The organism is Streptomyces sp. LN549, assembly GCF_043203805.1.
Classification (GTDB): Bacteria; Actinomycetota; Actinomycetes; order Streptomycetales; family Streptomycetaceae; genus Streptomyces.
In genome coordinates, this window is the sequence record NZ_JAZHRI010000002.1 from 8,299,471 (window position 1) to 8,357,141 (window position 57,671).

General features: G+C 70.2%; 29 protein-coding genes (2 of these 29 only partly in view). 23 read left to right on the plus strand and 6 right to left on the minus strand.

Annotation, left to right across the window (positions count from 1 at the left end; genetic code table 11):
* The 14 genes in view from SH922_RS36885 to SH922_RS36950 are tightly spaced (at most 41 nt apart) and all read left to right on the plus strand, a layout consistent with a single transcriptional unit that may run on beyond the window.
* Positions 1-440, plus strand: partial view of a hypothetical protein gene (locus SH922_RS36885; RefSeq protein ID WP_393062888.1) — the end only. 880 nt of this gene lie to the left of the window's left edge; 440 of the gene's 1,320 nt are visible here — the last part of the coding sequence; its start codon lies beyond the left edge, outside the window; the stop codon is at positions 438-440.
* Positions 441-451: 11 nt separating this feature from the next.
* Positions 452-850 (plus strand): hypothetical protein, encoded by a 399-nt coding sequence (locus SH922_RS36890; RefSeq protein WP_350992768.1) that lies wholly within the window; start codon positions 452-454, stop codon positions 848-850.
* 19 nt (positions 851-869) lie between these two features.
* Entirely contained in the window at positions 870-1,067 is a 198-nt protein-coding gene (locus SH922_RS36895; protein ID WP_393062889.1) for a hypothetical protein, read from the plus strand.
* 41 nt (positions 1,068-1,108) lie between these two features.
* A complete protein-coding gene (locus tag SH922_RS36900) occupies positions 1,109-1,309 on the plus strand; it encodes a hypothetical protein (protein WP_393062890.1) in 201 nt (66 codons plus the stop codon).
* On the plus strand, positions 1,294-5,730 hold the full coding sequence (locus tag SH922_RS36905) for an AHH domain-containing protein (RefSeq protein ID WP_393062891.1): 4,437 nt from the start codon (positions 1,294-1,296) through the stop codon (positions 5,728-5,730). The genes SH922_RS36900 and SH922_RS36905 overlap by 16 nt, the downstream gene beginning before the upstream one ends.
* A 22-nt stretch (positions 5,731-5,752) precedes the next feature.
* Positions 5,753-6,262, plus strand: a complete 510-nt coding sequence (locus tag SH922_RS36910) for a hypothetical protein (protein ID WP_327319622.1) — start codon at positions 5,753-5,755, stop codon at positions 6,260-6,262.
* Positions 6,259-6,684, plus strand: a complete 426-nt coding sequence (locus SH922_RS36915; RefSeq protein WP_393062892.1) for a hypothetical protein — start codon at positions 6,259-6,261, stop codon at positions 6,682-6,684. The genes SH922_RS36910 and SH922_RS36915 overlap by 4 nt, the downstream gene beginning before the upstream one ends.
* The gene (locus SH922_RS36920; RefSeq protein WP_393062893.1) at positions 6,675-8,420 is read left to right on the plus strand and encodes a hypothetical protein; all 1,746 of its coding nucleotides are present in this window, start codon (positions 6,675-6,677) and stop codon (positions 8,418-8,420) included. Before SH922_RS36915 ends, SH922_RS36920 begins: the two co-directional genes overlap by 10 nt.
* Positions 8,420-8,794 (plus strand): hypothetical protein, encoded by a 375-nt coding sequence (locus SH922_RS36925; protein WP_393062894.1) that lies wholly within the window; start codon positions 8,420-8,422, stop codon positions 8,792-8,794. Before SH922_RS36920 ends, SH922_RS36925 begins: the two co-directional genes overlap by 1 nt.
* Positions 8,791-9,459, plus strand: a complete 669-nt coding sequence (locus SH922_RS36930; RefSeq protein ID WP_393062895.1) for a hypothetical protein — start codon at positions 8,791-8,793, stop codon at positions 9,457-9,459. The genes SH922_RS36925 and SH922_RS36930 overlap by 4 nt, the downstream gene beginning before the upstream one ends.
* Positions 9,456-10,781 (plus strand): baseplate J/gp47 family protein, encoded by a 1,326-nt coding sequence (locus tag SH922_RS36935; RefSeq protein WP_393062896.1) that lies wholly within the window; start codon positions 9,456-9,458, stop codon positions 10,779-10,781. The genes SH922_RS36930 and SH922_RS36935 overlap by 4 nt, the downstream gene beginning before the upstream one ends.
* Positions 10,778-15,046, plus strand: coding sequence for a LamG-like jellyroll fold domain-containing protein (locus SH922_RS36940; RefSeq protein WP_393062897.1), 4,269 nt, complete (start codon positions 10,778-10,780; stop codon positions 15,044-15,046). Before SH922_RS36935 ends, SH922_RS36940 begins: the two co-directional genes overlap by 4 nt.
* A complete protein-coding gene (locus tag SH922_RS36945) occupies positions 15,039-15,629 on the plus strand; it encodes a hypothetical protein (protein ID WP_393062898.1) in 591 nt (196 codons plus the stop codon). The genes SH922_RS36940 and SH922_RS36945 overlap by 8 nt, the downstream gene beginning before the upstream one ends.
* A gap of 40 nt (positions 15,630-15,669) precedes the next feature.
* A complete protein-coding gene (locus SH922_RS36950; RefSeq protein ID WP_393062899.1) occupies positions 15,670-17,775 on the plus strand; it encodes a beta strand repeat-containing protein in 2,106 nt (701 codons plus the stop codon).
* Positions 17,776-18,074: 299 nt separating this feature from the next.
* Here SH922_RS36950 and SH922_RS36955 read toward each other — a convergent pair whose 3' ends face one another.
* Positions 18,075-18,407 carry a hypothetical protein gene (locus SH922_RS36955; RefSeq protein ID WP_393062900.1) on the minus strand — a complete coding sequence of 111 codons (333 nt, stop codon included), beginning with the start codon at positions 18,405-18,407 and terminating at the stop codon, positions 18,075-18,077.
* A 609-nt stretch (positions 18,408-19,016) separates the two neighbouring features.
* On the opposite strand from SH922_RS36955, the gene SH922_RS36960 reads away from it, so the two are divergent.
* Both SH922_RS36960 and SH922_RS36965 read left to right on the plus strand, forming a co-directional pair.
* The gene (locus SH922_RS36960; protein WP_393062901.1) at positions 19,017-19,346 is read left to right on the plus strand and encodes a hypothetical protein; all 330 of its coding nucleotides are present in this window, start codon (positions 19,017-19,019) and stop codon (positions 19,344-19,346) included.
* 428 nt (positions 19,347-19,774) lie between these two features.
* Positions 19,775-20,275, plus strand: coding sequence for a pyridoxamine 5'-phosphate oxidase family protein (locus SH922_RS36965; protein ID WP_393062902.1), 501 nt, complete (start codon positions 19,775-19,777; stop codon positions 20,273-20,275).
* A 139-nt stretch (positions 20,276-20,414) separates the two neighbouring features.
* Here SH922_RS36965 and SH922_RS36970 read toward each other — a convergent pair whose 3' ends face one another.
* Positions 20,415-21,878, minus strand: coding sequence for an MFS transporter (locus tag SH922_RS36970; RefSeq protein ID WP_393062903.1), 1,464 nt, complete (start codon positions 21,876-21,878; stop codon positions 20,415-20,417).
* Positions 21,879-22,033: 155 nt separating this feature from the next.
* On the opposite strand from SH922_RS36970, the gene SH922_RS36975 reads away from it, so the two are divergent.
* The 3 genes from SH922_RS36975 (at position 22,034) to SH922_RS36985 (ending at position 26,970) form a co-directional block, all read left to right on the plus strand.
* Positions 22,034-22,648: a TetR/AcrR family transcriptional regulator gene (locus tag SH922_RS36975; protein ID WP_393062904.1), complete on the plus strand. Its 615-nt coding sequence runs from the start codon at positions 22,034-22,036 to the stop codon at positions 22,646-22,648.
* A gap of 70 nt (positions 22,649-22,718) precedes the next feature.
* A complete protein-coding gene (locus tag SH922_RS36980) occupies positions 22,719-24,410 on the plus strand; it encodes a LuxR C-terminal-related transcriptional regulator (protein WP_393062905.1) in 1,692 nt (563 codons plus the stop codon).
* An 85-nt stretch (positions 24,411-24,495) separates the two neighbouring features.
* Positions 24,496-26,970, plus strand: a complete 2,475-nt coding sequence (locus SH922_RS36985) for an ATP-binding protein (RefSeq protein WP_393062906.1) — start codon at positions 24,496-24,498, stop codon at positions 26,968-26,970.
* A 34-nt stretch (positions 26,971-27,004) separates the two neighbouring features.
* Here the strand turns inward: SH922_RS36985 and SH922_RS36990 are convergent, their stop codons facing one another.
* Positions 27,005-28,372, minus strand: coding sequence for a cytochrome P450 (locus tag SH922_RS36990; RefSeq protein ID WP_393062907.1), 1,368 nt, complete (start codon positions 28,370-28,372; stop codon positions 27,005-27,007).
* Positions 28,373-28,510: 138 nt separating this feature from the next.
* Entirely contained in the window at positions 28,511-31,000 is a 2,490-nt protein-coding gene (locus tag SH922_RS36995) for a LuxR C-terminal-related transcriptional regulator (RefSeq protein ID WP_393062908.1), read from the minus strand.
* A 480-nt stretch (positions 31,001-31,480) separates the two neighbouring features.
* Here SH922_RS36995 and SH922_RS37000 point away from each other — a divergent pair, with 480 nt between their 5' ends.
* A complete protein-coding gene (locus SH922_RS37000; RefSeq protein WP_393062909.1) occupies positions 31,481-32,656 on the plus strand; it encodes an acyltransferase family protein in 1,176 nt (391 codons plus the stop codon).
* 80 nt (positions 32,657-32,736) lie between these two features.
* On the opposite strand, the gene SH922_RS37005 is transcribed toward SH922_RS37000, so the two are convergent.
* Together SH922_RS37005 and SH922_RS37010 are read right to left on the minus strand one after the other, a co-directional pair.
* Complete coding sequence (locus tag SH922_RS37005) at positions 32,737-33,195, minus strand: ester cyclase (RefSeq protein WP_393062910.1); 459 nt, start codon at positions 33,193-33,195, stop codon at positions 32,737-32,739.
* Between the two features lie 17 nt (positions 33,196-33,212).
* Complete coding sequence (locus SH922_RS37010; protein ID WP_393062911.1) at positions 33,213-33,971, minus strand: thioesterase II family protein; 759 nt, start codon at positions 33,969-33,971, stop codon at positions 33,213-33,215.
* A 252-nt stretch (positions 33,972-34,223) separates the two neighbouring features.
* Between SH922_RS37010 and SH922_RS37015 the strand changes: the two genes are divergently transcribed.
* The 3 genes from SH922_RS37015 to SH922_RS37025 form a co-directional block, all read left to right on the plus strand.
* Entirely contained in the window at positions 34,224-35,324 is a 1,101-nt protein-coding gene (locus SH922_RS37015) for an NAD(P)-dependent alcohol dehydrogenase (protein WP_393062912.1), read from the plus strand.
* 57 nt (positions 35,325-35,381) lie between these two features.
* The gene (locus SH922_RS37020; protein ID WP_393062913.1) at positions 35,382-48,560 is read left to right on the plus strand and encodes a type I polyketide synthase; all 13,179 of its coding nucleotides are present in this window, start codon (positions 35,382-35,384) and stop codon (positions 48,558-48,560) included.
* 85 nt (positions 48,561-48,645) lie between these two features.
* On the plus strand, positions 48,646-57,671 hold the 5' portion of the coding sequence (locus SH922_RS37025; RefSeq protein ID WP_393063799.1) for an SDR family NAD(P)-dependent oxidoreductase. It continues 1,033 nt past the right edge of the window; the window shows 9,026 of its 10,059 coding nt (coding positions 1-9,026); the start codon lies at positions 48,646-48,648; the stop codon falls past the right edge of the window.

Sequence of the window (57,671 nt, forward strand, 5' to 3'; positions counted from 1 at the left end):
ACAACTCGATCAACTGGGTGACGAGTCCGGTGATGCTCCCGGGTCACGGCCTGTACCTGGGCGAGGGACTCACCGCCAGCCCGAGCGGCAACAAGAAGTACATCGACATCGTGCGGACGCTCGACGACATCAGCTTCCGCATCAAGGCCGCGCTGATCGAGGCCGTCGGCGACCTCCGTATCGACCGCCCGGGCCTGCGCACGGTCGTGACGCTCGTCCAGAGCGTGCTCTCGCCGCTGGTGACCCGGGGCGTGATCGAGGACTACACCATCCACATTCCGCTGCTCGTGCTCCTGGAACGCGAGCGCGCCACCCTGAACGCCGACGAGCTCGAGCAGATCGGCGACGGGCGGAGCGGCCGAAGTGTCGACATGGAGGTCTCGGTCGTCTATGCGGGCGTGATCCACCAGATCGCAGTCAAGCTGGTTCTCAAGGGTTAAGGAGCGATGAGATGCCCGAGGTCAAGTGGGACACCCGGTTGACGGTGATGCTCGATACCACGGTGGTCACCCCCATCGACTCCTTCAACCCCACGTTCAACAGTCCGGTGCAGCCCCTGCACTCATTGGAGGCCGACAACGTCGCCCACGTCGTACAACCCAAGGCATTCACCTTCTCCATGGCGGTGAAGGCGATCGGCCCGGCGGTGGCCAAGCTCACCCAGATGGCCCTGGAGCACAAGAGCTTCAACATCGGGCTCCAGGAGGCTTCCGGTAGCGACTGGACGTTCCAGCAGATCGTGTTCAACGACTGCTACATCACGTCCGCGGCGAGCACGATCCTCATCGACGGCGTGCCCACCACCACCTTCAACTGCGTCTGCCTGGAAGTCACCCCCACCAGCGCCTGACCGGAGTGCGGAGGACCCCATGTCGCACCAGGAAGCCGAACCCGAGGGCACACTGCCCGAGGTCGCGGGGCCGGAGCCCGTCGTGGTCTCCGGCCCGGGGGCGGACCTCCACTTCCACTTCCCGATCGAGGTGGTTCTGGTGGGAGACATCGCCGAGGAGACCCGCCAGGACCTCGTGTCGGGAATTTACGAGGCCTTGCACGAGGCCCTCAGCTGAGCTGCGAGGCCTTCGGCCGAACTCGCGGCAGGAGCGTTCACATGCCCACGATCACCTGTCACTTCCCCATCACCGTGAGGATCACGGGGACTCCCTCGCCCGCTGCTCTGGAGCGCCTGGGCGAGGTGGTCGAGGAGGCCCTGATCGCACGCCTGCGCCTTGCGCGGGCCGAGATCGCGGCAGCGGGATACACCGAGATCGTCCCGGCCGAGGCGTCGGATCACTCGTGGGCAGCGCCGTGAACAAACCCGTCGAAGTCGCACCCGGGACCGCCGTGGAGACGGCGGTACGCGGCGTGGCGTACCGGCGACTGCATCTGCCGACGTCGGTCACGTTCACCGGTGAAGACGAACGGCCCTCCTACGAAGGGATGTTGGAAACACTGCTGCTCCGCGCGGTCGCCGACGCGATCGACAAGGACGACGAGGGCGCGGGGATCACCGGGCCACGGCAGGTGTGGCCACCGGACGGCGACGGGACGGCGGCCGGAACACCCGTGGAGCCCACTCCGGGCGGGTCCGGCCACCTCACCTTCGCTGTTGCCGTGGCCGACACGGACGACGGCGGGGGAGATGGTCCGGGAGGGCACGAGGGGGACGAGAAGGAAGGAAGGGGCGGTGCCGGACAGGGGGCCGGAGCGGCTGACCCAGGCGAGATGCGAGGGGACGGTGCAGAGGAAACCGCACACGTCGGCGCGCCGGCGGCCGACGCACAGGAGACCTCCGAGACGGGCACCACGACGGACACGGCCGGCGCCGAGACCGGTACGCCCACCACCGACACCGCGTCGCAGGCGCCGCCCCTTCCCGGGACGGCCGCCCCCGCCTCCGCCACCATCGGCACAGAGACGACGACGGCAGCCGCTCCCGCGCCGGGCGAACCCGAAGAGGCGAGTGGGGCTGCCGAGGTGGGCTCCGAACAGGATCCCGGCGTGACGGTGGTGACGGATCCGCAGAGCGACGTCATCCAGGGGCCGAGCCCCGTCGACGGACGCGCCGTGATGGTCATCGGCGCCGCCCAGCTCGTGATGCTGGGCGAGGCGACCCGCCACGCACGCTCGCGCAGCCTCATCCATGCGGTCCAACTGGGCGACCACCTCTTCGGCGCCCGTTCCTTCGCCGTCCTGGAGGGGCCGCTCGGGACGGCGGACAGCTTCTACTGGGCCGTCGCCACCGCACCCACCGTCACCGACGAGATCATCGGCAAGGAGGTGGCGAGCTGGGAGCTCGAGGGCCAGAGGATCAGCACCTTCACGGGCTTCCACGTCCTGCCCGTCGTCACCACGCTCGACGGTCACCGGTACGGGGTGAATCTGCTGTGGACCAAGGAACGCGGCTGGGTGTGGGGGAGCGCGGAGGAGGGCAGACGCTGGATCCAGATCAGCAAGTCGCCCCAGGAGTACTGGCTTTCGGCCGAGGAACTGAAGGTCCTCACCTTCCAGGAGCTCGACCGACTGGTGGACGCCGGCCTCGCCGGGAACGACGAAAGCCTGGAGAAGGCCGCCACTCAGCTGGGCGAGATGAACGCGAAGGCATTCGCCCTGGTGGACGAGAAGACGAGAGAGAAGTACCTGGAGATCCTGGTCAAGGCGTGGACGCTCGAAGAACAGCGGCACGCGATCATCGAGATCATGAAATCTCTGGACGGCCTCGCCCAGTTGCAGGCGGTCCGGGACCGCCTGCTCCGGGCCGGTCTGTACGAGCAGCTCTTCGCCGACATGGGAAGCGAGCTCTGGGAGCTGCTCACGGAGGTCGGCAAGAAGTTCGGCGACCACAAGTCCCTGACCGTACGGGAGTTCATCGGACTCGTGGCCGAGGCGCTCAACCTGTCGATGCACCACGACACCGGGCTGAGCCGGAACGTCGAGCAGGAGCAGACCGCCGTCGTCGACCTCAAGATGATGATCGAGTTCGAGGAGGCCATCAGAGCGGCGATGGGATTCGTCCTGGGGACGCTCGACTCCTTCAAGATCATGCTGACCCAGCCCGAGAAGATCCTTTCCGGGCTCTGGGAGCTCCACAAGCTCACGGTCACCTGCTACCTGGCCAGTTACGGTCACGCCGCGTCGACCAGGGAACTGCAGGTCCTGATCCAGAAGGTCGGGGCCACGCTCGTCGACGGTCTGCGCGGTGCCGCTCTCTTCGGGGTCGGCCCACGCGCGGCCACGAGGATCAAATGGGCCGTGATCATCGAGGCGCTCACCTGGATCTCGGAGATCCAGGCCGCAGTCGAGGCACTCGTCAAGATCGAGAAGATCGTCGCCATCCTGCGCTTCCTCAAGATGCTCAAGGTGTTCGAAGGCGAGAAGATCGCCGCACGGTTCACCCGGCTGGCCGAGGCACTGCACGCGGGCAGCGCCGTACTGAACGGGCTCAAGGACGAGCACGCGGTCGCGGAGCTGCTGATCATGCTGCCCGAGGAGGACGGCGCCCGTCTCGGCGCGGTCCTGCAAGAGGTCGAGGTGCCCAAGGGCGGCAGTCTGGCAGCGCTGATGGAGCACCCACGGCTCGGCCCCGTCATCACCGACATCCGGGGAAAGGCCGAGGTCCTGCGCGTGTTCGGCGCCAAGTCGGGCGGCCTCACGCCGGAGCTGGCGCATGCCTTCGGCCGGCTGACCGGGAAGGACGGCTTCGCGATCGCCGAGGTCCGCAGAATGGCCGATGCGCTCCAGGAGGGCGAGGGCGCTCGGTTCACCAAGATGCTGGAACAGATCGGCTTCGGCCGGATCGGGGCCCAGGCCGAGGTGAAGGCGGACCTGCTGGCGATGCTGGCCGGGGACAGCCGGCGCATGGACGCCGTTCACCAGTACGGGATCGCCGTCGTGGGCCAGATGCACGCCCGCTCCGCCGGTGGGGCCGAAGCCTTCGACGCCATGATCGCGAGACTTGAGAAGATCCGTGCGAAAGACGTCGCCGACGGCAAGGCGGTGGAGTTCAGCGAACTCCTCGACAAGCTGCGGCAGGGGAAGAAGGGTGCCTGGCGGAGGGTTGATCGGCCGTTCAAGGCGCCCCCTGTCAAGGCGACGGTCGCCGAACGGGCCCCGGTACTGCAGCGGATCAAGGAATTGCGCAAGCGGTTCCCGAAGAACAAGGTCAAGAACCCGAAGGCGATGGGGAACGCGCTGCAGCAGATCGCGCGGACGTCCGAGACCGACCCCGCGAAGGCGATGGAGCACCTGGAGAAGTTCGAGGACCTGCTGAAGGCCGAGCATACGACCGAGGGCCACGTCGCCGACATCTTCGCGGAGGCGGAGGCGAAGGCGAGCCGTGAGGCCAAGGCCCTGCACCACGAGCCCGGTGAAGCCCCGGCGGAGCAGCTGGGCGCCCGCGACAAGCTCAAGTCGAAGACCGGGGAGGCCGGGTCGCCGTCGCACGAGCTGACGGCGTCCATGGAGGGCATCGGCCAGCACAAGGCGTACGGCGAGGACGCGCACCACCTTGCGCCGGCGTCGGACCGTCGCGCCGAGCCGGTGAGGGACATCCTCGAATGGGCGGGTGTGAATCCCGATGACGACCCGCTGAACGGCATCTACCTGCCCAAGACCTCCACGGACCCGAAGATCATCGCGCAGGCGGCGACACGCCATCAGGTGCTGCACACGGACAACTACTACAAGGAGATAACGAGGCGACTGGTCGAGGCCAGGAAGCAGAGCGGGGAGGCCGGGGTGATCCACGAGATGTCCAGGATCAAGGAGGACCTCATCCACGGGTGGCACCCGCCCCCCGCCACGGGCGCGGGCCATGAGAACTTCGCCCAGTGGTTCGACGGGTACAAGCACAACCTGGAGTGGCTGACCGACGCGGAGCAGCTCGACCTGCTCGAGAAGGTGAAGGCTCCACCGCGCAAGAAGAGGGCACCAAGGGCGCCCCGGAAGGCAAGTCCCAAGACGACGGGACCCGGGCCGGTACCGAAACCCAAGCCCCCGGCGAAGGCGAAGGCCAAGCCCAAGGCCGAGGTCGGCCCCAAGGCAGAGGCGAAGCCCGCGTCCGAGGTGACGCCCAAGGTCGAGGTCAGGTCCACGGTCGAGGCCAAGCCCAAGGCCGAGGTGACGCCCAAGGTCGAGGTGAAGCCCGCGTCCGAGGCGAAGCCCAGGGTCGAGGTCAGGCCCAAGGCCGAAGGGAAGCCCGCGTCCGAGGCCAAGCCCAAGGTCGAGGCCAAGCCCAAGGTCGAGGCCAAGCCCAAGGTGAAGCCCAAGGCCGAGGCCAAGGTCAAATCCGAGGCCACACCCAAGCGCGAGGCGAAGCCCAAGACCCAGTCCACGCCCAAGCCGGAGGTCAAACCCGAGCCCAGGCCGGAGGCCAAGCCCGAGCCCAAGCCGGAGGTCAAACCGGAGGTCAAACCGGAGGTCAAGCCCGAGCCCGAGTCTGCGGCCACGTCCGAGACCGAGCCCCTGCCCGAGGCGGAAGTGCGCACGAGGGTGGCCACCGAGGCCCAGCCCTCAGAGTCGTCCGCAGACGCCCCGCGCATTCGCGTGGAGTCCGAACCCCGCATTCGCATCGAGCCCGAGCCGCGCATTCGCGTGGAGCCCGAACCACGCAGCCGCATCGACGTGGGCACCGAAGACGTGCTGGGCGAACCACTGCACGACGTCGTCGAGGATCAGCCGAAACCGGCGCGGAAGAAGAAGCGAGCGAACAAGCAAGGAGGCCGGGAGAGATGACCAGGGAAAGCAGGCGCGGACCATGCCCGCCGGTGTGAACGTTCCCGTCCTGATCGGCGCGGTGCCGCTGTTCACGGTCACCAGCCTGTCCCTCAGCGAGGGGTATCAGGTGGCCAGGATCGCCGGCAGCCGCCTCGCCCAGCTCGTCGCGCCGACGACCAGATCGATCAGCGTGGAAGCGGTACTCGTCGGCAGGACCCGTCTGTTGTCCAAGAAGGGTCTGGAGGCGATGGCGCTCACCTCGCGTGCGCTGGCTGGCTCCACAGCGCCCTTGATGAAGGTGGCCGGGCTGCCGGTCGTCTGCGGGATGACCGTCAGCCTCGACATGCAGATCACCAGCTTGCGCTTCACCCAGTCCAACCAGAAGCGCGACGCCCTGGACGTCACCATCAGCCTCGAACAGGTCCCCCGCTCCAGCCTGACCGCGATGCTCGGGGAGGCCATGGATCTTGCGCTCGCCGCGGGCTCCGTCGCGATCCCCAGCGTGAGCGAGATGATTTCTCCGGCCCGCCAGCTGGGAGGTGGACTATGACCGCCGAACTCCTCTACCACCGGCTTCCGGTCGAGCCCGACGCGGGGCTTCCTCAGGTCTTCCGGTGCCCGGTGGGCGACATCGCCTACGACTTCGCCCTGTACGCCAATTTCGACGGGGGTGAGGACGACCCGCCCGAGACGCTGTACGACCTTGCGGAGTGGAGCCGGGTGCCCCAGCCGATCAAACCCGAACTGCAGCCGGTGCCCCCCGGCCACCTGGTGCTCAGGGTGACCGGGCCCGGTCCCGACGGCCCGCGCGTCCTCTTCCTGCGCAAGCTCGTGCCCGAGCCGGATCTCGTCCACGCCGCGGGACCGCTGGCCGTCAAGCTCGTCGAGGCGACGGTGGCCCGCGGGAACCTCAACGGAAGCGGCCACTACGGCTCCCGGATAGTGATCGGGGTGGCACAGCGATGGGTGTGATCCTCTGGTACCTGCTCGACTTCCCGATCCTGCGGCAGAAGATCTCGAACGACGCCCGCAGCGGGTCGGTGCTGGCCGACGCCGAGATCACGATCAAGTACGAGATCGGTGAACCGGGAACGTTCGACATCACCTTCGCGGACCTGCCGATCGACCTTCACAAGGCGCTGACGGACGCTCTCGTCAAGAAGACCGGCCCCGAGGCCGGAGTTGACGTCGACATCCACCTCGGATACCTGGACGACCCCTCCGCTCGGGAAGTGGTTCTGTCGGGCAGGGTCGACGCGATCAAGTCGACGACCCGGTTCCCTCCGCTCGCCATGCGCCTCACCGGGTTCGAGGAGGCCGCGTACCGGCTGCTCAACCACACCGACCCACGCAGCAGTCCGCCCACGGCCGCCTTCTCGAAGACCGAGACGACGCCCTACGACGCGGCGAAGCACATCGCCGGGCTCGCAGGGGTCAAGACGGTGGGTCCGGAGGAACCGTGCGCCTACCTCCGCGAGATCAACAGGACCGGGAAGAACGCCTTCGCGCTGCTCAGAGGAGTGGCCGATGAATGGGGGTACGAAATCCTCGTCCAGGACGGGGCGGTCCAGTGCGGGAAGACCCTCAGCCATCCGCCAGAGGAGAGCAGGTTCCCCGACATTCCCAAGGACGCGGTGCTCGCGGCCATGATGCTCAGCGAGGAATGCCTCGTCGCGCACAAGACGATGACCGTCGCCCGGCTGGCCGAGTTCAAACCCGCACAGCTGGAAGCGGTCGGCAAACAGACTCTCACCACCGACCCGGCCGACCCGGCGAAGGCCGGGGTCTTCGACTTCACGGTGCTCGGCGTCCCCTCCCTCCGGGCCGGGCAGATGGTGGCGGCCGGAGTGGAGGGCTACGAGAAGCCGCTCCGGGGCTTCCGCGTCCTGCAGTTGACCCACACGTTCTCGCCGCGGACCGGATACACGTGCTCCGGCCGCGCCGTGGAGTTCAGCATGGAGGGCGGCAACCACCGGCGCAGTGAGCTCGCCCGCAAGGCGAGCGCCCACTCCATCGCCGACCTGATCGCAGGCAAGGCCCAGGAGCGTGCCGCCGTCACCCCCTCCGTCGACGTCGGCAACGTCGACAAGGCCATGCCGGCCAAGCGGGTGGCGAGCGTACTCGTCGGCCAGCGGCCCAACGAGGCCATGGCCTCGCCCAGCGTGGACGTGGCGGTCACCGGAGAGAACGGGGAACGGCACGACAAGCCTGTCGCGTCACCCTTCGCCTGGCACAACGTCGGTCTGTCGGTCCCGGTGTACAGCGGCATGCGCGCCCTCCTCAACCAGGTCAGGGACGACCCCGACGACGCCGTGGTGACGGGCTTCCTGTGGGCCAACGATCCCAAGACGGACCGCCCGAAGTCCAAGGAGGGCGACTGGTGGCTCTGCCTGCCCACCGAGCTCACCAGCGGCAACTCGCCCAAGCCCACGGGCAAGGGGGCCAACGACCTGACCGCCGCGGACGGCCGCCGGGTCGTGGAGGCGATCGGGCTGAAGATCGCGATCGGCGAGAAGGCCTGCTCACCCGTCGGCGACCGGCCCACCGAAGGGGACGCCGAAGTCTTCCTGCTCACCCACCAGTCGGGGACCACCGTCAAGATCGACGCCGACGGCAACGTCACCGTCGACGGCGGAAACCAGGACGTGGTGCTCAAGTCCGGGGGAGTGACCCTCACGATCGGCAAGGGAAAGGTGGCGATCAGCTGATGCCCCTCGTACTCGTCGAAGGCGCGATCATCCAATGCACCCACCAGGGCAGGCTCACGTTGGCCGCCGGCGACCCCCGGGCCACCGTCAAGGGCAGCGGAGTCATCCTCGCAGGGAAGGAGAGCGGCCTTGCGTTCGGCTCGGCTGCCACCCCCGTACCGGGCATGATCACGCCCTGCACCGCGACCACTCCCGGCGGGCCCCAGCCCTGCGTCATCACCCCGGCGACCCCCGACGGATGGTCGAAGAAGCTGATCGTCGGCGGCACTCCGGTCCTGCTGGCCACCGCCTCCGGGGTCACCGCGAGCGGGCAGGGACCCGGTCGGTGGACGGTGGAGAACCCCGGCCAGAGCGTGCTGGAGGCCCTCTTATGACCGAGAACGAACCGCTGGAACCGCGCGACGGCCCTCCCGTCGGTGGTGCCGGGGTCGGAGACGGGCCCGGTGGGCAGGCCGGAGACTCCCTCAGGGCCGGCACTTCGCCGCCCACCGCGACGCTCGCGACCGCCTTCGGTCCCTCGGACGCCGTCCGGGAACTGGCCGCCGACATCCGCCCGTACCTGTCGGGCGAGGTCCCGCGGGAAGGCGCACCGAGCCTCGGCCGGAGCCTCGCCCTCGACGACGGGGACCTCGTCCTCGACGGACGCTCCCACGATCTCGCCCTCGTCGTCGGCGCCGAGGCCCTGAGCCAGGCGCTGGGGCTGGGCGTCGCCACCCAGGCGGGCAGCGACCGGCTCAACACCCGGTTCGGCTTCGACCGCCTGGCAATCGGCGCCTACGCCCAGGACCTGCCCACCCGCAAGGAGTTCCTCACGATGGAACTCGTCCGCTGCCTCAGCTCCGACTTCCGGGTCACCGACGTGCGCGAGGTGTTCTTCGACGACGACCCGCGCTATCTGGAGCTGCGGCCCGGACTCGACGAGGAGACCCACCGCCGGGAGGTGGCCGCCGCGCACGCGGCACGCGTCTACGCGGTCTACGCCGTCGTCGACACCGTCGCGAACACCACTCTCACCCTCCGAGCAAGGGGAACCCCATGACCTCCGAGGAACGGTTCGGCGTCGCCGAGGACGGGTTCGTCGTCAAGGGCATCGACCGGATCATCGCCGACCAGCAGACCCGCGCCCGAGCCATGTTCGGCGACGATGTCGACCTCACCTCCGGCAGCGCCCTGCGAAAGGTCCTGGACGCCGCGGCCTTCTCCAGCCACGAGCTGTGGCGAGCCCTGGAATCCCAGTACTACGGCACCTTCATCACCACCGCCGTGGGCCCCAGCCTGGACCTGCTCGGCTGCGACCTCGGACTGCCCCGCCGCGAACTGCGCGCCCGCGGGCCGGTCGGTCTGACGATCGCCCAGCCGGAACTTGACCGCCGCTACGTCCTCCCGCAGGGCACGGTCGTCGTGACCGTGCCGGCGCCCGGCGAGCACATCCTGGCCTTCCGGAGCACGCGGGCCGTCGTCCTCTCCACGGAGCAGTCCTCCGCCACGGTCGACGTCGAGGCAGTCGCGCGCGGCGCCGAGGGGAACATCCCCGCCGGCCGCGAGCTGCGGCTCGACCCCGAATGGGCCCGGCACAACCTCAACCTGGGCACCGCCGAGGTCAAGCCCATCGTGCAACAGACCTTCCAGGACGGGAACCTCGGCGAGTCCGACGCCGTCTACCGGGCCCGTCTGCTCGGCGTCCCCCGCACCGTGTGGACCCAGGAAGCGCTGCTCGCCCAGGTGCTCGACGTGAACGGTGTGCGCGACGCGGCGATCTTCGACCCCCTCGGCGGGGTGGAGGCCACCCGGCGCTCCTTCGGAACCTTCCGCTTCGGCAGCCGCGCCTTCTCCAGGGAGCGTCAGACCGGCTCCCCCTACTTCTTCGACCTCGTCGTCGCCGCCGAGCCCGGCTGGCCCTGGAACAGCGGCGAGGCGCTCGTCCCCGGCGTGTACGACGAGGTCCTCGACGTCGTACGGCAGTGGCGGCCGGTATCGGTCTTCCCCGACATCCTCGCGGCCAACCAGGTCGACGTCGGGATACGCGCCACGCTGGTCGTCGAGGCGGGCCACGACGAGGAAGCCGTCAAGGGCGAGATCCTCGACGCCGTACGAGCCTCCGTCAACCGGCTCCGGCTCGGACACGGTGTGCTCTACTCCGACATCGTCCTCAGTGCCCGCACCGCCGCGGGCGTGGTGGATGTGCAGAGCCTGCGGCTGCGCCGCTTCGCCCCCGCATTCGGGCAGACCTATTACGGCGGAGGCACGTACGGCGGTTCCCATGAACTGTCCGTGGGCGAGAACCTGGACCTCGCCCCCGACGAGATCGCCCGATTCTCCGTGGACACCTCCATGGCCGACCTCCAGGTCGTGGTCACATGAGCACGACGAACCCCTGCGGCCCTCTCCGCTTCCGTGACCCGCTGCCGGGCGGGGCCCTCGCCGTCATGCGGGACGCCCTCCCCGCCACGTACGACCGGGGGATGGAGCGCATGAACGTTCCGCTCGACACCGCGCGGGACGGCGGGAAGGTCCGCGTCAGCGAGTACGGCTTCGCCGGCTACGAGCGCTTCTACGGCAAGCCGCCCGCCTCCCCCCGCTATCTGCTCGCCCCCCGGCAGGACGTCACCGAACCCCTCACCGTCCGGGTCTCCTTCACCCGGGAAGACGGGGCGGCCCCGGAGCACGTGGACGTACCGATCCCCGTGGGCCACCCGGCCGGACGCGCCGTGACAGTGCCGATCCCCGGCTCCGCGGCCGACGTCACCGACCGGCTGCGGCTCGTCGACCTCGCCCCCCTCGCCCCCGCCCGTACCTTCGGGACCGTCACCTGGGAAATCACCGCACTGCTCGGGAACATGGCCAAACTGCTCTGGGTCATCGGCGCGGAACACGAGACCATCGCCGATCACCTCCGGGACGTGACGGCCCAGCGGACCACCGACACCGCCCACGGCGCCAGCCTGGACCTCCTCGGTCTCGACCTCGGCGCACCCCGCTTTCCGCCCCGGCCACACGCGGTGGACGCCGACACGATCGCGCTCTTCCACCTCGACGACGTCCCGCCGTCCGACGAGGACGAACCCCCGGATCCCGAAGCCGAGGTGACCACCGTCGTCGACTCCGCGGCGCCCGGCACACCCACCCGACAGGGTCACAACACAGGCTCCCACAGTGGCCGGACAGGACGCTTCGCGCACGCCTTCGGCTTCGGGCCGGGCGAGAGCCTCATCAGCGTCGGCGACGCTCCGGCCTTCGCCCTCCCCGCCACCGCCTCCTTCACGGTCGAAGCGGTCGTGCGACCCGACCGGGCCACCACAGCGACGACCGGAGCAGTCGTCTCCAAACGCAGGAAGCTCAACACCCCTGAGGACAGGGGCTGGTCCCTGACCTTGGGCACCTTCCGCGGCATCGACCACAACCTCCGCTTCTCCCTCTCCGACGGCAGCCACGAGGTCGCCCTGTTCGCCGACCGCGACCTCGGCGACGGAGCCTTCCACCACATCGCCGGCGCGCTCGCCCGCGGGGGACCTACCTCCACCGTCCTGCTGTACCTCGACGGACAGGAGATGGCCCGCCGCGCCACCGGCACATCCCTCGGCGCACTGACCAGCACCGCCGAGCTCGTGATCGGCCGGGGCACGGAGGTCCTGGACGACGGGGAGACCACCGCGCAGTACACGGGTCTGATCGAAGAGGTCAGGCTGTCCGGCGCGGCCCGTGACACCTTCGACCCGGTCACCGGCGAAGCCGACGAGCAGTACCGCCGCAGGCTCCGGATCTTCCACCGCTGGCTGCTGCCCACAGCCGACGGACTCCAGACCGCGGTGAACGCGGCGGCCGGAGCGATCGCCGCCGACCCGGAAGACCCCGAGCCCTTCGAGGTGAGGGAACAGACCGCTCTTGTGGCCACGGGAGGACACCCCCTGCGCGTCCTCCCGACGGAACTCCTGGTGAGCCAGTCCGTCACCGCCGAGGGCGAATTCGGCACGCCGGAGGAGTCCGCCGTCGGCACCGCCGCCCGGGACGAACCCGACTTCGACCCCGCCTGGCTCATCAGCCATCCGGACTCTCCCGGACTGACCTTCGCGGATGGCGAGGACAGCCGCCGGATGCAACTCGTCGTCGTCCGCGCCCTGGACGCCCTCCGCGACCGCCTCGCCGGACTGGACCGGCCCACGGGAGGCCGGCCCGCGGAACCGGATGTCACGGCCACCGGCTCACTGCACGTCCTCAAGGCGTACGACGACGCCGCCACCGGCCTGCACGGCGTCGGGCGCGCCGTCCTCCTCACCCACGAGCCGGACATCGGCCCCGCACAACTCGGCGCGCTCGCCCACGCGGCCGGATTCGGCTGGGTCCACCACACCAGGGAGGGCCACATCTACGCCGCCCAGCCGCGCGGCGATGTCTTCCGCATCACCACGGGCACCACGGACGCGCCCTCCGGCCTGCCGGATGTCACGGAAGGCGGCGCACTCGTCCTCGGCATCGAGCCCGACCCCTCCCAGCTCACCGATGCCGAGATCCGCTGGTCCGTCCTCCGCTCGGGAGCCGGTGACGCCGTCTTCCTGCCACGCGAGCCCGGCACCCTGCACGCCCTGGGCGCCGGCGACGTCTCGGTCCGGGTCGAGGTCGTGCGCCACGGCCACGTCGGCAGCGGCACCCGCCTGATCCGGATCGGCCTCTCCGACACCGCCCTCACGGCCGGACAGAGCGTAGGCGGCACCGGTCGCCGGGACCCCGTCGAGGTGGCCGCGGCGGGTCCGCCCACCACCGACTTCGACCCGCACATGCTGCGCGTGCGCACCGATGACCTGACCCAGCCCCCGCGCCACGTCGACTACGGCACCGAGCCCGGCAACCGGATGATGCAACGCGTCACCGCCGACGCCCTCGACCGGCTGCTCGACCTGCTATCGGCCATGGCCGGTGACCTCATGGTGCTCAAGTCGTACGTCCCGGAGGTCGAGGGCGAACCGCCCCTGGAGGGCCAGGCCGAATCCGGTCCCGACACCGTCCTCCACGCCCAGGGCCGGGCCCTGCGGCTCCGTCACCCCGCGCTGACCGCCCCGGCCCTCGCGGCACGGGCCTTCGCGGCGGGCTTCGACCTCGTCCGGGTCGACGCACCCGAGTCGGGCGGTCCGGAGACCGTCCGCGTCGCCGTCGCCCCCGGCGAGCAGCTCACGCTGACCGGCCCGAGCGAAGTCGACGCCGGGGAGTCCGTCCTGTTCGAGGTCACCCCCGCCGCCGACCCCACAGCGGCCTGCTTCGCCGCAGACGGCTCACTCGTCTTCCTCGCCGAGCCGGGCACGCACCGGATCACCTCCTTCGCGCTCAAGGCGGATTCAGGGCGCCCCGCTCCCCGGATTCGCCTGAGCACCTCGCGCAGGGTCGCCCCCTTCCCCGGTGCTCTCGCCTTCGGCGGCGGACGCCTCTTCGTGGCGCACGAACGGCTCCGCCGTATCTCGGTCCTGACTCCTGCGAACCTGGAGCCGGCCACCACCCCCTCGGAGCTCACCTGCCCCGGCCCCACAGCCCTGGCGACCGACACCGACCGGCTCTACGCCGGCTGCGGCGACAAGACCCTGCGTGCCTTCGCCCTGACGACCGGCGTGCAGGCGACCCCGCTGCAACTACCGGCCGTGCCGAAGTCCCTCGTGGTTGCCGCCGGCAGCCCCTTCCTGTTCGCCGTTCTGGACAACGGCCGATGGTGCCGTGTGCAACGCGCGCCACTGACCCTGCGCGAGACCGTCGACACGGGCGACCCGAAGGCCCACTCCGCCGCCGTCACGGCGGACGGGAACAAGCTGTACGTGATCTGCCCCGGAGCGGGTTCGGGCGGCGGCGGAGGCATCCGGGTGTACCGCCCGCCGGGCCAGAATCCGACGGCTCTCATCGACGGCTTCCCCGCAGGTGCCGAGCCGGTGGCGCTGAGCCTCAGCGGCGACGGGAAGCTGCTGTACGTGGCGACGGAGGGCTCGGCATCGGCGGCCGGCCGGGTGCACCTCGTCGACGTCGCCACCGACCTCCGCCTGCCGCAGGTGTTCAGCCCCGGACGAGGCGGGACCGCCCTCGCAGCGAGCCCCTCCGGTGCCCCGTACCCGCCCTGCCTCGTCATGGCTCCGCGCCGCGGCGGCACCGTGCTCCTCGCCGATCCCGCACCTCTCGGTGAGCATCCGCCCGCCCCGCCGCGGCTCGACGCCGAGCTTCCGCTGGGCACCGGTATGGGCGAGGTACTCGCGTGGTCGTCCACTCCGGAAGGCCACGGAACCGCCGAACCGGCGACGCCCGACGCCCCGGTGTGCAGGGTCGTCGGCCGCGTACCCGGACGGGTCAGCATCCGGGCCACCTACCTCCCCGGTGAGGGGCTGCGGCCCTACCAGTGCGAGGTCCGGCTGAAGCCCACGCTGGAGTCGCAGGCCGGCGTGGCCGTCACGAAGGAGCAGTACGACCTGATCCTCAACGTTCTCAACTGGTTTCACCCTCTCGGCGTGGAATGCCGCACCGACCGGCTGAGAACCCTGGCCGGTCTCGACCCCGAGGAGGCGGAACGGCCCCGTCTTTACACCTTCCCGACGTATCACGTCGCGGATCCGTTCTCATCACCCTTCATCCACCTACGCGAGGACGACCGTCATGATTGAGCTCTACCGACCTCAGTTCAGCCACAAGGACTGGATCGACAACCGGGACCGTGTCCAAGCGGGCGGCGAGGACGGGCTCAACCAGCGGTTCCACCTGCTGGAGGACGAGTTCGCCGGGCTGGCGCAGAACCAGATCAACAAGATCATCGAAGCGCTGGGCGCACCGACGAGTTTTCTCACACTCACCCCGGCCCTGGTGCGCTACACCGACGCCGGAACCGAGCGGACGGCCTGGTCGCAGGCCATCGACATGGTCGAGAAGTTGGATGGCAAGACCGAGGCGCACGGCTTCATGAACGTCGTGCTTCCGGAAGGTGCTTTTGTGCGGTCGCTGCTCGTGACCGGGACCAATGTGTCCAGCACAGGCACGCTGAAGGTGAGTCTCGTCAGCCGTGACATCAAGAACAGCGCAGGCGGAACCAACGTCCTCGTCGAGTCCACGAATCTGGGCACCCCTGTCGAACTGGACGGCGACGTGAAGATCTCGAACGAGTCGCGCCGCTACTACCTGAAGGTCGACGTCGACGGCGCGGAAGCGAACAAGGCGGTGAAGGTCTTCTGCGTCCGACTGGCCTACCAATGACTGTCCGGAGCGCCCTTCGGCGCACCGAGAGGAGACGACCATGTCAGCCGCGGGACCGATCACGGGACAGGACGAATCCAGTGGGTACGCAGACCCGCCGGCGTTCGGTGTGTGGGGGGACAGCTCCGAGGGGAGCGGTGTCATCGGCAGCAGCGGGAACACGGGCACGGCCGAGGAACCGGTCGGTGGCGTGTTCGGCGACAACAAACAGGACGGCGGCATAGGAGTCGTGGGCCGGTCCCAGAACGTCCAAGGGGGCACGGGCGTTGCCGGGATCAGCGTCGGCGGGGTCGGGGTGTCGGGCCTCGGCAAGGGAACCGGCCCCGGGGTGTTCGGCAGGGGTGGTCAAGGCCCGGGCGTGAAGGGCGAGAGCGCCCAAGGGATCGGAGTCACGGGCAAGGGAGCTCCCAAGAGCCCCGGCGTCCTCGGCATCGGCAGCGAGGGTCCTGGAGTGGAGGGCAACAGCGTCCAGGGCGCGGGTGTGTCCGGCATGGTCACCGGGCCCGGCCCTGGGCTGCTCGGGTCCTCGACCGCCGGCCCCGGGGTGTCGGGCACGAGTGCCGGCGGCCCCGGCATCTCGGGCGAGGGCACCGGCTCCGGCCCGGGGGTCACGGGCTCCGGTGTCACCGGCCCCGGGGTCCAGGGAACCAGCGCCCAAGGCGACGGCGTCACGGGCACGGGCGGCAGCAGGGGCGCGGGCGTCGTCGGCACGGCCACCGCCGGCCCCGGACTCTCGGGAACGAGTGCGGAAGGTTCCGGAGTCCTCGGCCAGGCGGGTGGCGCCTCACCGGGAGTGGACGGGAAGTCCCCGGCCGGACCGGGAGTGTCCGGCACGAGCACGGACGGCCCCGGTGTCGCGGGCGCCAGCACAAAGGGCGACGGCGTCACCGGCGAGGGGAAGGGCAAGGGCGCGGGCGTCTCGGGCCGTGCAGCCGGCGGCCCGGGCGTCTCTGGTACCAGCACCAGCGGCGTGGGCCTCCATGGCACGGGCGGAGGGACCTCCGCCGGAGTCGAGGGCGTCGGCTCGTCCGGCGCGGGTGTGCTCGGTACGAGCACTCAGGGCGCAGGAGTCTCAGGCAGCAGCACGCAGGGGGTGGGCGTCACCGGGAAGGGTGGCGGTGCGAACGCCGGCGTGGAGGGAACCGGCGCTTCGGGCCCGGGCGTGGCCGGCAGCAGTACGCAGGGCGCCGGCGTCACCGGTACCGGAGGCGGATCCAGCGCCGGCGTCGCCGGCACCGGCACCGGCGGCGCCGGACTCAAGGGCGTCAGCACCAGCGGTGCGGGCGTCCTCGCCGAGAGCACGAGTGGCGCGGGTGTCTCCGCGTCGAGCACTCAGGGCACCGGTGTCTCGGGCACGAGTACGCAGGGCGTGGGAGTGTCCGGCAAGGGCGGTGGCGCGAATCCCGGAGTACAGGGCACCGGAGGTGCCGGGCCCGGCCTGTCCGGGAGCAGTACGGGGAACGCCGGGGTGTTCGGCAAGGGCGGCGGCACGAATCCCGGCGTCGAGGGCACCTGCACCTTCGGTTCGGGCGTCTCCGGCACCAGCGCCCAGGGCTACGGAGTCGAAGCCGACGGAGCCACCGGTCTGTACGCGACGGGGGCGTCGCGAGCCGCCTACCTGGACGGCGACGTCGTGATCACCGGAACGGTGTTCGAAGGCGCGAACCGCATGAGGATCGACCACCCGATCCAGCCCGAAGACCGCTATCTGGTCCACGCCGCGGTCGTGTCCTCCGAGCTGAAGAACGTCTACGACGGCACGGCCGTCCTCGACGAGGACGGCTTCGCAACGGTCGAACTGCCCGACTGGTTCGAGTCGTTGAACGAGTCCTTCCGCTATCAGCTCACCGCCGTCGGCGCGCCGGCCCCCGATCTCCACGTCAGCCGTCCCCTCACCGACCACACCTTCACGATCGCGGGGGGCGGGGCGGGCCTTGAGGTCTGCTGGCAGATCACCGGAGTCCGCTGCGACGACTGGGCCCGGGCCAACCCGCTGACCACCGACGAGATCAAGCCCGAGGAGGAGAAGGGGTTCTTCGTGCACCCGGAGCTGATCGGCCGGCCGGCGGACCGTTCCCTCCCCGCCCTCGTCGCCCAGCCCGCAGCACGGGACACCGCGCCCCAGGAGCGGCCGGGGCCAGGGTGACCTGGCGCCGTGTGAGTCCGTCTCCGGGCTGGCTCCCGTTCATGGCCCGATGGCCCGATGGCTCGGACGGGGGAGGACAGAGCTTCAACGACCCAACGGTCCCTGGCTGACCCCGATGCGCAACGCCTCTCCGGCGACGGGTCCCCGTGGACAAGGACAACGACGCGGTCACCGCGTCACTGGCCGACTGAGCGGCACCCGGCTCCGGCGCCACCCCTCCCACGTCACACGGCAAGGGAGAGCCGGGGGACCCGGTCGGGCGTGTCCCGGCCAGCTTGCTGGCGGCATGGGCACGCTCTTCAAGTCCTGCGATTGCGCCAGTCAGACTCGTTGCCCGCACGCGACGTCTGGCCGTAGGGTGGCTGACCGCCCACTCCCTCGTCGTCGGCGCCGAGCCAGAGGTTCGGGTCGTAGGGCACGTCGGACACCGCTACGAAGTGCCGTTGGGGCGACGGAAGCGACCGCAAGGCGCTGGAGATCCCGGCGGCGTCGATCCTCAGCCGCTCCACGTCGTTCACCAGTCTGAGGAGCTCGGTCGGCTCGCCGATCCGGGATCGTTGCGTGTCGATCCATCGGGCGAGCTGGTCGATCCTGCCCAGCAGCTCGCTGACCGCAGCTTCGGGAGTGGTCATGATTCACCTCATTGTGGTGGGTTGCCATGCTTGCTGGAGGGCAGGTCGGCGTGCTTGGTGTGGAGCTTTCTCAGAGAGCGGTCCGTCATCGGGCGCCGGTCCTCCCCGAGTCGGTATGACATCCGTGCGTCGGCCCCGGGCCCGGGCCGGTTGGTTCGGGCGGCGCGCTGGTCTGCAACCGTAGTCCGGGGTTCAACGAAGGGTGAACCCCAGACTTTCCAGGGTGGGTTGCTCGACTTCCGGGGGCGGGGATACGGGCCCAGCCGCTTGGTGAGCAGCCCGATCAACTCGAGAACACCACCGGGCCCGTGCGGTGGTTGAGGTCAAACCTGGCAGAACGGGTGGGCCGGGGCGACGGAACGTCTTGCACCGAGTGCTGACGATCGTGGCCGTGCCGGCGGCGTCACGGATCGTTCGTACGGCGCCGACCTGGCCGAACTGGGCCAGACCGAAGTGGTAGGGGCCGCGAGCAGTGTCTCGCTCCGAACTGTCAACGCCCGCGCACGATCTGACGACCTGCGGTCCGCCTTCCTCGTTGGCCTCCGGCCGGAACAGCGTGTTGTGAACGGTGGCTCGGGGCGGGCGCCGGGGTCGGGCACCATGTCGTACATGACGAAAAGCGATATCTGGCGGCTGGTTGCGGGAATCCTCGCGCTGACACTGATGCCCGAGGAGCCGTGGGACGGGGAGCGCGACCGCCTGTTGCTACTGATGGACGATCTCGCCCGTCTCGACGGTGATCTGCCCGCGGGGGTCTCGGCGCAGGAGGCCGTGGATATCGTCTCGGGCGAGGCCGAGGACCGGATCAGCCTGCTCATCGGCGGGTTCGTCGCGGCGTTCGTCCGGCTGGCGGCGGCGTATGACGAGACCGGCGGCGACACCTCCGCGCTCGATGAGGTCCGGGCCATGGCGCTGGAGTGGGTCGCCCTGAACGACTGAGGCGCACGGCGGTCTCGGCAGGCGGTGACGGGGAGGACGGACGTGGGGGGATTGTCCGTCCTCCCCGTCACCGCCCGGCGCTGCGAGGGTCGCCGGTGGCGGACCACGATCGCGGCGGCCGACCGACGCGCACGGTAACGGGGGGACCGTGCGAGCCGGCATTCGGGTGGACTGTCGTGCCATTGTGCCGTCGAGCCTCGGGAATCCGACGGCTCTTCGCGTCATGTTATCTTTTGCGGTCGCCTTTTGAAAGGGTGTGAAAGCCGGTTTCGAAACCAGCCGGATACGCCCAGGTGCGCCCGTCGGGCTGGGGCTTGTTAGGGGTTGTCGTGCGCGATCGGTTCGCTAGCGTGTAAGCGAACGTGACGTGATCCTGCCTAGACGGAATGGAGGTAGCAACTTCGATGGCGAATACGGAGTTGTTGCACATGGACCGTGAGCCGGTTACCGAGCCCGCCTGGATATTCAGCTACACCGCCACCGGCCCGCAGCTGGAGTGGGAATGGGCGCACAAGCGGCTGCGGGAGTCGAAGAACTTCTGGCTGACCACCAAGGCCCTGGACGGCAGCCCGCACACCCGGCCCGTCTGGGGATTCTGGCGGCAGGGCGGACTGTGGTTCTCCACCACGAACCGCTCGGTCGCTTACATCGAGGCCGACAACAACGTCACCGTGCACACCGAGAGCGGTGACGAGGTGGTGATCGTGGAGGGGCGGTGCGACCGGCTCTACGGGAAAGACATGCTCCAGGTGATTTCCACCGGCTATAAGGAGCACTTCAATCACGAAACGGTCGCCACCGACGAGGGGGTCTTCACCCCCGAAGGATATGGCGGTCCCGGTTTCAAGATTACGCCGACCAAGGTGCTGGGGTGGAACGCGCCGCTTTTCAACACCGCCACGCGCTGGGTGTTTCCGGAGAGCGACTGACCGAGCCGGGAGTTCTCACGCCGGATACCCCCATGTATTATCCGGCGGCAGGAGGGGAGGGGCCGGGAAACGGAATTTCAACCGTTTCCCGGCCCCTCCCCTCCTGTGCTGTGCCCGGGCTCCCGCGGGGGAGGGGCGGTCATGCGGCCCGGGCGGCCTGCGGCGTCACCTGCTGGGCCGGCCCGGGCTTCTTGGTGCGGATGACCAGGAGGACCAGCAGCAGTCCTACGACGGCGAACGCCAGCCCGCCGAAGCAGGTGGTGGCGATGCTGTCGGCCAGTACGGATTTGGTGGCCGTGCCGCCGTGGCTGCGGATGGCGCTGCCGAAGACGGTGACCAGTACCGCCGTACCGATCGAGCCGCCGATCATGCCGACCGTCTGGAGCGCGCCGGACGCGCCGCCCGCTTCCTTTGGCGGGACGTCGGCCAGGATGGTCGCCGCGAGCGGCGAGTTGAGCAGGCCGACGCCGGCGCCGGCCAGCAGCATCGGGACCATGATCCCGCTGAAGTAGCCGGTCGACGCGGAGATACGGGTCAGCCACACCATGCCGGCGGCGACCATGATCAGCCCGGTGACCATCGACGTCTTGGGGCTGTACCGCTTGACGAGCCGCGGTGTCAGCGTCCTCGGCACCACGATCATGCCGAGCGACATCGGCAGGAACGCCAGTCCGGCCTGGATGGGGTTCATATCGAGCACGTTCTGCACGAACTGGGTGAGGAAGAAGAACATCCCGAACATCGCGCCGCCGGAGCAGACGAAGACGAGGAAGCCTCCGGCCCGGTTGCGGTTGGTGAACAGGCCCAGGTTCAGGATCGGTTGGGCGTGCCGGGACTCGACCCGTACGAGCAGGCAGAGCAGGACGAAGCCCAGCACGAACGAGCCCACGGTAACGGTGTTGGACCAGCCCTCGTCGGCGGCGTGCACGAAGCCGTACACCACGGCGCTCATGCCGGCCGTGCCCAGAAGCGCGCCGCCGCCGTCGAACCGGCCTCCCTGCGGCTCTGCCCGGGCGATCAGCCGCGGGGTCAGGGCGAGCACCGCGATGCCGATGGGCACGTTGATGAACAGGACCCACCGCCAGGAGGCGAGGTCGGTCAGCACACCGCCGAGCAGCAGGCCGCCGGTGGAGCCGATGCCGGAGGCCATGACGGAGATGCCGAGCGCTTTGGTGCGCTCCTCCTGACCGGTGAAGGTGCGCACGATCAGCGCCATGGTGGACGGCAGGGCGAGTGCGGCTCCCAGCCCCTGGAACACCCGGGCGGTGAGCAGCCACCATGTCTCCTGGGCGCAGCCTCCTGCGAAGGAGGCCACGGTGAAGAGCGCGACGCCGGTCATCAGAGCTTTGCGGCTGCCGAGGATGTCCCCCATCCGCCCGCCGAGCAGGAGGAAACCACCGTAGGCCAGCGTGTAGGCGTTGAGCACCCACGACAGCGCCGTGGGGGAGACGTCCAGTGAGTGCTGGATCTTGGGTAATGCCATGTTCATGACGGTGATATCGATGGCGCTCAGAAGCTGCACGCAGAGGATGACGGTCAGGATGGCGCCGCGGTGAGCGGTGGCGGTGCCGCTCTGGCCGGAGGGTGCTGTGCTGCTGGACAAGGTTCGTAGCCTCCTTTGGCGAGGCGACGCTCGCGCATGGAATGGCGGCCTCGGGTCCACGGCGGAAGCCTGGCCCAAAAAACGGGGAGTAGTCCCCGGGTATGGCCCGTACAATACGGGGGATGCTCCCCGCATTGCAACCTCGTGGAGGATTGATGCCGCGTTCGAGACCTGCTCCGCCGAGCCTGCCCGTCCGTCCGACCAGGACGGACGCCCGGCGGAACTACGACCGCCTGGTGGCCGCCGCGGACGAGTTGTTCGCCGAGCGGGGCACGGACGCGCCCCTGGACGAGATCGCCCGCCGGGCCGAACTGGGCTCCGGGACGCTCTATCGCCACTTCGCCAGCCGCGACGCGCTGATGGCCGCCGTGTTCTGGGGCCGGATCGAGGCGTTGTGCGAGGAGGGGGAGAACCTGCTCACCGCCGAGTCGTCGGTCGAGGGCATCACCGTCTGGCTGCGCAGCCTGATCCGGCTGACGATGCGCCGCGGGCTCGCGGCGGCGCTCGCCGCGGACCAGAAGGACAGCGGATCCGAACTCTTCCGCTACTGCCGGGAAGCACTCGAAGCGGCGGCCACCCCGCTGCTGCTGCGGGCCCAGCGGGACGGCGCCTTCTGCCAGGAGCTGGCTACCTCGGACCTGCTCACCTTCGCCCACGCCATCGCCGTCTCCGCCGAGCGTTCGCCGGACAGTGAGGGGCACGCCGACCGGCTGCTGCGTTTGCTCCTGCACGGCCTGTGCACCCGGGACGAACCTTCGCGAACGCAGTAGGCAGGACGTGGACGCCGATGGTCTGGCCCGCTGCCCGTTGTGCTGTGAACGCCGGAATGGGGAATGACGGATGGAGATTGCGAGCAAGCGGGAGCGCAACCCGCTGTGCCACGGCGACACACGCCGTACGACCGGCGGCGAGGCGACCGCCGGCGACCCGGCGACCCTGCTGCTCGACCGGACATACCGGCACCTGGCCGCCGACGAACGCGCGGTGTTCCGGCGGCTGTCGGTCTTCGGGGCCGAGTTCGACCCCGAGGCCGCCGTCGCCGTCTGCGGGGACGGCGTCCTCGGCGCGACGGGCGTCCTCGGCGCGCTGGCGGTGCTGGATGCCAGGGGGCTGATCCAACGGCTGCAGAGCGACTCGGAGAAGAGCCGGTTCCTCCGGACGGAGTCCGTGGTCGCGTACGGCGCCGAGCGGTTGGCGGAGTGCGGCGAGGTGGCATCGACCCACGCCCGCCTGGTCGACTGGATCTGGGACCACGTCCACCGGCTCACCCACGCCTACATGCTGTCCCGCGAGCAGAACGAGTGGTTCGTCGGCCGGGTCGACTACCTCGTCCTGGCGGTGGAGTGGACCTGGAACGCCGACCGCGACGACGACCGCCACGACCTGATGGTGGTTCTGCTGGCCAACCTCTGGATCCACCGCGGCAAGCGGCAGGCGGGCAAACGGCTCGTGGAACGCGCGCTGAGCCGCACCCCGCAGTCCCCGTACCGCAGCGACCTGCTGTTATGGGGGCTGTGGTTCGCCGACCAGGACGATGACCCCGACCAGTACCTCGCGATCGTCCAGGACGCGGTGGTCTCGGCCCGCGCCACCGGCAGCGACTCCGTGCTCATGAGGGCGCTCACCTCGCTGGCCTGCGTCTACGTACGGGTGGAGGACGACGACACGGCCCGCGCGTGCTTCGCGGAGGCCATCGGGCTCGCGCGACAGCTCGACGACGAGTTCAGCCTCTCGCTGTGCTCGCACATCTACGCCTGGTTCCTGCTCGGCGTCGGCGAGCACGCCGAGGCGGCCGCCGCTCTGTCGGCCACCACCCCGCATTTCGAGCAGCAGGCCGAGCCGTTCCATTACGCCAGCTACCACTTCGTGGCCGGCGTCGCCGATCTCGCGGCGGGCGTCCTGGACACCGCCGAGGCGCATATGAGGACCGCGGTCGGCATCTTCAACGCCTCGGGACCCAGCTGCTTCTACCCGATCGGCGGCCTCGCTCTCATCGCACTGCGCCGCGGGCACCCGAGCCGCTGCGTGGTGCTGCTCACCGCGTACGAGCGCCTGCTGCACGAGGCGTGCGAGGCGACCCGCATCCCGCAGTGGTGGGAGCGGGAGATGGCGGACGCCGGTCGCGCCGCGGCGGTGCGCCTGACCACCGAGGAGTTCCGCAGGGCACAGCTGACCGCCCGCGGATACACCGACCAGCAGCTCATCAGCTACGCGCTGGACCGCGTCGACCGCCCGCTGCACCCGGAGCCGTCGGCCCTGACCCGACGGGAGCACGAGGTCGCGGTACTCATCGCGCAGGGCCTGATCAACCGGCGCATTGCCGACCACCTGCAGATCGCCGAGAGCACCGTCGCGTCGCATACCAAGAGGATCTACGCGAAGCTCGGCATCCGCTCGCGCACCCAGCTCGCCGCCTGGATCGCCGCCCGGCACCCGAGCGGCGTACCGCACCAGGTGATCGCACCGTCGCACCCTGACGCCTCATCGACACCGGGCGGACCGGCCATGGGCGGCGTGGTGCTGCAGATGTGAAGGGCCGTCGCGCGCGGCCCCGGCAGGACGCCGCCCGCGCCAGGGTCACCGCCACGCACGGAACGGTCGAGGAAGAGGGGGGTCGATGGCACCGTCGGCGATCTACTGCACCATCTGCGAGTCCCGTATCGCCGTGCCGTCCACCCGGCGCACGGAGACCCATCAGCAGTACTGTTCCAACGCCTGCCGGCAGCGTGCCTACCGGCGGCGGCAAGCTGCCACGGCCCCGCCCGCTGCCCGGCCGCGCCAGGCCGGCGCCGCCCCGCTCCCGCTGCGACTGGACAAGTTCATCGGCAGAGCGAGGGAGCTGGAGCACCTCAGGATGCTCGCCTCCAAACGGCTGGTGACCATCACGGGGCCACCCGGAGCAGGCAAGAGCCGGCTGGTGCTGCGGCACGTCGAGTCGCCGGCCGCGGACTGCGCCGAGGCGGTCTGGCTCGACCTGGAGAAGCCGGGCAACGCCGAGAGACTGCCGCATGTGATCGGCAAAGCACTCCACGCCGGCGCCGTCACCGACGAGGTGTGCGGGGGAGCGGATGCCGACAACGCCCACGCACTGTTCGCCGCCGTCGGCGGCCGGCGGATTCTGCTTGTACTCGACAACTGCGAGCAAGTGGTCGAGCGTTACGCCCGGTTCCTGGAGGCGCTGCTGATCAACTGCCCCGGGCTGCGCATCCTCGCGACCAGCCGGGAGGCCTTCCGCATCCCGGGCGAGACGGTGCTCGGCCTCGGCCCGCTGTCCCTGCCGGCGGCGACCGAAAGCACCCCCAAGGCGCTGCTGCGCTCAGAAGCCGCCCAGCTCTTCGTGGAACGCGCCTCCTCCGGCAACCCCAACTTCGTGCTGAGCCACGCCAACTCCGCCGCCGTTGCCGAACTGTGCGTCGAACTCGACGGGCTGCCGCTGCTGATCGAGTTCGCCGCCCACTGGGTCGGCATCCTGACGGTCACCGAACTACTGGCCCGGCTTCAGCAGCCGACCAAGGTGCTCACCGTCGGCAGCCGTACGGCCAGCGACCGGCACAGCAGCTTCCTGTCGGCGTTCGCCTCCAGCTACGACCCGCTGGACGCTGCGGAACAGGCCGTGTTCCGCCGCCTCTCGGTGCTGTCCGGGCCGTTCGACCTTGAGCTGGCCACCGCGGTCTGCGACTGCGCCGCGTTCTCCACCCAGCGCAGCACCGAACTCCTCACCCGGCTTTGTGCCAAGTCCCTGCTGGTGGCGTCGGTGGACTCACCGCACGGCGCGGAGTTCCGGCAGTACCGGTCGGTGCGCCGGTACGCGGGCGAACTGCTGGAGGAAGCCGGTGAGGTGGAGGCCACCTGGGACCGGCTGGTGGGCCGGCTGGTTGACCTCTTGCGGCCGGTGACGGAGCGGGTCACCGTGCCGCAGGCGCTGCTGACCCGGCTCGACCGGCTGCACCACCACCTGCTCAGCGCCGCCGAGTGGACCGCGCGGGCCGACGACGCACGGCACGTACTGCTGGTGGCGGCGCTCACCCGCCCGCTGCGGGCCAGGGGCGACGACGCCCGGATCGGCCAACTCGGCGAGCGCGCCCTGCACATGGCGGCGAGCGGTACCGACCACGCCGTGCTGCTGACCGAGATGGCCGAGGCCAAGCGCGCGCTGGGCAGCGTGTTCGACGCCATGACGTACGCCTCGCGCGCGGTGGAACTGACCGGTGACGGCGCAGGGGTGCACGGCGGCCAGGCGATCGAGGGGTACGCCGTACGGGCCCGCGCGCTGCTGGCCCTGGCCTCCTGCCTGCGCCAGATCGGGCACCTCGCGGCGGCCAGGGCCACGGCGCGGCAGGCGCTCGACATCGTGACGGCGCACGGCACCGCCCCGGACGAGGCCGCCTGCCTGGAGCACCTGGCGACCACCGACATGGCCGCGGGCGACCTGACACAGGCCACCCGGATCATCTCCGGCGTGCTGGACTCCCTGCCGGAGCACGACAGGACGGCCACCACCCGGGCCCTGGACACGGCGACCGACATAGCCCTGGCCGGCGGCGAGTTCAGCCGGGCGGCGGCGTACGCGAGCGAGTCTCTGCGCCGACTGCCTGAGGACCCCGGGCTGCTGCACCGGCCGCTCGGCCGGCTGGCGGCGGTGACTGCGAAGGACGGGAGCGAACTGCGCGCCGTGCGCCTGGCGGAGTCGGCACGCGCTCTGCGCGAACGCGGCGGGGTCATCGAGCAGGAGTGGCTGGACGGCCACGTCGCGCGGCAACTGCGCGTCCTCACCGAACGGCAGGACCCGGCGGAGGTGGAGCGGGCCAGGGCGGTGGCCACCGGCCTCTCACCGCGACTCGCGCGGGCGTTCGCACTGGGAGCGCCCTGGCCGCACGAGACCACGGAGGAGCCGAACAGCGGTGTGCTGTCCTCTCGGCAGGTGGACATCGCCCTGTTCGTGGCCGAAGGGCTCACCAACAGTCAGATCGCCAACCGGCTGGGGATCTCGGCACGCACGGTGGCCACCCACTTGGCCCGCCTGCGCAGCGACCTGGACATCGAGTCACGTGCCCAGGTCGCCGCGTGGGCGAGGACCACACTCCGCGAGTGACCCGGCGCCCGGGCACCCGGCTTCGCGCGCCTGCTCAGACCTCCCGGGGTTCCAGGGTCACCAGCACCGAGGCGGGCCCCATCGTCATCTCGGTCTGCGGCTTGAGCGGGGTGCTCTCCGGCGACAGCCGCAGGTTCCAGTGCTGCCCGATGGTGGCCAGCGCGATGGTCGACTCGGTGATGGCGAACGCGTCGCCGATGCACTTGTGCACGCCCGCCCCGAACGGGATGAACGAACTGCGCGGGATGTCGGGCTGCCGCTTGCGCCGCTCCGGGTCGAAGTGATCCGGCTCGTCGAACACCCGCGGGTCTCGCTGGAGCGCGTACGGGCTGACCGCGAACTGGGTGCCGGAGGGGAAGTGGTGCGAACCCAGCGTGGTGTCGCGCAGGGCACGGCGGGTCAGCATCCACAGCGGGGGGTACAGACGCAGTGTCTCGTCCAGGATCGCGTCGGTGTACGTGAGCGACCGGATGTTCTCGTACGACACGTCCTGGCCGCCGAGTTGGGTGTCGATCTCGCTCTGGAACCGCTGCTGGACCTCGGGGTCATGGGCGATCAGGCCCAGCGCCCAGGCCAGGGTGTTGGCGGTGGTGTCGATGCCCGCGGCGAGGAACGTGATGACCTGGTCGTGCAGCTCCGCGTCGTCGAACGTGGTGCCGGTGTCCTCGTCCTGTGCCGACATCAGCAGGCCGAGCAGGTCGTCGCGGGTCTCGGTGCGGCGCTGGTCCGCGATGATCTTGTCGACCGTCTCGTCGAACTGGCGGACCGCCTCCCGGTAGCGCTTGTTGGCGGCGGTCGGCAGCTTGCTCATCACCGCCAGCGGGGCGGTCATCTGCTGGTACATGCCGGCGGTCAGCCGGTCCAGCGAGTCGGCCGCCTGGTTGACGGTGTCGGAGTTTCCCGAGCCGTCGGTCCGCATGGTGAAGAAGCACCGCAGCGTCACCCGGGTGGTGAGGTCGTGCACCGCCTGGACGATGTCGACCTCCTCGCCCGGCTGCCAGGCGGCCGCCATCGCGGTGGCCTCCTCCTGCATCACCCGCATGTAGGACTTGATGTGCTGGGAGTGGAAGGCGGGCTGCGACATCCGGCGCTGCCGCATGTGCTCGGGGCCGGTGGACGTCGCCAGGCCGTTCCCCATGATCGTGCGGGACCGCTCCAGGAAGGGCCCGCCCCGGCCGAAGTCCTTGGAACGCTCGACCAGCAGGTGGTGGGCGAGATCGTGGCGGCACAGGACATTGAGCGGGGTGGGGCCCATGCGTATCGCGACGATGTCGCCGTGCTGGTGCAGCGAGGCGAGGAAACCCAGTGGGTCGGAGCGCAGTTGGCGCGAGTGGCCGAGCACCGGCAGCGCACCGGGGGCCGCTCCCACCGTCCACGCTCCGTCCTTGACGGAAGTCGTCATGCCGTCGTTCTCCTTCGTGTGGTCGGGGGATTCCGCCTCATGACACCACGTCGTGGCGGGCAGCAGAATCCTTGTTCTTTAGGGGGCGAGTGGGGGTTTCGGCCGGTCGGAAGCGGGGGCCGCCGGGGCCACGTGTGCTCAGCCGAGCTTGGCGCGCAGCTCCTGGCGCCCGGCGAGACCGAGCTTCTTGTAGGTGTGCGTCAGGTGCTGCTCGACGGTGCTGATGCTCAGCGAGAGCGAGCGGGCGATGATGCGGTTGGTGTTGCCGGTGGCCGCGAGCATGGCCACCTTCCGCTCGGAGAAGGTGAGTTTGTTGAGGTAGCGCGAGAAGCGGTCCTCGATCCGGTACCGGGCGGTGCTCGACCACGGCGGCGGAGACGGCTCATCGACCATCAGCAGTCTGATTCCTTCGATGAGGTCACCGCCCTCGACCGCCCCGGCGAGGGCGGCGAAGACCTGCTCGCGGGCGGACCGGTGACCGTCGTCGGCGCCGGTCCGCGGCTCGCTCGCCCCCAGCCGTTCGTTGCGCTGGTCGATGAGGTCCACCGCGGCCTCCTGATCGCCGCGTGCCAGTTGCGCGCCGGCCGCGGCGAGCCGCCACGGCAGTACGTGCTCGTGGTCCACGCCCCAGGCGGCCATCAGCCGCCCGCAGGTGACGAAGTCCGCGAGCGCCGCGTGGGTCCGGCCGTCGGCCAGGTTCACATGGCCGCGGGCGAACAGGTACCGCAGTCCGTGGCGGCTGTCGAACACCGCTGCGGGCACGCTCTGTTCGAGCCGGCTCCGGGCCGCGACCAGGTCGCCGGTCATCACGCTGCCCAGCATCACCGAGGCCAGCGGCCCACCGATCCGGGCGCCCCACGCCTGCGGGGACATCATGGCGACGGCCCGCTGGGCCGCCTTCACAGCATCGGCGTACCGGCCCTCGCACAGATACGCCTCGGCACGTATCGCCAGTAACCGGGCCTGCCACACGGGCGCACGGCGCATCACGGCCTCGTCCACCAGTTTGTCGGTGAGCGAGTGCACGACGTCCAGTTCCTTCGCGTACAGCAGCGCGGACAGCGCGGCGACCGCGGCCGGCGCGGCCTGCTCGGTGAACGCCGATGCGTACAGCCCCTCGGACGCCGCCCGGACGGCGGCGGGGTCGGGCCGGTCGTGCTTCAGCATCCGCACCAGCGACCAGGCGGCGCCGAACCGGGCTGATGAGGCGCTGCATTCGGCGGCCCGGTCGGGTTCGGCCGGTGCGCCGGACGTACCCGTGAGCGAGGGGTAGTCGCCGAGCACCAGCAGGCGGTCGGTCTCCAGCTCCATCCGCTCGGCCCCCTGCTCCGCGTCCAGTCGGCCGGCCAGCGCGTCGAGCCGGTCGACCGCCTCGGCCGCCCACCCGCGCCGCGCCATCTGCTCGCCGAGCAGCGAGGACCGGCGCTGCCACAGCACGTCGATGCCGATCAGCGCGCCCGCCTCGTGCAGGCACTGCGCGCACAGCTCGGGGTTGCTCGCCGCGTGCGTCTCGGCGATGCGGATCAAGGTCTTCGCGCGGCGGGCGTCGTCCGTCATGCCGCGCAGCGACAGCCGCATCGTGGAGACGGCCAGTTCCCGGTCGTCGAGTGCCAGCGCCTGGGTCGCGGCCTCCTGGGCCAGGAAGTCGGTCCAGGTCGGGTCGGTGTGGTCGGCCGCGATCAGCAGCCGGGCCACCTCCACGGCCGGTGCGCCCATCGTCCGCAGCACGCAGGCCGAGCGTCGCCGCAGCGCCGTCACCCGCTGTACCGGGATCGAGGACAGCACCGCGTCCGCGGCCACCGGGTGCCGGAAGTGCCCCTCGCTCAGCAGCCCCGCCGAGGTGAGGGCGGTCAGCGCACGGGCCGCGGTCTCCTGCGTCGTCCCGGACACCTCGGCCAGACTGCGCGCGGTGCTGTACTCGCCGAGTACGGCGATCGCCTGAGCCACCTCGCGGACCTCGGCCTCGAAACGGTAATAGCAGCTCAGAACCGCCTTGTGGTACGCCGTGCCCGGTACCTTGGAGACCGGGTCCGCGGTGGTGAGCCGCTCCTGCAGCCGCCGGAAGTCGGCGAGCAGCCCCTTCAGCAGCGCGAGGTTGCCGCCGGCCAGCCGCAGCAGTTCGGTCGCCGTGCCGCTGCTCAGTGTCAGCCCGAACTGCCGGGCCCCGAGCCGCATTACTCCGTCCGCCGACAGCTGCTCCAGCCGGAGGGTGCGACAGTGCGGCTGGTCGCCGAGCTCGGCCAGCACCTCCTGGTGCGCGTGCTGCTGGGTGGGCCGCAGTCCCAGGACGAGGAGCACCGGCTCCGATCTGATGGCCAGTGTCAGTCGGGAGATCGTCCGCAGAGCCTCGACGTCCGCGTTGTGCAGATCGTCGATACAAAGCAGCCGCGGCGCCGTATCGCGCCGGGCCGAGAACTCAACCGGAAGGGTCTGCGCGAAGCGCGGGAGCGCGGCGGTCTCCACCTCGATCCCATGGGAGGATGCTGATTTCGCGAAAGCCGACATAAGCGTCGTCTTGCCCGATCCTGGGGGTCCGACCACGACCGCGACACCACCGTTGCCTTGGGCGGTATTGTCCAGGAGACTGCTCAGAATGGTGAATTCAACGGCCCTTTCCAGTTGTTCCACGGAATTCTCCCCGTTCAGCAATTGTCCGTTGCCTTCAGTGGTGTGCGTCGTTGGCGCAGCACGTGCCGGGCAGGTAACGCGCCCCGCCCCGGGACATGGCTGACCCCGGCCGGGCGGCGGTGACCGGAGCCCGGGGTCTTTCGGATCGAATGCCTGCTCGCACATCTACGTCGGCGATCATTACCCACCCCGTGCCATTGTCACCACCCCACGTTTGAGACGTCTCGTGCCGTAACGCGGGCCGCGTTACGGCATGCACTGCACAGGCCTGTGCAGTGCATGGAGAAATCATTGCAAGAAAATGCGGAATCTTTAACTGTATTTTGCTGGGGGTTCTTAGGGGCTACCGTGCGCCGGCGCCCCGCTAACGTGTTTCGGAACAGACTCGGTCAACGGCTGCCATACACAACTCGGAGGCCATCCGGCATGCTTGAAAGCAGCGAGCGGAAATACACCACACGTCTCCCTTCGCTTACCGGAATGCGTTTAATCGCCGCTTTACTGGTCTTCTTCACGCACGCCTCGATCGAGTCCGTCTTCAGTGACCAGGGCGTGGCCTCCTGGACCCACCGGTTCCTGGAGCCGGGCGGCCGGTACGGCGTCTCGTTCTTCTTCGTCCTCAGCGGATTCGTGCTCACCTGGTCGGCGAGCCCACGGGACAGCGTGTGGGGCTTCTGGCGGCGAAGGCTCGCGAAGATCTACCCGCTGCACGTCGTCACCTGGGTCATGGCCCTTGTCCTGCTCGCCACCGTCAAGTCCCCGGGCCTCGTGCTGAACTGGCACGTGGCGACCCTCAACCTCGCACTGCTGCACGCCTGGTTCCCCTGGGCCGACACCATGGTCAGCATCAACGCGCCGTCCTGGTCGCTCTGTTGTGAGGCGCTGTTCTACCTGGCCTTCCCGCTGATCATCTGGATCGTCCGCAAGATCCGGCCGGCGATGCTGTGGCCCGCAGCGCTCTTCGCCGTCGCCGTGGTGATGTGCACCCCGCTCTTCACCGAACTGCTGCCGCAGCAGCCGGTCATCCCCGGCTACAACGTCACCTTCTACGGCTCGTGGTTCATGAAGGTGTTCCCGCTCGCCCACCTCTTCGAGTTCGTGGTGGGCATCCTGATGGCCCGCATCGTGCTGGCCGGCCGCTGGATCAACCTCGGTTTCACCCCGGCCGCCATCCTGGCGATCTGCGACTACTACGCCGTCGCGAAGGTGCCGATGTTCTACTCCTTCGCCGCCGCCGGCATCATCCCGCTCGCCCTGCTCGTCCCGGCCGCCGCTGAGGCGGACCGCCGCGCCACCACCACGTGGGGTCTGAGGAGCAAGGCCATGGTCCGGCTCGGGGAGATCTCCTTCGCGTTCTACATGGTGCACTGGATGGTGCTGCACTACGGGCACCGCATCATCGGTCCGACCGACACCTGGAGCACGCCCGCGGCGCTGGGACTGTGGGCCGCCGCCTTCGTCATCGCGCTGATCGCCGCGTGGCTGCTGCACGAAGGGGTCGAGATGCCCGTCATGCGACGCTGGAGCCGGCCCAGGCAGCGGCCGGAAGGGGCGACTGCGGGAGCCGGGGCCGGACAACCGGTGGAGCGGCCCGTGGGCCTACCACCCGTGCCCGCCGCGGCCCGCCCCGACCGATCCGGACTCGACCTGGACTGAACCCCGATCCCGGCACGGTGCCCCGGCCCTGACGACGAGATCAGGACCGGGGCACCGGTGCGTACGACGGCGCGGCCGGGTCAGCCCGGCCGTGTCCCCTCGGGCGCGGGCAGGCCGATACCCAGCTGGGCGAGCATAGACAGCACGTCGTTCACCGCCCAGTGCTCCACGATCTGACCGCCCCGCACGCGCAGCATGTCCAGGGCGAGCACCTGGAACGTCCGGCCGGAGCCGGGCACCCCCATGAACTCGCCGGTGTGTGTGCCCCGGATGGTATGCCGGGTGCACACCATGTCGCCGCTGACGACGCTCTCCTCCACGGTCGACCGCAGACCGGAGAAACCCTCCCGCATCTGCTCCCACTTGAGCCGCCAGCCCTCGGGGCCCGGCGGCGTACCGGGCGGAGCGACGTGATCCACGACGTCCTCCGCTATGAGCGAGGCGTCGAACTCCCCGGCGTTGAAGCACGCCACGACCCGGCGGACCACGTCCGCCGGGTCGGTCGGCCGCTGTCCGGCTGGTGCTGCGTCGTCCTTCATATGAACACCTCTCGACGTCACGGGGTGAGGTGCGCCGCGAGCCGCGACCGCACCAGGTCGATCACGGCGCCGGACTGCGCGTTGAGATAGAAGTGCCCACCTGCGAACACCGTCAGCTCGAACGGTCCCGAGGTGTGCTCGCCCCACGCGCGCGCCTCGTCCACCGTGGTCTTCGGATCGTCGTCGCCGACGAGCGCCCACACCGGGCAACTCAGCTTCTCCCGGGGGACGTAGCGGTACGTCTCGACCGCGTGGTAATCGCTGCGCAGCGCCGGCAGGATCATCTCCCGCAGTTCGGCGTCGTCCAGCAACTGGGCGTCGGTGCCGTCGAGCCGGTTCAACTCCGCCATGACACCGGCGTCGTCCAGCAGGTGCACGTTCTCGTCGCGGAAACGGGACGGCGCCCGTCGCCCGGAGGTGAAAAGGCCCACCGGGGCCGTGGCGTCACGTGCCAGCCGGCCGGCCACCTCGAAAGCCACCATCGCGCCCATGCTGTGCCCGAACAGCGCCAACGGGCGGTCCGTCCACGGCCCCAACGCCTCGTACGCCCCGTCGGCCAACGCGCCGATGCTGTCGAGGAACGGCTCCCTGCGCCGGTCCTGACGCCCGGGGTACTGGATCGCCACCACGTCGACGTCCGGCGCCAACGCACTCGAAACGCCGTGGAAGTAGCTTGCCGACCCGCCCGCGTGCGGAAAACACACCAACCGGGACGCCGCCCCCACGGACGGATGGAAACGCCGAATCCAGTCGCTGGTCGCCTCGACGCCGTTCATCGCGATGAACCTCTGCTTCCCGCTCGGAGTACCCGGCGCAGCGGAAGCGCCAGGGCGTACCTGAGCGACGAATCCTACTGTCGATGCCTCCTGCAACAACCCCTAATAAACCGCATCCCACGGTAGCCGGTGAAAGTAGATCATCCGTAAAGCCGCCCCACGGTTTCCTAGGGGTTGTGACCCCCGGGACTCCGCATAGGGTTTGGATTGGATGCGGAACTCCGGGTGCCGGACAGGTGGAGGAGAACTCTGATGGTGACGACGAAGGCCGCAGTTATGCGCGAGAAGGCCGGGGACTTCACGATCGTGGATATAACCGTGTCCGAAGAACTGCGCGCCGACGAGGTGCTCGTACGGATTGCCGCTACCGGTGTCTGCCACACCGACCTCCTCGTACGGGACCAGATCCTGCCCCCGCCGCTCCCGGCCGTCCTCGGTCACGAGGGCAGCGGTACGGTGACCGCCGTCGGCACGGGCGTCACCACCTGCGCCGTCGGCGACCGCGTCGTCCTCGCCCCGCTCAGTTGCGGAAACTGCCGCAACTGCCGTGCCCTGCACCCGATGCACTGCACTCTCTGGGGCCCGCTGAACCTCCGCGGCCGCCGCCCCGACGGCAGCACCGCCTACCGCGACGACACCGACACCGAACTCAACGGCCACTTCTTCGGCCAGTCGTCCTTCGCCGGCCACCTCGTCGCCCACCAGCGGTCCGTCGTCACCGTCCCGGACGAGGCGCCCCTGGAGCTAGTCGGCCCCCTCGGCTGCGGTCTCCAGGCCGGTGCCGGCGCGGTACTCAACGTACTTCGGCCCGAACCGGGATCCGCCATCGCCGTCTTCGGCGCCGGCGCGGTCGGCCTGGCCGGCGTCATGGCCGCACGCATCCTGGACTGCGACCCCATCATCGTCGTCGACCTGCACCGCAACCGCCTCGACCTCGCCGTCGAACTCGGCGCCACCCACGCCTTCGACGCCGGTTCCAGCACCCTGGTCGGTGACATCGTCCGCACCACCACCGGCGGCGCGGACTACGCCCTGGACGCCGTCGGCCTGCCCCGAACCGCCCGCAACGCGCTGGACGTGCTCAACATGGGCGGCGCCGCGGCGATCGCCGGATCCAGCGGCACCGGCCAGGACGTGGCCTTCGACCTCACCCAGCTGATGGGCCGCAGCGTGCACGGCGTCATCGAGGGTGACAGCGACCCTGCAACCTTCATTCCCCAGCTCATCGACCACCATCTCGCCGGTCGATTCCCATTCGAGAAACTCGTCCGGACCTATCCGTTCGAGGAGATAGCCGCCGCCGTACGCGATTCCGAAACCGGAGTCACCGTCAAACCCGTTCTCGTGTACTAGCCGCCAGTCGATACAGCGGCCTTTCCTGCCACTTTCCATCACGGACCGGGGGTTTCGATGAGTGACGCCGAGAACATCGAAGGCGAGCGGGGAAATGCCGCCGCCGACGGCCAAGCGATCGCGGTCATCGGGATTGCCTGCCGATTCCCGAAGGCTGATGGACCCGAGCAGTTCTGGGAACTGCTGAGCGGTGGGCAGCACGCCGTCACCGGCGTGCCGAAGGAGCGCTGGCCTGCGCCCGAACCGGGCCAGACCTGGGCCATGGGCCTCAAATGGGGTGCCTTCCTCGATAACGTCGCCGACTTCGACCCGGAGTTCTTCGGCATCTCCTCCCGCGAAGCGGATTTCATGGACCCCCAGCAGCGCCTGCTGCTGGAACTCGGCTGGGAAGCGCTCGAAGACGCCCGCCTGCGCCCCGCCGACCTCGCCCACGGACAGGCCGACGGCGGCGTCGGCGTGTTCGTGGGCGTCAACACCGACGACTACGCCAAGTACCTCTCCCGCGACGCCGCCCTCGCGGTCGGTACCCACCACGCCCTGACCGGCGGCCAGCGCGGCCTGGTAGCCAACCGGCTCTCGTACGTCCTCGGCCTGCGCGGCCCCAGCATGACCGTCGACACCGCACAGTCCTCCTCACTGGTCGCCCTGCACCTCGCCTGCGAGAGCCTGCGCCGGGGCGAGTCCCGGATCGCCATCGCCGGCGGGGTCAGCCTCAACCTCATACCCGAGACCGCTGTCACCACCGCGAAGTGGGGCGGACTGTCCCCGGACGGCCGCTGCCACACATTCGACGCGCGCGCCAACGGCTATGTCCCGGGCGAGGGCGGCGGCACGGTCGTCCTCAAGCCACTGCACCAGGCCCTCGCCGACGGCGACCGTATCCACTGCGTCATTCGCGGCAGCGCGACCAACAACGACGGCGGCGGCCGCACCCTCACCACCCCCAGTGTCCAGGCGCAGACCGAGGTGTTGCGGCGCGCCTACAAACAGGCCGCCGTCCGACCGGACGCCGTCCAGTACGTAGAACTGCACGGCACCGGCACGAAGGTCGGTGACCCTGTCGAGGCCGCCGCGCTCGGGGCGGTCCTCGGCGCCGCCAGGCCCGCCGGCGAGCCGCTCGCGGTCGGCTCGGTCAAGACGAACATCGGCCACCTGGGCGGGGCGGCCGGCATCGCCGGATTCATCAAGACCGTCCTGTGCCTCAAGCACCGCCTCCTTCCGGCCAGCCTCAACTACGCCACCCCGAACCCTGACATCCCGCTGGACCGGCTCAACCTGCGAGTGCAGAGCGAGTCGGCGGGGTGGGCACGGCCGGAGCTGCCGCTGATCGCCGGGGTCAGCTCCTTCGGGATGGGCGGGACGAATGCGCACGTGATCGTCGAGGAGGCGCAGGAGGCGCAGGAGGCGCCCGCGCAGGAGCCCGAGCGGGAGGGCGGCTTCGGTGCGGTGCCGTGGGTGGTGTCGGGGCGTTCGGTGGAGGGTTTGCGGGCGCAGGCCGGGCGGTTGCTGGCGCGGGTCGAGGGTGACCTGGGGTTGTCGGTGGTGGATGTGGGTGCGTCGTTGGTGGGGACGCGTTCGGTGTTCGAGCATCGTGCGGTTGTGGTGGGTGACGGGCGGGATGGGCTGGTTGAGGGTCTGGCGGCGCTGGCTCGTGGTGAGGTGTCGTCTTCCGTCACCACGGGTGTGGCGGGTGTCGGTGGTGTGGGTGTGTTGTTCACGGGTCAGGGTGCGCAGCGTGTGGGGATGGGGCGGGGGTTGTACGAGGCGTTTCCGGTGTTTGCTGGTGTGTTGGATGAGGTGTGTGGGGCGTTTGATGAGTTGTTGGGTGGGTCGTTGCGTGAGGTGATGTTCGAGGGTCCTGTGGGGGTGTTGGATCGTACGGAGTGGGCGCAGCCTGCGTTGTTCGCGGTGGAGGTGGCGCTGTTCGCGCTGGCGGAGTCGTGGGGTGTGCGTCCGGAGCTTGTTGCGGGGCATTCGGTCGGTGAGCTTGCTGCTGCGTATGTGGCGGGTGTGTGGTCTTTGTCGGATGCGGTGCGGGTGGTTGCTGCTCGGGGTCGGTTGATGGGTGTGTTGCCGTCGGGTGGGGCGATGGTGGCTCTGCAGGCGTCGGAGGGTGAGGTGCTTGGGCTGCTGGACGGTTCGGTGGGTGTGGGTATTGCGGCTGTGAACGGGCCTGAGGCGGTGGTGGTTTCGGGTGTGGAGGCTGCGGTTGTTGCGGTGTCCGAGTCGGTGGCGGGGTGGGGTCGCAAGACGAAGCGGCTGGTGGTCAGTCATGCGTTCCACTCGCTTCTGATGGACCCGATGCTGGATGAGTTCCGGGCCGTCCTGGATACGGTTGAGTTCAATGAGCCCACGCTTCCGGTGGTGTCCGCTCTCACTGGCCGGGTCGCGGAACCGGGCGAGCTGTCGGATCCGGACTACTGGGTGCGGCACGTCCGTGAGCCCGTCCGGTTCCACCAGGCTCTGGCCGCGCTCTCCGAGCGGGGCGTGACCACCTTCGCCGAACTCGGCCCGGACGGCGTACTCACCGCGATGGCCCGCACGTCGTGCCCCGGAGCCGCCGCCGTGCCGTTCCTGCGGCGGGGACGCGACGAGCCGCTGTCCGCGGTCACTGCCCTGGCCCGGCTGCACACCCTCGGCGTCAGCGTGGACTGGTCGGCCCATGTCACCGCGAGCCGGACCGTCGACCTGCCCACATATGCCTTCCAGCGGCGCCGGCACTGGGTCGACCTCGACCAGGACCGGGCAACCGTCCTTCCGACGGCGCCTCCGCCGACGGACGGCGAGGCGGTGAACGGTGCCGAACCCGGGCTGCGGCAGAAACTGTCCCAACTGGGCTCCGCGCAGCAGCTCATGGCGGTGAACGAGCTGGTGCGTCAGCAGACCGCGGCCACGCTCGGCGGGATCGACGCCCAGGCCGTCGAGATGGACAGGACCTTCAAGGCGCTCGGCTTCGACTCGTTGATGTCCGTCGAACTCTGCGACGGACTGAAGGCAGGCACCGGCCTCGGCCTTCCCGCCGGATTGGTCTTCGACTATCCGACACCGAACGAGCTGTCAGATCACCTCCTGGCCGAACTGACCGGGTCCACGAGCGGAGCTGCATACGCGCTCGAGGTCCCGGTGCGGCAGAAGATCGCCACCGAGGACACACAACTGGCCATCGTGGGCATGGCCTGCCGATTCCCCGGCGGCGTGACCACACCCGAGGAGCTGTGGCGGATGGTGTCCGAGGAAGAGGACGCCATCACCGCCTTCCCGGCCGACCGCGGCTGGGACACCGATGGGCTGTACGACCCCGACCCCGAGCACTGGGGCACCAGCTACGCCCGCGAGGGTGGATTCCTCCACGGGGCTGCGGAGTTCGACGCGGGCTTCTTCGGCATCTCGCCGCGTGAAGCGCAGAGCATGGACCCGCAGCAGCGGCTGCTGCTGGAGACGTCGTGGGAGGCGCTGGAGCGGGCGGGCATCGACCCGCACTCGCTGCGCAACAGCCGCACCGGCGTCTACGTCGGAGCCACCACCCACGACTACGGACCACGCACGCACCAGGCCCCCGAGGGCTTCGCCGGGTACCTCCTCACCGGGAGCACCCCGAGCGTGATCTCCGGCCGCGTGGCCTACTCCCTGGGTCTTGAGGGCCCGGCAGTGACGGTCGACACCGCGTGCTCGTCGTCACTGGTTGCCCTGCACCTGGCGGCGCAGGCCCTGCGCACCGGTGAGTGCTCGCTGGCCCTTGCCGGCGGCGTCACGGTCATGGCATCGCCCGGCATGTTCCTGGAGTTCAGCAGGCAGCGCGGGCTGTCGGCGGACGGCCGCTGCAAGGCGTTCTCGGCGGACGCGGACGGAACGGGCTGGGCGGAAGGCGTCGGCATGCTGTTGGTCGAGCGGCTGTCGGACGCCCGCCGCAACGGCCACCGGGTACTGGCCGTGCTGAGCGGTTCGGCGGTGAACCAGGACGGCGCCTCGAACGGACTGACCGCACCCAACGGGCCGTCCCAGCAGCGAGTAATCCGGCAGGCCCTCGCCAGTGCGCGACTTTCCGCCGACGAGGTCGACGCGGTGGAGGCCCACGGCACCGGAACCCGGCTCGGTGACCCCATCGAGGCGCACGCGCTACTGGCCACGTACGGGCAGGACCGCCCGGCCGAACGCCCGCTGTGGTTGGGGTCGTTGAAGTCGAACATAGGTCACGCCCAGGCCGCCGCCGGAGTGGGCGGCGTGATCAAGATGGTGATGGCGCTCCAGCACAGGATGCTTCCGGCGACCCTGCATGCGGCGGAGCCGACCCCGCAGGTGGACTGGGCCTCGGGCGGCGTGCGACTGCTGACGCACGCGCGGCCCTGGGAACAGGCCGGGGGAAGGCCCCGCCGGGCCGGTATCTCGTCGTTCGGGATCAGCGGGACGAATGCGCACGTGATTGTGGAGGAATCGCAGGAGGCGCCCGCGCAGGAGCCCGAGCGGGAGGGCGGCTTCGGTGCGGTGCCGTGGGTGGTGTCGGGGCGTTCGGTGGAGGGTTTGCGGGCGCAGGCCGGGCGGTTGCTGGCGCGGGTCGAGGGTGATCCGGGGTTGTCGGTGGTGGATGTGGGTGCGTCGTTGGTGGGGACGCGTTCGGTGTTCGAGCACCGGGCGGTTGTGGTGGGTGGTGGGCGGGATGGGCTGGTTGAGGGTCTGGCGGCGCTGGCTCGTGGTGAGGTGTCGTCTTCCGTCACCACGGGTGTGGCGGGTGTCGGTGGTGTGGGTGTGTTGTTCACGGGTCAGGGTGCGCAGCGTGTGGGGATGGGGCGGGGGTTGTATGAGGCGTTTCCGGTGTTTGCTGGTGTGTTGGATGAGGTGTGTGGAGCGTTTGATGAGTTGTTGGGTGGGTCGTTGCGTGGGGTGATGTTCGAGGGTCCTGTGGGGGTGTTGGATCGTACGGAGTGGGCGCAGCCTGCGTTGTTCGCGGTGGAGGTGGCGCTGTTCGCGTTGGCGGAGTCGTGGGGTGTGGTGCCTGGCGCGGTGGCGGGGCATTCGGTGGGTGAGCTTGCTGCTGCGTATGTGGCGGGTGTGTGGTCTTTGTCGGATGCGGTGCGGGTGGTTGCTGCTCGGGGTCGGTTGATGGGTGTGTTGCCGTCGGGTGGGGCGATGGTGGCTCTGCAGGCGTCGGAGGGTGAGGTGCTTGGGCTGCTGGACGGTTCGGTGGGTGTGGGTATTGCGGCTGTGAACGGGCCTGAGGCGGTGGTGGTTTCGGGTGTGGAGGCTGCGGTTGTTGCGGTGTCCGAGTCGGTGGCGGGGTGGGGTCGTAAGACGAAGCGGCTGGTGGTCAGTCATGCGTTCCACTCGCTTCTGATGGACCCGATGCTGGACGACTTCCGGGCCGTCCTGGATACGGTTGAGTTCAATGAGCCCACGCTTCCGGTGATCTCCGCTCTCACTGGCCGCCTCGCCACCGCAGGTGAGCTGTGTGATCCCGAGTTCTGGGTGCGGCATGTCCGTGAGCCCGTCCGGTTCGCGGACGTTGCCGAGGCCATGAACGACGAGGGAATCACCGCTTTCACCGAACTGGGCCCGGACGGGGTGCTGTCGGCTCTCGTGCCCGGTTGCGTGCCCATGCTGCGGTCCGGCCGTGACGAGCCCCGTACCGCTGTGTCCGCTCTCGCGTCCCTCTTCGTGCAGGGACAGTCCGTCGACTGGTCCGCACTCTTCACCGACACCGGCGCCAGGACCGTCGACCTCCCCACCTACGCTTTCCAGCGCACCCGCTACTGGCTCGACGCCGAACCCGGCCCGCTGGGGCATCCGCTGATCGGTCCGGTGGTGGAACTCGCCGGCGGCGGAGCGGTGGTGTCGGGGCGGCTGTCCCGGCGGACGCACGGATGGCTGGCCGATCACGCGGTGCTGGGCACCGTGCTGGTGCCCGGGACAGCGTTCGTCGAGCTCGCTTCGTGGGTGGGGGAGAGGTGGGGTGCCGGAGTCGAGGAGCTGACGCTGGCGGCGCCGCTCGTACTGCCGGAAAGTGACGACGTCCAGGTCCAGGTGATCGTCGGTGAGCCCGATGACAGCGGCCGGCGCGACATCGCAGTCCACTCGCGGCCCGGCAGCCGGGACGAGTCCGGCGGCGACGAGCCGTGGATACTGCACGCGAACGGCCGTCTGCTGTCCAGCCGTACCGACATCCGGCCTGTCACCCTGCAAGGGGAATGGCCGCCGGCCGGTGCCGTTCCGCTGGACATCACATCGGCGTACGAACGGCTGGCCGAAGCCGGTTTTGTGTACGGGCCCGCATTCCAAGGGCTTCGAGCGGTCTGGCGGAACGGCGACGACGTCTTCGCCGAAGTGGAGCTGCCTGCCGAACAGCAGCCCTCGGCAGCGTCGTACGCACTCCATCCGGCACTGCTCGACGCCGCCCTGCACGCAATGGTGCTCAGCGGCCTTCTCGACACCGGAACCGACCCCGCGGTGCGCCTGCCGTTCTCGTGGCAGGGCGCGGACATTCACGCATGGGGAGCCTCCGCCCTGCGGGTCCAGCTGATCCGGACTGCCCCTGACACGGTGTCACTGACCGCCACCGACCCGGCCGGGCAGCCGGTCGCCACCGTCGACGGTCTGGTCTGGCGCGAGGTGCCCGACAGCCGGCCGGCCGACGCACGAGGACGCCACCACAAGTCGCTGTACAAGGTGGAGTGGGCCGACCAGCCCGTGCCCGAGGAGGTCGCCCTGGAACGCTGGGCGTTCCTCGGCGAGCGGGTGCCCGGTGAACTGGCCGGTCTCGACGGCATCGGGACGTACCCGGACCTGGACGCGCTGCACACGGCCGTCGCGGCGGGCGAGCCGCTGCCGGTCGTCGTCGTCGCCCCCTTCACGGGCGAGCCGGAACAGCGGCCGGACGCCCTGCCCGAGGTCGCGCACGCGGCCACCCGGCGGCTCCTGGAGCTGGCCCAGAGGTGGCAGGCCGATGAAGAGTTCGCCACGAGCCGGCTTGTGGTCGTCACCAGCGGCGCCGTCGGGGCAGGTACGGAACCGGGCGACGACTCCGTGCCCGACCTTGCCGCAGCTCCCCTGTGGGGCCTGATCCGCTCGGCGCAGACCGAGAGCCCCGGCCGGTTCGTGCTCGTCGACCTCGACCCCGATGCCGGCGCGGACGCCTGCCGGCTGCTCCCGGCGGCCGTCGCCTCCGGCGAACCCCAAATGGCTCTGCGCAGCGACATGCTGAGGGTTCCACGACTCGTCCAGGTGCCTGCGGTGGCCGCCGACCCGATCACATCGCCCCGCTTCGACCCGGCCGGGACCGTACTGCTGACCGGCGGCACCGGCCGCATCGGCCGACTGCTGGCCCGGCACCTGGTCACTGAGCACGGGGTACGGAACCTGCTGCTCACCAGCCGGCGCGGCCAGGCAGCCGACGGCGCCGACACGCTCGCCGCCGAACTGGCCTCGCTCGGCGCGGATGTGACGATGGCCGCCTGCGATGTCGCCGACCGCGACGCCGTGGCCGAACTGCTCGGGTCGATTCCCGCCGACCGGCCGCTGACCGGTGTGCTGCACGCGGCCGGCGTACTGGACGACGGCGTGCTGGGCGCTCTGACCTCCGAGCGGCTGCGGCATGTGCTCAGGCCGAAGATCGACGCGGCCTGGCACCTGCACGAGCTGACCCGGGGCCTGCGACTGGACGCCTTCGTACTCTTCTCCTCCATCTCCGGGTTGCTCGGCGCGGCGGGGCAGGGCAACTACGCCGCGGCCAACACCTTCCTCGACGCTCTCGCCGCCCACCGGCACCACCTCGGACTGCCCGCGCACGCGCTGGCCTGGGGGCTGTGGGACCAGAGCGGCGGCATGGCCGAACGGCTCGACACCGCAGACCTGGCCAGGATGGCCCGGGCCGGGATCGCACCGCTGAGCGAGGCGGAGGGGCTGGCCCTGTTCGACACCGCCCTCGATCAGGACCGCGCCCTGCTCGTCCCGCTGCGGCTGGACGCGGAAGCCGTACGCGCCAACGCCGAGGCGGACGGCATCCCGGCACTGCTGCGTCGTCTCGTACGGGCGCCGATCCGCCGGGCCACCGCCACCGGCGCCGCACAGTTGGTCATGGAGCGGCAACTCGCCGGGGTCTCCGCGGAGGACCGCCAGCAGGCCCTGCTCGAACTGGTCGGCGCGCAGACCGCTGTCGTCCTCGGTCACCCGGCCTCGTACCGGATCGAGCCAGGGCGGCCGTTCAAAGACATCGGCTTCGACTCGCTCGCCTCGGTCGAGCTCCGCAACCGGATGAACACCGTGACCGGGCTCCGGCTGCCCGCGACCCTCCTCTTCGACTACCCCACGCCCGCGGCACTGGTCGGCTACCTCGACGCCGAGGTGAGCGGAACGACGAACGGCGACGCGCAGGCAGCTCCGGCCACGTCCTCCGCGGTCGACGAACCCATCGCCATCGTCGGAATGGCCTGCCGCTACCCGGGCGGCGTCACGTCCCCCGACGATCTGTGGCGGCTGGTCGACGAGGGTACCGACGGCATCACCGGCTTCCCCGTCGACCGCGGCTGGGACGCCGAGGCGCTCTATGACCCCGACCCGGAACGCGCCGGGACGAGCTACACACGCGAAGGCGGCTTCCTCCACGGTGCGGGAGGGTTCGACGCCGACTTCTTCGGGATCTCGCCACGGGAGGCCCTGGCGATGGACCCGCAGCAGCGGCTGCTGATGGAGGCCTCCTGGGAAGCGGTGGAACACGGTGGCATCGACCCGCACAGCCTCCGCGGGCAGCGCGTCGGCGTCTTCGCCGGACTGATGTACCACGACTACGCGCCCCCGCTGGAGCAGATGCCGGACCACCTCGAAGGGGTCCTGCTCACCGGCAACACCGGCAGCGTCCTCTCCGGCCGGGTGGCCTACACCCTCGGCCTCGAAGGCCCGGCGTTGACGGTCGACACCGCCTGCTCGTCCTCCCTCGTGGCCCTGCACCTGGCGGCCCAGGCGTTGCGGTCCGGCGAGTGCTCCATGGCGTTGGCCGGCGGGGTCACGGTGATGTCGACACCGGGCACCTTCGTGGAGTTCAGCCGCCAGCGGGGTTTGTCGGCGGACGGCCGGTGCAAGGCGTTCTCGGCGGACGCGGACGGTACGGGCTGGGCAGAGGGTGTCGGGGTGCTGCTGGTGGAGCGGCTGTCGGACGCCCGCCGTAACGGCCACCGGGTGCTCGCGGTCGTACGCGGCTCGGCGGTCAACCAGGACGGCGCGTCCAACGGCCTGACTGCGCCGAACGGTCCCTCGCAACAGCGGGTAATCCGGGCGGCGTTGGCGAATGCCGGGCTCTCCGGAGGTGACGTGGATGTGGTGGAGGCGCATGGCACCGGGACCCGGCTGGGCGATCCGATCGAGGCACAGGCGGTGCTTGCGACGTACGGGCAGGACCGTTCCGCGGACCGGCCGTTGTGGCTGGGGTCGTTGAAGTCGAACATCGGGCATACGCAGGCCGCCGCCGGAGTGGGCGGCGTGATCAAGATGGTGATGGCGCTCCGCCACGGGGTGCTGCCCAAGACGCTCCACGTGAGCGAGCCCACCCCGCAGGTCGACTGGGATTCCGGAGCTGTCGGTCTGCTCACCGAGCGGCGGCCCTGGCCGGAGCCGGCGGCCGGCCGGCCGCGAAGGGCTGCGGTGTCGTCCTTCGGGATCAGCGGGACCAACGCCCACGTCGTCATCGAACAGGCTGCCGATCCGGTGGACGCCCCAGGACCGGACGATGAGGGCACGTCTCCCGTGACCGTCCCGTGGATCCTCTCGGCCAAGTCGGCGGCGGCGCTGCAGGCGCAGGCGCGACAGCTCCTATCCGCGGTCGAGTTGGACGCCTCGTCGGATACCCCGACCTCCCCGGCGGACATGGGGCTGTCACTGATCACTCAGCGGTCCCTGCTCGATCACCGGGCGGTGGTCGTGGGATCTGACGCGGTCGAATTGGCCGCTGGCCTGGCGTCGTTGGCGGCCGGTGAGTCGGTGGCGGGTGTGGTTCAGGGAGTTGCCGCCGGTCCTGGGCGGGTGGTGTTTGTTTTTCCTGGTCAGGGTGGGCAGTGGGTGGGGATGGCGGCGGGTTTGTTGGGGTCGTCGCCGGTGTTTGCTTCTCGGTTGGTGGAGTGTGCTGAGGTGTTGGATGCGTTGACGGGTTGGTCGTTGTTGGATGTGGTGCGGGGTGTGGAGGGTGCTCCGTTGTTGGAGCGGGTGGATGTGGTGCAGCCGGTGTTGTTTGCGGTGATGGTGTCGTTGTCGGCGTTGTGGGCTTCGGTGGGTGTGGTGCCGGCGGCTGTGGTGGGTCATTCGCAGGGTGAGATCGCGGCGGCGTGTGTGGCGGGTGCGTTGTCGTTGGAGGATGCGGCTCGGGTGGTGGTGTTGCGGAGCCGGGCGATTTTGGTGTTGTCGGGGCTTGGGGGTATGGCGTCGGTGGCTTTGCCGGCTGTGGAGGTCGGTGAGTTGTTGGGGCGGTGGGGGTCGGCGTTGTCCGTTGCGGTGGTGAACGGCCCGTCCTCGACGGTTGTCTCCGGTGATGGGCAGGCGCTCGATGAACTGCTGGCGGATTTGGCGGCCAGGGGTGTGCGGGCCAAGCGTCTGCCGGTGGATTACGCCTCCCATTCGGTACATGTGGAAGCCATCGAGGATGAGTTGTCGCGGGTGCTGGCGTCGGTTGTGCCGGTGTCGAGTGGTGTTGCGTTCTATTCGACGGTGACGGGTGGGGTGGTCGACACGACCACACTCGACGCGGCGTACTGGTATCGGAATCTGCGGCAGACGGTGCGGTTCGAGGACGCGACCCGCGCGCTGTTGGCTGATGGCTACACCGTCTTCGTGGAGGCGAGTCCGCATCCGGTGCTCGCGGTGGGTGTGCAGGAAAGCGCTGAGGCCGCGGGTGTCGATGTGGTGTTCACCGGTTCCCTGCGCCGGGACGAGGGCGGACTCGACCGCTTCCTCCTCTCGGCCGCCCAACTCCACGTCCACGGCGTCCCCGTCGACTGGAAACCCCTGTTCTCCGGAACCGGCGCCCGAACCGTCCCGCTCCCCACCTACCCCTTCCAGCACCAGCACTACTGGCTGACGACCACTACCGCACCCCAGCAGGACACTCACGGCACCGATCCGGCGGAGTCGGAGTTCTGGCAGGCCGTCGAGGACGGCGACGTCCAGGCGGTGACAGACGTTCTGGCCGCCGAGAAGGAGGGCCCGTCGGCCGACCAGCTGAACACCGTACTGCCCGCGCTCACCTCCTGGCGCAAGGGCCGCCGCCTGCAGAAACTCCTCGACGGTTGGCGCTACCGCACCAGCTGGGTCCCCGTCGAAGCCTCCACCACGGATTCCCCGGCCGGCGTCTGGCTGCTGCTCGGGGCCGACCCCGGCCGACCGGACGACACCTGGACGGGTGCCGTGTCCGCCGCACTCGCCAACCGTGGCGTCGACGTCCGGTACGTCCCCTTCGGACCGGACCCGTACGACCGCGCCGACTTCGCGCAGCGACTCGGTGAAACGGCCGCGGGCGATCCTGTGAGCGGTGTTCTGTCACTGCTCGCCCTCGACGAGGAGACGTTCCCCGGCCATCCGACCGTGTCCCGGGGCACCGCCTCGACGGTCACCCTGCTCGGCGCGCTGGGCGACGCCGGGGTCGAGGCGCCGCTGTGGTGTGCGACCCGGGGATCCGTCGCGGTCGGAGCCACGGACCGGCTGACCAGCCCGGCGGGCGCGCTGGTATGGGGCCTGGGACGGGTTGCGGCCCTGGAGCACCCCGAACGCTGGGGCGGCTTGGTCGACCTGCCGGACCGGCCTACCGAACGAGCCGTCGGCACTCTCCTCGGCGTGCTGGCCGGACCCGCGGGCGGGGAGGACCAGCTGGCGGTACGGAACGCCGCGCTCTACGCCCGACGCCTGGTCCGCGCCCCGCGCCGCGACAGGGAGAGCCGCGCCTGGACACCGACCGGGACCGTACTCATCACCGGTGGTACCGGCTCCATCGGCGCACGGATGGCCCGTTGGGCTGCCGAGGCCGGCGCGGAGCACGTGGCACTGGTCGGCCGACGCGGCGCGGCGGCACCCGGCGCGCCCGAACTGGCCGCCGAACTGAACTCTCTCGGCGCCCAGGTCACCCTGCTGGCCTGCGACGTCGCCGACCGGGAAGCGGTGGCCGAGATGATCCGGGAGGTCCATGACACCGCGGGTCCGATCCGTACCGTCATCCACGCCGCAGGCACCGTGGAGTACACGGCGCTCGACGGGACGACGGCCGCCGCGTTCGCCGCCGCCATCGATACCAAGACTGCCGGCGCCCTGCACCTGGACGAGCTGCTGCACGAGATGCAGGACGAGGACCTCGATGCCTTCGTGCTCTTCTCGTCGCTCGCCGGCGTCTGGGGCAGCGGTGAGCAGGCTTCGTACGCGGCCGGCAACGCCTACCTCGAAGCGCTCGCACACCGGCGCCGCGCCGACGGCCGCCCGGCCACCACCATCGCCTGGGGCTCGTGGGGCAGCGGTGGCATGCTCGCCGACGACAAGAGGCAGCAGCTGGACCGCGGCGGCGTCCTGACCATGGCCCCCGAACCCGCGGTCGCCGCTGTACCGCAGGCCGTCGCCGACGGCGAAGTGTCCCTCACCGTCGCCGCCATGGACTGGACCCGCTTCTTCCCGGCCTTCACCATGCACCGGGACAGCCCCCTGCTGCGGGACCTGCCCGACGTACGGGCGCTGCTCGCGGCGGATACGGCCGCGGAGGACCTGCGGCAGCGTCCGACGCAGACCGCGGACCTGGCCGCACTGCCGCCGCGCGAGCAGGCCAAGAAGGTGCTCGAACTCGTCCGACGCGAAGTAGCCGCAGTGCTCGGCCACACCGCTTCCGCCGCGGTCGACGCCGAACGCGCCTTCAAGGAAGCCGGGTTCGACTCGCTCACGGCCGTCGAGCTACGCAACCGCCTCAAGGCCGTCACCGGCCTGCCGCTCCCGGCCACGCTGATCTTCGACTTCCCCAGCCCCGCCAAACTCGCGGACCACCTCCGATCGGAACTCGTCCCCGCATCGCACGTCCCCGCCGGGAACGGCTCCACCTCGGACCCGGACGAGTCCTACGTCCGCGGTCTGATCGACTCAATCCCCGTGGCCCGCCTCCGGGACGCAGGAATCGTCGAAACCCTGCGGCAACTCGCCGAACCCGGCGCCGAACCCGACGACGCGGATCCGTCCGCCGAAATCGACTCCATAGACATCGCGGACCTTGTCCGGATCGCGTCCCGGCGGGACTGATCTCCTCCTAGCGCGAAGGGTCGTTCCCATGGCCACGTCCACCTCGACGTCAACCGAAGAGATCGTTGCGGCGCTGCGCACGTCGGTGAAGGAGAACGAGCGCCTGCGGCAGCGCGTGCGCTCCCTCGAAACCGAAGCACCGATCGCCATCGTCGGGATGGCCTGCCGATACCCCGGTGGTGCCGACACCCCGGAGAAGCTGTGGCGGCTGCTGGCCGACGGCACCGACGCCATCGGCGGGTTCCCCACTGACCGTGGCTGGGACGTGGACGCACTGTACGACCCCGACCCGGAGCACACGGGCAAGAGCTACACCCGTGAGGGCGGCTTCCTCTACGACGCGGCCGAGTTCGACCCCGGCTTCTTCGGTATCTCCCCGCGCGAGGCTCTGGCCATGGACCCGCAGCAGCGGCTCCTGCTCGAGACGTGCTGGGAAGCCGTCGAACGCGCGGGCATCGATCCACATGCCCTGCGCGAGACGAAGACCGGCATCTTCGCCGGCTTCACCAACCAGGACTACCTGGCGATGCACCAGGCCCCCGAGGGCTTCGAGGGCTACCTGCTCACCGGCAACATCGCCAGCTTCCTCTCGGGCCGCATCGCCTACACCCTGGGCCTCGAAGGCCCCGCGATGACGCTCGACACCGCCTGCTCGTCCTCTTTGGTCGCCTTGCACCTGGCGGCCCAGTCCCTGCGCTCCGGCGAGTGCTCCATGGCGCTGGTCGGCGCGGTGTCGGTGATGTCGGCGCCGGGGGAGTTCCTGGAGTTCAGCAGGCAGCGTGGACTGTCGCCCGACGGCCGTTGCAAGGCGTTCTCCGCGGACGCGGACGGTACGGGTTGGGCGGAAGGTGCCGGCGTGCTGCTCGTGGAGCGACTGTCGGACGCGCGCCGCCAGGGCCATCGCGTACTGGCGGTGGTGCGGGGTTCGGCGGTGAATCAGGACGGTGCGTCGAACGGGCTGACAGCGCCGAATGGTCCCTCTCAACAGCGGGTTATCCGGCAGGCGTTGGCGAGTGCGGGCTTGTCCGCCGCGGACGTGGACGCCGTGGAGGCGCATGGTACGGGGACGCGGCTCGGTGATCCGATCGAGGCGCAGGCGCTGCTGGCCACGTACGGGCAGGACCGTCCGGCCGAACGCCCGCTGTGGTTGGGGTCGTTGAAGTCGAACATCGGTCACGCCCAGGCTGCCGCCGGGGTGGCGGGCGTGATCAAGATGGTCATGGCGTTGCAGCATCGCTCCCTGCCGCAGACCCTGCACGCGGAAGAACCCACGCCGGAGGTGGACTGGTCCTCGGGTGGCGTGGAGCTGTTGACCGAGGCGCGGCCCTGGGAGGCCCGGCCGGGCGGGGACGGCCTGCGGAGGGCCGGAGTCTCGGCGTTCGGGGCGAGTGGGACGAATGCGCACGTGATTCTGGAGGAGGCTCCGGCGTTGCCGTCGCCGTCGGACGAGGGCCCGGTGGTGCCGGTTGCGGTGGTGCCGTGGGTGGTGTCGGGACGGTCTACGGACGGGCTACGGGCGCAGGCCGGGCGGTTGCTGGCGCGGGTCGAGGGTGATCCGGGGTTGTCGGTGGTGGATGTGGGTGCGTCGTTGGTGGGTACGCGTTCGGTGTTCGAGCACCGGGCGGTTGTGGTCGGTGGTGGGCGTGAGGAGCTGCTGGGGGGCCTGGCGGGGCTGGCGGCCGGGGAGCCTTCGGCGTCGGTGATAGCCGATGAAGGTGCTTCCGGGCCGGCCGGTGGTGTGGGTGTGTTGTTCACGGGTCAGGGTGCGCAGCGTGTGGGGATGGGGCGGGGGTTGTATGAGGCGTTCCCGGTGTTTGCTGATGTGTTGGATGAGGTGTGTGGGGCGTTTGATGAGTTGTCGGGTGGGTCGTTGCGTGAGGTGATGTTCGAGGGTCCTGCGGGGGTGTTGGATCGTACGGAGTGGGCGCAGCCTGCGTTGTTCGCGGTGGAGGTGGCGCTGTTCGCGCTGGCGGAGTCGTGGGGTGTGCGTCCGGAGCTTGTTGCGGGGCATTCGATCGGTGAGCTCGCTGCTGCGTATGTGGCGGGTGTGTGGTCTTTGTCGGATGCGGTGCGGGTGGTTGCTGCTCGGGGCCGGTTGATGGGTGCGTTGCCGTCGGGTGGGGCGATGGTGGCTCTGCAGGCGTCGGAGGGCGAGGTGCTTGGGCTGCTGGACGGTTCGGTGGGTGTGGGTATTGCGGCTGTGAACGGGCCTGAGGCGGTGGTGGTTTCGGGTGTGGAGGCTGCGGTTGTTGCGGTGTCCGAGTCCGTGGCCGGGTGGGGTCGTAAGACGAAGCGGCTGGTGGTCAGTCATGCGTTCCACTCGCTTCTGATGGACCCGATGCTGGATGAGTTCCGGGCCGTCCTGGATACGGTTGAGTTCAATGAGCCCACGCTTCCGGTGATCTCCGCTCTCACTGGCCGCCTCGCCACCGCAGGTGAGCTGTGTGATCCCGAGTTCTGGGTGCGGCATGTCCGTGAGCCCGTCCGGTTCGCGGACGTTGCCGATGTGATGCGTGCTGAGGGCGTGACCGCTTTCACCGAACTGGGGCCGGATGGGGTGCTGTCGGCTCTGGTTCCCGGTTGCGTGCCCATGCTGCGGTCCGGCCGTGACGAGCCCCGTACCGCTGTGTCCGCTCTCGCGTCCCTCTTCGTGCAGGGACAGTCCGTCGACTGGTCCGCACTCTTCACCGACACCGGCGCCAGGACCGTCGAACTCCCCACCTACGCCTTCCAACGCGAGCGTTTCTGGCTGACCTCGCACGGCTCCGACACACCCTCATGGCGGCGGCAGGGGAGCGGTCTGCAGTACCGGGTCGAGTGGGCCCGTGTCGAGGAGAGCCCGATGCGGGCCCTCCAGGGCCGTTGGCTGCTCGTTTCCGATGCGAAGTCGACCTTCGGCGGCAGTGGCTGGGGAGCGAACGTCGAGGAAGCGTTGCGCGGTCGAGGCGCCGACGTACGACAGATCGTCATATCGAAGGGCGACGGCCGTGAGGCGCTCGCGGACCGCTTGCGCGAGGAGGCCGACGGGCAGCCCGTCGCCGGGGTGCTGTCCCTGCTCGGCCTGCACCCGGATGAGGTGCCGGCGAGAACGCCCAGCGTGCCCTCGTCCGTGACAGGCGCCCTTGCGCTCTGGCAGGCGTTGCCGGACGCGGGTGTGGGCGGCCGGCTGTGGTGCGTCACAAGCGGCGCGGTCGCTGACAGCGCCTTGGACGAACGGCTGAAGGCGGAGAGTGACAGCCGCCTGCCGGACGTCCCTCAGGCGATGCTCTGGGGGATGGGCCGGGTCGCGGCCGTGGAGGGCCCAGCTCGTTGGGGCGGTCTGATCGACCTGCCGGTGAGCGTATCGACCGACACCGCCGCGCAGTTGAGCGCAGTTCTGGGTGACGGTTCGGGCGACGGATCAGGTGAGGACGAGGTCGCGATCCGCGCGACCGGCAAATGGGCGCGGCGGCTGGTGCGGGTGCCCGATGTCACCGTTCCGAGTGCTCCGCCCGTGACGCCATGGCGGCCCTCCGGCACGGTGCTGATCACCGGCGGCACCGGAACGCTGGGCAGGCAGGCGGCTGTGTGGGCGGCCAGGAACGGCGCCGAACACCTGGTGCTGGTCGGCCGGCGCGGCGACGAGGCCCCTGGAGCTGCCGAACTGCAGTCCGAAATAGAGGCGTTGGGCAAGGTCGCGGTACGGACGACCTTCGCTGCCTGCGATGTCACGGACCGGGACGCGCTGTCCCGCCTGCTCGCCGGACTCACGGCCGACGGTGGCCGCATCGAAGCGGTCCTGCACGCCGTGGGCACCGACGACCTCGGCAGCCTCGACGGGGCCGATCCGGCCACCCTGGAAGCGGTGCTGGCCGGACGGGTCGCGGGGGCGACACACCTCGACGCCCTCATCGATGACCCGGACACGCGATTCGTCCTCTTCTCCTCGCTCGTCGGAGTGCTCGGGTCCCCCGGGCTCGGCGGGCACGGTATGGGCGACGCCGTGATGGACGCACTGGCATGGCGGCGCCGTGAACGCGGGCTCCCCGCAGTGTCCGTCGCCTGGGGCCCGTGGGACGACGAGACCACCGAGTCCGGGACCGCGGACCGGGTCCGTACCCACGGCAGCGGCATCGGGCTGCTGCGGCCCGCTTCGGCACTTAACGCGCTGGGCCAGGTGATGGGGGAGGATCACCCGGCCCCGGTTGTCGCGAACGTCAACTGGTCTGACTTCGTACCGGAGTTCACCGCCACCCGCAGGCGCCCGATGCTCGACGGACTCCCGGAAACCGTCCCGGCGGCGGACGAGAACCGGTCCGTCCTGTCCGGCGACGGAGCGCAGCCCTGGCGCCGCACGATCGCCGAGCTGCCGGAGGAGGACCGCGGTCCGGCCGTACTCGCCCTCGTCCGGCGGGAGGCGGCGGCGGTGCTCGGACACAGCTCGGCCGAATCCGTGGCGGGCGGGCGCGCGTTCAAGGACCTCGGTTTCGATTCGCTCGCCGCCGTCGAACTGCGCAACCGGCTCCAGACCGTCACCGGACTCGAACTGCCCTCCACCCTGGTTTTCGACTTCCCGACGCCGACGGCGCTGGCAGGCCACCTGCTCGCGCCCGTGTCCGACGCCGACGAACGCGGACCCGTACCGACCGCAGCGCCGGACGAGCCGATCGCCATCGTCGGCATGGCGTGCCGCTATCCCGGCGGGGTCACGTCGCCCGACGACCTCTGGCGGCTGGTCGAGGCAGGCGGGGACGCGGTGTCGACCTTCCCCGAGGACCGGGGCTGGGACCTGGAGCGGCTCTACGACCCCGAACCCGGTCTGCCGGGCCGCAGCTACACCCGCGAAGGCGGCTTCCTGCACGACCTGCCGCTCTTCGACCCGGACTTCTTCGGGATCTCGCCCCGCGAGGTGTCGGCGCTCGACCCGCAGCAGCGGCTGCTGCTGGAGACCTCCTGGGAGGCGTTCGAGAGGGCCGGTGTCGATCCGGAGACCCTGCGCGGCAGCCGCACCGGCGTCTTCATGGGGTCGAACGGCCAGGACTACCCGGACCTGTTGCCAGGCCGGCCAGAGGACTTCGACGGATACCTGATGACAGGCAACGCCGCGAGCGTGATCTCCGGCCGCCTCTCGTACACCTTCGGCCTGGAGGGGCCGGCGGTGACGGTGGACACCGCGTGCTCGTCTTCGCTGGTCGCCCTGCACCTGGCGGCGCAGGCGCTGCGCGCCGGTGAGTGCTCGCTCGCGCTGGCCGGCGGCGTCGTGGCGATGACCACGCCGAACACGTTCATCGAGTTCAGCAGGCTGCGCGCGCTGTCGGCGGACGGCCGGTGCAAGGCGTTCTCGGCGGACGCGGACGGTACGGGCTGGGCAGAGGGTGTCGGGGTGCTGCTGGTGGAGCGGCTGTCGGACGCCCGCCGTAACGGCCACCAGGTGCTCGCCGTCATCCGGGGCTCCGCCGTCAACCAGGACGGCGCGTCCAACGGCCTCACTGCCCCCAGCGGCCCCTCCCAGCAGCGCGTCATCCGGCAGGCGCTGGCGAACGCAGGGCTGGCGACGAACGACATCGACGCCGTCGAGGCGCACGGCACAGGCACGCAGCTCGGCGACCCGATCGAGGCGCAGGCGCTGCTGGCCACCTACGGACAAGAGCGCCCTGTGGACCGGCCGTTGTGGCTGGGGTCGCTGAAGTCGAACATCGGCCACAGCCAGGCGGCCGCCGGGGTGGGCGGGGTCATCAAGATGGTGATGGCGCTGCGTAACGGGCTCCTCCCCAGGACTCTGCACGTCGAGGAGCCCACGCCTCAGGTCGACTGGTCGACCGGCGCCGTACGGCTGCTGGCCGAGGCCCAGTCCTGGCCGGAGGGCGCCGCCCCGCGCCGCGCCGCCGTGTCGTCCTTCGGGGCCAGCGGCACGAACGCCCACCTCATCGTGGAGGAGGCCCCGGCCCCCGGCCCCGCTCCCAGCCCTGACGTACCGGGTACCACCGCGACGCCCGCAGCTCTCCCCTGGCTGCTCTCCGCCCGTACGGAGTCCGCCGTCGCGGACCAGGCCCGCCGCCTGCTGGCCCACCTGCGGTCCGGTATCGACGTGTCCCCGCTCGACGTCGGCTGGTCGCTGCTGACGACGCGGGCTGCTTTCGATCACCGGGCGGTGGTCGTGGGGTCTGGCGCGGTCGATTTGGCGGCTGGTCTGGAGGCTCTGGCGGCTGGCGTTTCGGCGGTGGGGACGGTTCAGGGTTCGCTTCAGGGTTCATCTGGTCGGGTGGTGTTTGTTTTTCCTGGTCAGGGTGGGCAGTGGGTGGGGATGGCGGCGGGTTTGTTGGGGTCGTCGCCGGTGTTTGCTGCTCGGTTGGTGGAGTGTGCTGAGGTGTTGGATGCGTTGACGGGTTGGTCGTTGTTGGATGTGGTGCGGGGTGTGGAGGGTGCTCCGTTGTTGGAGCGGGTGGATGTGGTGCAGCCGGTGTTGTTTGCGGTGATGGTGTCGTTGTCGGCGTTGTGGGCTTCGGTGGGTGTGGTGCCGGCGGCTGTGGTGGGTCATTCGCAGGGTGAGATCGCGGCGGCGTGTGTGGCGGGTGCGTTGTCGTTGGAGGATGCGGCTCGGGTGGTGGTGTTGCGGAGCCGGGCGATTTTGGTGTTGTCGGGGCTTGGGGGTATGGCGTCGGTGGCTTTGCCGGCTGTGGAGGTCGGTGAGTTGTTGGGGCGGTGGGGGTCGGCGTTGTCCGTTGCGGTGGTGAACGGCCCGTCCTCGACGGTTGTCTCCGGTGATGGGCAGGCGCTCGATGAACTGCTGGCGGATTTGGCGGCCAGGGGTGTGCGGGCCAAGCGTCTCCCGGTGGATTACGCCTCCCACTCGGTACATGTGGAAGCCATCGAGGATGAGCTCCTGGATCTGCTGGCCCCTATCACGCCTCTGAGCAGTGATGTCGCCTTCTACTCCGCGGTGACCGGCGGACCGGTCGACACGACCACACTCGACGCGGCGTACTGGTATCGGAATCTGCGGCAGACGGTGCGGTTCGAGGACGCGACGCGAGCTCTGCTCGCCGACGGCCATACCGTCTTCGTGGAGGCGAGTCCGCATCCGGTGCTGACCCTGGGCATCCAGGAGACCTGCGAGGACACCGGCACGCACGCGGTCAGCACCGGCACCCTGCGCCGGGACGAGGGCGGACTCGACCGCTTCCTCCTCTCGGCCGCCCAACTCCACGTCCACGGCGTCCCCGTCGACTGGAGCGCGTTGTTCGCCGGGACCGGCGCGCGCCGGTCCGACCTGCCCACGTACGCCTTCCAGCACGAGCGCCACTGGCATCAGCCGGGCACCGACGCCGTCACCGACGTGACCACCGCCGGACTTGAGCCGGTCGACCACCCGCTGCTGAGCACCGCGGTGGAACTGGCCGGTGACGGCGGCGCGATCCTCACCTCACGGATCTCGCTGCGCTCGCACCCCTGGCTCGCCGACCACGCGGTGGAGGGCACGGTACTGCTCCCCGGCACGGCCTTCGTCGAGCTCGCGATCAGGGCCGGTGACCAGGTCGGCGCGGACCGCTTCGAGGAACTGATCCTGGAGGCGCCGGTGATCCTGCCGGCAGACGGAGCCGTCCAGTTGCAGGTCGCCGTCGGCGCGCCTGATGCGGACGGCGCACGGGAACTGGCGGTCCACTCCCGGCCCGACCACGGCGCCCCTGGCGAGGACGACGAACGCGCGTGGACACGTAACGCGGGCGGAGCCCTGGTCACCGGCGGACACCCCGTCCCGACCGGCCTCACCGACTGGCCGCCCGCCGACGCCGAGGAAGTGGACGTCACCGGCGCGTACGACACGCTGCTGGGCCACGGCTACGAATACGGCCCGGCGTTCCAGGGGCTGCGCCGGGCCTGGCGACGCGGCGACGACGTCTTCGCCGAGGTCGCGCTCCCCGACGACGTAAGCACCACGGCTGGTGACTTCGCCCTGCACCCCGCGCTCCTGGACGCGGCCCTGCACGCCGTCATGCTGTCCACGCTCGGCACGGACGCGGACCCCGTCCTCCCGTTCTCCTGGAACGGGGTGAGCCTGCATGCCACCGGGGCGGCGGTGCTGCGGGTGCACTTCTCCGTGACAGGTGCCGACACCGCCTCGCTCGTCGTCGCCGACGGTGCGGGCGCCCCCGTGGCGAGCGCCGACGCGCTGTCCTGGCGGCCGGTATCCACCGACGCCCTGCGCGGCACCCGCACACCCGCCCACCACGAAGGGCTCTTCCAAGTCGCCTGGGTACCGTCCCAGGCGACCGTCACGGCCGACGCGCCCGCTTCCTGGGCGGTCGTCGCGAACGGCCTGAAGGCCGTCGACCGGCTCCGGCCCGAGCAGGGCGTGCCGGTTTACGACAGTCTGGATGCCCTACGGCAGGCCGTCGACGGCGGACAATCGGCACCTGATGCCGTCGTGCTGCCACTCGACCGCACGGGCCGGGCCGCCGGAACGGTCGGCACCACCCACACGGAGGTGCTGCGCGCCCTCGCCGTCGCCCAGGACTGGCTCGCCGACGAGAGGTTCGAGAGCGGCCGGCTGGTCCTCGCCACCGAAGGCGGTTCCCTCGCCGACGGCGGCGACGATCCGGACGAACTCGCCGCCGCCGCGGCCTGGGGCCTGCTCAAGTCCGCGCAGACCGAGAACCCGGGCCGGATCGTCCTGGTCGACATCGGCGCGGACACCGGCCTCTGGAATCCGCTCACCGAAGCCGTCGCCACCGGCGAGCCGCAGAGCGCCATCGTAGGCGGGTCGGTCCGGGTACCCAGGCTGACCCGTGTCCCCGTCACCGAGGACGACCCCGGCACACCCCTCGACCCCGACGGCACGGTCCTCATCACCGGCGGCACCGGCGTCCTGGGCGGCATGCTCGCCGACCGGCTGGTCAGGCACCACCACGTCAAGCACCTGCTGCTCACGAGCCGGCGCGGCGACCAGGCACCCGGAGCAGCCGAACTCGCGGCAGAACTGGCACAGCTTGGTGCCACCGTGACCATCGCCGCCTGCGACATGGCCGACCGCGCGGCGGTCGCCGAGGTGCTGGCCTCGATCCGCGCCGAGCACCCGCTCACCGCCGTCGTGCACACCGCCGGCGTGGCCGACGACGGCGTCATCCCGGCCCT

Excerpts from the sequence above, each read along its gene's own strand:
- SH922_RS36890 (WP_350992768.1), top strand. The coding sequence starts at position 452 with ATGCCCGAGGTCAAGTGGGACACCCGGTTGACGGTGATGCTCGATACC.
- SH922_RS36895 (WP_393062889.1), top strand. The coding sequence starts at position 870 with ATGTCGCACCAGGAAGCCGAACCCGAGGGCACACTGCCCGAGGTCGCG.
- SH922_RS36900 (WP_393062890.1), top strand. The coding sequence starts at position 1,109 with ATGCCCACGATCACCTGTCACTTCCCCATCACCGTGAGGATCACGGGG.
- SH922_RS36910 (WP_327319622.1), top strand. The coding sequence starts at position 5,753 with ATGCCCGCCGGTGTGAACGTTCCCGTCCTGATCGGCGCGGTGCCGCTG.
- SH922_RS36915 (WP_393062892.1), top strand. The coding sequence starts at position 6,259 with ATGACCGCCGAACTCCTCTACCACCGGCTTCCGGTCGAGCCCGACGCG.
- SH922_RS36920 (WP_393062893.1), top strand. The coding sequence starts at position 6,675 with ATGGGTGTGATCCTCTGGTACCTGCTCGACTTCCCGATCCTGCGGCAG.
- SH922_RS36925 (WP_393062894.1), top strand. The coding sequence starts at position 8,420 with ATGCCCCTCGTACTCGTCGAAGGCGCGATCATCCAATGCACCCACCAG.
- SH922_RS36930 (WP_393062895.1), top strand. The coding sequence starts at position 8,791 with ATGACCGAGAACGAACCGCTGGAACCGCGCGACGGCCCTCCCGTCGGT.
- SH922_RS36935 (WP_393062896.1), top strand. The coding sequence starts at position 9,456 with ATGACCTCCGAGGAACGGTTCGGCGTCGCCGAGGACGGGTTCGTCGTC.
- SH922_RS36940 (WP_393062897.1), top strand. The coding sequence starts at position 10,778 with ATGAGCACGACGAACCCCTGCGGCCCTCTCCGCTTCCGTGACCCGCTG.
- SH922_RS36945 (WP_393062898.1), top strand. The coding sequence starts at position 15,039 with ATGATTGAGCTCTACCGACCTCAGTTCAGCCACAAGGACTGGATCGAC.
- SH922_RS36950 (WP_393062899.1), top strand. The coding sequence starts at position 15,670 with ATGTCAGCCGCGGGACCGATCACGGGACAGGACGAATCCAGTGGGTAC.
- SH922_RS36955 (WP_393062900.1), bottom strand. The coding sequence starts at position 18,407 with ATGACCACTCCCGAAGCTGCGGTCAGCGAGCTGCTGGGCAGGATCGAC.
- SH922_RS36960 (WP_393062901.1), top strand. The coding sequence starts at position 19,017 with ATGACGAAAAGCGATATCTGGCGGCTGGTTGCGGGAATCCTCGCGCTG.
- SH922_RS36965 (WP_393062902.1), top strand. The coding sequence starts at position 19,775 with ATGGACCGTGAGCCGGTTACCGAGCCCGCCTGGATATTCAGCTACACC.
- SH922_RS36975 (WP_393062904.1), top strand. The coding sequence starts at position 22,034 with ATGCCGCGTTCGAGACCTGCTCCGCCGAGCCTGCCCGTCCGTCCGACC.
- SH922_RS36980 (WP_393062905.1), top strand. The coding sequence starts at position 22,719 with ATGGAGATTGCGAGCAAGCGGGAGCGCAACCCGCTGTGCCACGGCGAC.
- SH922_RS36985 (WP_393062906.1), top strand. The coding sequence starts at position 24,496 with ATGGCACCGTCGGCGATCTACTGCACCATCTGCGAGTCCCGTATCGCC.
- SH922_RS36990 (WP_393062907.1), bottom strand. The coding sequence starts at position 28,372 with ATGACGACTTCCGTCAAGGACGGAGCGTGGACGGTGGGAGCGGCCCCC.
- SH922_RS37000 (WP_393062909.1), top strand. The coding sequence starts at position 31,481 with ATGCGTTTAATCGCCGCTTTACTGGTCTTCTTCACGCACGCCTCGATC.
- SH922_RS37005 (WP_393062910.1), bottom strand. The coding sequence starts at position 33,195 with ATGAAGGACGACGCAGCACCAGCCGGACAGCGGCCGACCGACCCGGCG.
- SH922_RS37010 (WP_393062911.1), bottom strand. The coding sequence starts at position 33,971 with ATGAACGGCGTCGAGGCGACCAGCGACTGGATTCGGCGTTTCCATCCG.
- SH922_RS37015 (WP_393062912.1), top strand. The coding sequence starts at position 34,224 with ATGGTGACGACGAAGGCCGCAGTTATGCGCGAGAAGGCCGGGGACTTC.
- SH922_RS37020 (WP_393062913.1), top strand. The coding sequence starts at position 35,382 with ATGAGTGACGCCGAGAACATCGAAGGCGAGCGGGGAAATGCCGCCGCC.